This window comes from Trichocoleus sp. FACHB-90, from assembly GCF_014695505.1.
GTDB classification, from domain to species: Bacteria; Cyanobacteriota; Cyanobacteriia; order Cyanobacteriales; family FACHB-T130; genus Funiculus; species Funiculus sociatus.
On the sequence record NZ_JACJOK010000006.1, the window covers coordinates 1 to 57671 of the forward strand.

The 57671-nt window shown below is 44.5% G+C and carries 48 protein-coding genes and 2 pseudogenes; 20 read left to right on the forward strand and 30 right to left on the reverse strand.

Annotation, left to right across the window (positions count from 1 at the left end; all coding sequences use genetic code 11):
- Nucleotides 1-115 precede the first annotated feature (115 nt).
- Both H6F74_RS30820 and H6F74_RS00925 read left to right on the forward strand, forming a co-directional pair.
- A pseudogene (locus H6F74_RS30820) lies at nt 116-205 on the forward strand (aldo/keto reductase); the annotation flags it as partial.
- A 104-nt stretch (nt 206-309) separates the two neighbouring features.
- On the forward strand, nt 310-1176 hold the full coding sequence (locus H6F74_RS00925; RefSeq protein WP_190434917.1) for an Rpn family recombination-promoting nuclease/putative transposase: 867 nt from the start codon (nt 310-312) through the stop codon (nt 1174-1176).
- Between the two features lie 88 nt (nt 1177-1264).
- On the opposite strand, the gene H6F74_RS00930 is transcribed toward H6F74_RS00925, so the two are convergent.
- The 3 genes from H6F74_RS00930 to H6F74_RS00940 form a co-directional block, all read right to left on the reverse strand.
- Complete coding sequence (locus H6F74_RS00930) at nt 1265-1711, reverse strand: hypothetical protein (protein WP_190434923.1); 447 nt, start codon at nt 1709-1711, stop codon at nt 1265-1267.
- Nucleotides 1712-1891: 180 nt separating this feature from the next.
- Entirely contained in the window at nt 1892-2782 is an 891-nt protein-coding gene (locus H6F74_RS00935; RefSeq protein WP_190434924.1) for an ABC transporter ATP-binding protein, read from the reverse strand.
- 203 nt (nt 2783-2985) lie between these two features.
- The gene (locus H6F74_RS00940; protein ID WP_190435057.1) at nt 2986-3759 is read right to left on the reverse strand and encodes an ABC transporter permease; all 774 of its coding nucleotides are present in this window, start codon (nt 3757-3759) and stop codon (nt 2986-2988) included.
- 28 nt (nt 3760-3787) lie between these two features.
- Here H6F74_RS00940 and H6F74_RS00945 point away from each other — a divergent pair, with 28 nt between their 5' ends.
- From H6F74_RS00945 to H6F74_RS01010, 14 genes are all read left to right on the forward strand, one after another.
- Nucleotides 3788-5734: an FAD-dependent oxidoreductase gene (locus H6F74_RS00945; protein ID WP_190434931.1), complete on the forward strand. Its 1947-nt coding sequence runs from the start codon at nt 3788-3790 to the stop codon at nt 5732-5734.
- Nucleotides 5735-5840: 106 nt separating this feature from the next.
- A complete protein-coding gene (locus H6F74_RS00950) occupies nt 5841-6911 on the forward strand; it encodes an aromatic ring-hydroxylating dioxygenase subunit alpha (RefSeq protein ID WP_190434933.1) in 1071 nt (356 codons plus the stop codon).
- 104 nt (nt 6912-7015) lie between these two features.
- The gene (locus tag H6F74_RS00955; protein ID WP_190434937.1) at nt 7016-7354 is read left to right on the forward strand and encodes a type II toxin-antitoxin system RelE/ParE family toxin; all 339 of its coding nucleotides are present in this window, start codon (nt 7016-7018) and stop codon (nt 7352-7354) included.
- Nucleotides 7347-7646: a transcriptional regulator gene (locus H6F74_RS00960; RefSeq protein WP_190434939.1), complete on the forward strand. Its 300-nt coding sequence runs from the start codon at nt 7347-7349 to the stop codon at nt 7644-7646. The genes H6F74_RS00955 and H6F74_RS00960 overlap by 8 nt, the downstream gene beginning before the upstream one ends.
- Nucleotides 7647-7796: 150 nt before the next feature.
- Nucleotides 7797-8342, forward strand: a complete 546-nt coding sequence (gene psbP / locus H6F74_RS00965; RefSeq protein ID WP_190434943.1) for a photosystem II reaction center PsbP — start codon at nt 7797-7799, stop codon at nt 8340-8342.
- A gap of 72 nt (nt 8343-8414) precedes the next feature.
- A complete protein-coding gene (locus H6F74_RS00970) occupies nt 8415-9011 on the forward strand; it encodes a nucleoside triphosphate pyrophosphatase (protein WP_190435059.1) in 597 nt (198 codons plus the stop codon).
- 97 nt (nt 9012-9108) lie between these two features.
- Nucleotides 9109-9540: a hypothetical protein gene (locus tag H6F74_RS00975; protein WP_190434945.1), complete on the forward strand. Its 432-nt coding sequence runs from the start codon at nt 9109-9111 to the stop codon at nt 9538-9540.
- A 98-nt stretch (nt 9541-9638) separates the two neighbouring features.
- Nucleotides 9639-11285 carry a hypothetical protein gene (locus tag H6F74_RS00980; RefSeq protein WP_190434949.1) on the forward strand — a complete coding sequence of 549 codons (1647 nt, stop codon included), beginning with the start codon at nt 9639-9641 and terminating at the stop codon, nt 11283-11285.
- A gap of 21 nt (nt 11286-11306) precedes the next feature.
- Nucleotides 11307-12110 carry a hypothetical protein gene (locus H6F74_RS00985; RefSeq protein WP_190434951.1) on the forward strand — a complete coding sequence of 268 codons (804 nt, stop codon included), beginning with the start codon at nt 11307-11309 and terminating at the stop codon, nt 12108-12110.
- A 230-nt stretch (nt 12111-12340) separates the two neighbouring features.
- The gene (locus H6F74_RS00990) at nt 12341-13063 is read left to right on the forward strand and encodes a hypothetical protein (protein ID WP_190434953.1); all 723 of its coding nucleotides are present in this window, start codon (nt 12341-12343) and stop codon (nt 13061-13063) included.
- A gap of 166 nt (nt 13064-13229) precedes the next feature.
- Nucleotides 13230-14030 (forward strand): type II CAAX endopeptidase family protein, encoded by an 801-nt coding sequence (locus H6F74_RS00995; protein ID WP_190434954.1) that lies wholly within the window; start codon nt 13230-13232, stop codon nt 14028-14030.
- 166 nt (nt 14031-14196) lie between these two features.
- Nucleotides 14197-15063 (forward strand): RnfABCDGE type electron transport complex subunit D, encoded by an 867-nt coding sequence (locus tag H6F74_RS01000; RefSeq protein WP_190434956.1) that lies wholly within the window; start codon nt 14197-14199, stop codon nt 15061-15063.
- A 27-nt stretch (nt 15064-15090) separates the two neighbouring features.
- A complete protein-coding gene (locus H6F74_RS01005; protein ID WP_190434958.1) occupies nt 15091-16446 on the forward strand; it encodes a DUF2330 domain-containing protein in 1356 nt (451 codons plus the stop codon).
- 322 nt (nt 16447-16768) lie between these two features.
- Nucleotides 16769-18103: an endonuclease/exonuclease/phosphatase family protein gene (locus tag H6F74_RS01010; protein WP_190434960.1), complete on the forward strand. Its 1335-nt coding sequence runs from the start codon at nt 16769-16771 to the stop codon at nt 18101-18103.
- A 253-nt stretch (nt 18104-18356) separates the two neighbouring features.
- On the opposite strand, the gene dtd is transcribed toward H6F74_RS01010, so the two are convergent.
- Nucleotides 18357-18809, reverse strand: coding sequence for a D-aminoacyl-tRNA deacylase (dtd, locus tag H6F74_RS01015; RefSeq protein WP_190434963.1), 453 nt, complete (start codon nt 18807-18809; stop codon nt 18357-18359).
- Nucleotides 18810-18926: 117 nt separating this feature from the next.
- Entirely contained in the window at nt 18927-20066 is a 1140-nt protein-coding gene (locus tag H6F74_RS01020; protein WP_190434965.1) for a GTP-binding protein, read from the reverse strand.
- 272 nt (nt 20067-20338) lie between these two features.
- Here H6F74_RS01020 and cysS point away from each other — a divergent pair, with 272 nt between their 5' ends.
- Nucleotides 20339-21802, forward strand: coding sequence for a cysteine--tRNA ligase (cysS, locus tag H6F74_RS01025; RefSeq protein WP_190434967.1), 1464 nt, complete (start codon nt 20339-20341; stop codon nt 21800-21802).
- Nucleotides 21803-21950: 148 nt separating this feature from the next.
- On the opposite strand, the gene H6F74_RS01030 is transcribed toward cysS, so the two are convergent.
- Genes H6F74_RS01030 through H6F74_RS01040 form a run of 3 tightly spaced genes read right to left on the reverse strand, consistent with a single transcriptional unit; the run spans nt 21951 to nt 25645 of the window.
- The gene (locus tag H6F74_RS01030; RefSeq protein ID WP_190434970.1) at nt 21951-22991 is read right to left on the reverse strand and encodes a glutathione S-transferase family protein; all 1041 of its coding nucleotides are present in this window, start codon (nt 22989-22991) and stop codon (nt 21951-21953) included.
- Nucleotides 22992-23027: 36 nt separating this feature from the next.
- A complete protein-coding gene (locus H6F74_RS01035) occupies nt 23028-24437 on the reverse strand; it encodes a cytochrome P450 (RefSeq protein ID WP_190434972.1) in 1410 nt (469 codons plus the stop codon).
- 59 nt (nt 24438-24496) lie between these two features.
- Complete coding sequence (locus H6F74_RS01040; RefSeq protein WP_190435064.1) at nt 24497-25645, reverse strand: aminotransferase class V-fold PLP-dependent enzyme; 1149 nt, start codon at nt 25643-25645, stop codon at nt 24497-24499.
- A gap of 170 nt (nt 25646-25815) precedes the next feature.
- Between H6F74_RS01040 and H6F74_RS30345 the strand changes: the two genes are divergently transcribed.
- Nucleotides 25816-25947 (forward strand): hypothetical protein, encoded by a 132-nt coding sequence (locus tag H6F74_RS30345; RefSeq protein WP_277875726.1) that lies wholly within the window; start codon nt 25816-25818, stop codon nt 25945-25947.
- Here the strand turns inward: H6F74_RS30345 and H6F74_RS01045 are convergent, their stop codons facing one another.
- From H6F74_RS01045 to H6F74_RS01150, 22 genes and pseudogenes are all read right to left on the reverse strand, one after another.
- Nucleotides 25948-26895 (reverse strand): hypothetical protein, encoded by a 948-nt coding sequence (locus H6F74_RS01045; RefSeq protein ID WP_190434974.1) that lies wholly within the window; start codon nt 26893-26895, stop codon nt 25948-25950.
- 37 nt (nt 26896-26932) lie between these two features.
- Complete coding sequence (locus H6F74_RS01050) at nt 26933-29818, reverse strand: pentapeptide repeat-containing protein (RefSeq protein WP_190434978.1); 2886 nt, start codon at nt 29816-29818, stop codon at nt 26933-26935.
- A 51-nt stretch (nt 29819-29869) separates the two neighbouring features.
- A complete protein-coding gene (locus H6F74_RS01055; RefSeq protein WP_190434980.1) occupies nt 29870-32431 on the reverse strand; it encodes an efflux RND transporter periplasmic adaptor subunit in 2562 nt (853 codons plus the stop codon).
- A gap of 385 nt (nt 32432-32816) precedes the next feature.
- Nucleotides 32817-32918: pseudogene (locus H6F74_RS30825) on the reverse strand (glycosyl transferase family 4); the annotation flags it as partial.
- Nucleotides 32919-32981: 63 nt separating this feature from the next.
- Nucleotides 32982-34121, reverse strand: coding sequence for an aminotransferase class I/II-fold pyridoxal phosphate-dependent enzyme (locus H6F74_RS01065; RefSeq protein ID WP_190434985.1), 1140 nt, complete (start codon nt 34119-34121; stop codon nt 32982-32984).
- Nucleotides 34122-34127: 6 nt separating this feature from the next.
- Nucleotides 34128-34763 carry an acetyltransferase gene (locus tag H6F74_RS01070; protein ID WP_190434988.1) on the reverse strand — a complete coding sequence of 212 codons (636 nt, stop codon included), beginning with the start codon at nt 34761-34763 and terminating at the stop codon, nt 34128-34130.
- A gap of 12 nt (nt 34764-34775) precedes the next feature.
- A complete protein-coding gene (locus tag H6F74_RS01075; protein WP_242021745.1) occupies nt 34776-35375 on the reverse strand; it encodes a sugar transferase in 600 nt (199 codons plus the stop codon).
- Nucleotides 35376-35431: 56 nt separating this feature from the next.
- The gene (locus tag H6F74_RS01080; protein ID WP_190434994.1) at nt 35432-36652 is read right to left on the reverse strand and encodes a glycosyltransferase family 4 protein; all 1221 of its coding nucleotides are present in this window, start codon (nt 36650-36652) and stop codon (nt 35432-35434) included.
- Between the two features lie 66 nt (nt 36653-36718).
- Nucleotides 36719-37594 (reverse strand): class I SAM-dependent methyltransferase, encoded by an 876-nt coding sequence (locus H6F74_RS01085; RefSeq protein ID WP_190434997.1) that lies wholly within the window; start codon nt 37592-37594, stop codon nt 36719-36721.
- A 136-nt stretch (nt 37595-37730) separates the two neighbouring features.
- Nucleotides 37731-38948: a UDP-N-acetyl-D-mannosamine dehydrogenase gene (wecC, locus tag H6F74_RS01090; protein ID WP_190435000.1), complete on the reverse strand. Its 1218-nt coding sequence runs from the start codon at nt 38946-38948 to the stop codon at nt 37731-37733.
- Between the two features lie 36 nt (nt 38949-38984).
- Nucleotides 38985-40103, reverse strand: a complete 1119-nt coding sequence (gene wecB / locus H6F74_RS01095) for a UDP-N-acetylglucosamine 2-epimerase (non-hydrolyzing) (RefSeq protein ID WP_190435002.1) — start codon at nt 40101-40103, stop codon at nt 38985-38987.
- A complete protein-coding gene (asnB, locus tag H6F74_RS01100; protein WP_190435005.1) occupies nt 40100-41971 on the reverse strand; it encodes an asparagine synthase (glutamine-hydrolyzing) in 1872 nt (623 codons plus the stop codon). Before asnB (H6F74_RS01100) ends, wecB begins: the two co-directional genes overlap by 4 nt.
- A 3-nt stretch (nt 41972-41974) precedes the next feature.
- Nucleotides 41975-43078 carry a glycosyltransferase family 4 protein gene (locus H6F74_RS01105; protein WP_190435008.1) on the reverse strand — a complete coding sequence of 368 codons (1104 nt, stop codon included), beginning with the start codon at nt 43076-43078 and terminating at the stop codon, nt 41975-41977.
- A gap of 39 nt (nt 43079-43117) precedes the next feature.
- On the reverse strand, nt 43118-44542 hold the full coding sequence (locus H6F74_RS01110; RefSeq protein WP_277875727.1) for an oligosaccharide repeat unit polymerase: 1425 nt from the start codon (nt 44540-44542) through the stop codon (nt 43118-43120).
- 89 nt (nt 44543-44631) lie between these two features.
- Nucleotides 44632-45876 carry a glycosyltransferase family 4 protein gene (locus tag H6F74_RS01115; RefSeq protein ID WP_190435014.1) on the reverse strand — a complete coding sequence of 415 codons (1245 nt, stop codon included), beginning with the start codon at nt 45874-45876 and terminating at the stop codon, nt 44632-44634.
- Between the two features lie 27 nt (nt 45877-45903).
- Nucleotides 45904-47349, reverse strand: a complete 1446-nt coding sequence (locus H6F74_RS01120) for a polysaccharide biosynthesis C-terminal domain-containing protein (protein WP_190456840.1) — start codon at nt 47347-47349, stop codon at nt 45904-45906.
- Complete coding sequence (asnB, locus tag H6F74_RS01125) at nt 47349-49253, reverse strand: asparagine synthase (glutamine-hydrolyzing) (protein ID WP_190435019.1); 1905 nt, start codon at nt 49251-49253, stop codon at nt 47349-47351. The genes H6F74_RS01120 and asnB (H6F74_RS01125) overlap by 1 nt, the downstream gene beginning before the upstream one ends.
- A 50-nt stretch (nt 49254-49303) precedes the next feature.
- Entirely contained in the window at nt 49304-50482 is a 1179-nt protein-coding gene (locus H6F74_RS01130) for a DegT/DnrJ/EryC1/StrS family aminotransferase (RefSeq protein WP_347269466.1), read from the reverse strand.
- Nucleotides 50479-51813: a hypothetical protein gene (locus H6F74_RS01135; RefSeq protein ID WP_190435023.1), complete on the reverse strand. Its 1335-nt coding sequence runs from the start codon at nt 51811-51813 to the stop codon at nt 50479-50481. Before H6F74_RS01135 ends, H6F74_RS01130 begins: the two co-directional genes overlap by 4 nt.
- The gene (locus H6F74_RS01140) at nt 51810-52394 is read right to left on the reverse strand and encodes an acyltransferase (protein ID WP_347269467.1); all 585 of its coding nucleotides are present in this window, start codon (nt 52392-52394) and stop codon (nt 51810-51812) included. Before H6F74_RS01140 ends, H6F74_RS01135 begins: the two co-directional genes overlap by 4 nt.
- On the reverse strand, nt 52387-53331 hold the full coding sequence (locus H6F74_RS01145) for a Gfo/Idh/MocA family oxidoreductase (protein WP_190435028.1): 945 nt from the start codon (nt 53329-53331) through the stop codon (nt 52387-52389). Before H6F74_RS01145 ends, H6F74_RS01140 begins: the two co-directional genes overlap by 8 nt.
- Nucleotides 53328-54656, reverse strand: a complete 1329-nt coding sequence (locus H6F74_RS01150; RefSeq protein WP_190435031.1) for a nucleotide sugar dehydrogenase — start codon at nt 54654-54656, stop codon at nt 53328-53330. Before H6F74_RS01150 ends, H6F74_RS01145 begins: the two co-directional genes overlap by 4 nt.
- A gap of 83 nt (nt 54657-54739) precedes the next feature.
- Between H6F74_RS01150 and H6F74_RS01155 the strand changes: the two genes are divergently transcribed.
- Together H6F74_RS01155 and H6F74_RS01160 are read left to right on the forward strand one after the other, a co-directional pair.
- A complete protein-coding gene (locus H6F74_RS01155; protein WP_190435034.1) occupies nt 54740-55612 on the forward strand; it encodes a hypothetical protein in 873 nt (290 codons plus the stop codon).
- 51 nt (nt 55613-55663) lie between these two features.
- Complete coding sequence (locus H6F74_RS01160) at nt 55664-57574, forward strand: nucleoside-diphosphate sugar epimerase/dehydratase (protein ID WP_190435037.1); 1911 nt, start codon at nt 55664-55666, stop codon at nt 57572-57574.
- The last annotated feature ends 97 nt before the right edge of the window (nt 57575-57671 follow it).

The window sequence follows — 57671 nt, forward strand, 5'->3', positions numbered from 1 at the left end:
AACGAAGAGGTTATGGGTTTAGAAACTTCAACAATTTCAAATTAAGAAGTTTTCTGACTTGGCATTTTGCCAGCTAATTTCAGTTTATTTTACATACCATGTTCGGTAGAGCCATTTATCTGCCGATGAGGTGCAAGAAATTGACGCTATTGGACGAATTGTCACCGACCATTTGGATGATAATCCTGTGATGTGGAATTGGTAATTAGGAAACAAAATAAACGTGAAATACTCTGTATATAGCAACCGTGTTTCTATATTTTATATACAGAGTATTTTACGTCTACTTACTTAATTAAATTGCAATCTATGGCAAAAGCCGCAGATATTGGCAGCAAACGTTTAATCAGTTTGGCAAAGACTGGCTGGGTGCAATGGGTGACACAAAACCCCGACATCGTAGCTGGAGAATTTCTTGATTCACAATTCCAATGGCTCAGCCGTGAAAGTGATGTTTTGGTAAAAGCCAACAGCCCGGAACACGGCGACTTTTTAGTGCTTAACGAGATACAATTAAACTATCAAGTTCGGATGCCCAAGCGGATGCGGGCTTATGCAGCACTAGCAGAAGAAAAGTACAACTTGCCAGTTTATCCGGTGCTGATTAACATTAGGCAACCCTCAGAAACAATTGTAGTGGCACGCTACGAGTCTGAATTTATGGGGTTGCGATCGCGTCAAGATTATCGAGTAATTAATCTCTGGGAAGTAGACGCTGAACTTGCTTTTCAACCATCACTACCATCTTTACTACCTTTTGTGCCAATGTTGAGGGGTGGAGGCGAGGAGTCTGTAGTCAGACGCGCCGTACAGCGTCTAAGAGATGATGAGCAGTTAAACGAGCTAGAACCTCTGTTAGCGTTCTTTGCTGGTTTCGTCTTAGAAACTCGTTTAGTACAACAGATTATGAGGTGGGATATGGCTGTGTTAAGGGAATCTCCTTGGTATCAAGAGATTTTAAGAGAAGGACAACAACTAGGGATGCAGCAGGGAATGCAGCAAGGGCTGCTGTCGGGTATTGAACTGGCTTTAGAGTTAAAATTCGGCACTGAGGGCGTACAGCTAATGCCGGAAATATCTAATATTCAGGATGTGGGACGATTGAAAGCGATCGCGCAAGCAATCAAAACGGTAAATTCTTTGGATGAACTGCGATCGCGCATAACAGCCAGCTAATTGTTAAATGTACATTGCTTCTTCAGGGACAAGTAAATGCGATGAATGAAACAATGTACATTAACCTTTTTTCCCTATTATCTATTCTCTAGTTGCTAAAGGCATCCTTGATGCTATCAACAGTGCGTTCAACAACATTTTTTGCGTCGTCTACTGCTTTTTCAGTCCGAGCCGCATCTTCATCTGCTCTTTTCTCAATTCGATCCCTATCTCTCTTTGCTTTGCCCTCAACGGCACTATCATCCGTTGATTGCTCAACTCGGCTGGCATTTTTGTTTGCAGCTTCCTTAACCTTATTTTTCGTATCTTCGATGAAATTCTTGGATGGTTCAGCCACGTCGTCACGGTATTTCTCTTTAACTTTATCGCCCGCGTCTGCTGAGGCGATCAAGTTTGCAGCAGGAGAAGCCATTGCTGCGGTGTTCGAGAAAAACGCACCCTGCCAAACGAAGGCGATCGCTGACACGCAAAACAGAGTTGTAGCCAGCCAGCGTCCTACAGTCGAAAGCCGTTTTGTAAAATAATTCAGTTTCATAGAATACCATGAGGTTTAGCATCCTATATTTACTTCATTTAGCGCATCAGCCAAACCGCTCTGTAGATAGATGTTGTCCCGTTAAAAGTTGTTAGACAAATTCACTCTTTCGATAGATTGAGTGAACGAACGTCAGCTTCCTTCCTTTCCTTCCCCTCCTCCCTATGCGTCCTCTGGGCCTTAGCGGTTCGTCACCTCAAGATAAATATGCTCTAACCGCACAGCTTGACGCGAAATTGAATCCAGAGGAATACCATCAAAACGCGCGATAATCTCCTTCAATTCTAAAGGCTCCGGCAGCCAGAAAGCCAAATCATTGCCATAACGCCGGACAGGGAAATTATATTCTTTAGCACGCGCGATCGCTCTCTCTTCCTCCGACGTTTGCACCACCACAACCTCCACCGCTGAAATTAATTGCCGAAGTTGTGATAGACTGCCCTCAGCCAAAATAGAACCATTTTTTAGAATACCAATTCTTTGACAAAGACGCTCAGCCTCATCTAATAAATGCGTCGTCAACAAAACCGTAATTCCCTTATCTTTCAGGCTCCGAATTAACTCCCAAACTTCATAACGCGACTCAACATCTAAACCTGTTGTCGGTTCATCCAAAATCACCAACTTTGGCTGGTGAACCAACGCCACAGCAATATTCAACCGCCGCTGCATCCCACCGCTAAGAGTTTCCACCGGACTTTTAGCGCAACTTACTAAATTGACAGCCTCCAAACAAGCTTTTACCTGTTGACGACGCTGCTCACTATTTAAACCGTAAATTCGCGCAAAGAAATTAAGATTTTCTTCACAGCTTAGAGTTTTATAAAGCAAATTTTCTTGCGGCGCTACACCAACTAACCTTTTTGTTGCTTCCGAGACAGGCTGGTTATTAATCCTAATCTCACCACTATCAGCCTTACTCAAATTACAAATTATATTAATAGTCGTCGTCTTCCCCGCGCCATTTGGCCCCAGTAACCCGTAAATCTCTCCGGGTGAGATATGCAGCGATAAATCTTGTAAAACCGGGCGCTTTCCGTAAGACTTACTTAGCTTATTGATGTGGAGCATCGAGACAATTGCTAAGGGATTAAAAAAGTTACAGGGTAGGCATCATGCCCACCCTGTCAATCCTCTTATATTAAACTATAAATTCCACAACTTGTCAAGGTTTCTTTAACGTAAACTACTGCAAAACTAAGCGGATTAGGCAGAATATTATCTTTTACTTTGCGTACCTTTGCGTAAACATTTGCACCCTTTGCGTTGAAAATTCAAAGTCTTCTTTCAACGCTCAACATTCGACGATAAGACAGCCATCCACCTGCAACCATGAAAACAGCAAACACGCATAAAAACCTAAAATGTGATGCAATTTCATCCAGGCTATAGCCGTTAGCAGATACACCGACTAACGCTACATTCATATGATAAATTGGGTTATATTTAGCTATGTCTAAGAGCGTCTGGGGAAATAGAGAAGTAGGCAAAAACGCACCTCCCAAAATTAATAAAGGCACTCCAAACGCAGCTACCAAAGCATTGACATCCTCAGTGCGACGGGCGAACTGCGTACCGAGAATAAATCCTACACCTACATAGGAAATAATACTTAGTAAGATAATCAGACTTCCCAACAGCAAAGAACCTTGAAACCTGGCATTCCAAAAGGCAGCAATAGTATAAACTAAAAGCGTTTGACCGATGCCGATGCAGCTATGGGCGAGAAAAATTCCTAAAAAATAGGACGTACCGCTCAAAGGTGAGATAAAAAGGCGTTTGAGGGTTTGCTGTTCTCTTTCTGACACCACGGTTGCCACACTACCGCCTAAACAACTGAAAAACAGCGCTGCACCTACTAAAGTAGAAGGAGCGGCGAACTCAAAAGCCTGAGCTATTGACAGCTTGGCACGTTCTGCCAGAATAAAGCCACTGAGTATTAAGACCGAAAATGGGAAAATACACCAAAAAATCAGGCTGCGCCGCCGCCGCAACAGTTCAATCAAGATGCGCTGGCAAACTGCCAGCGTTTCGCGCCCGTATTTCATAGTGTGAGGATAAAAGCTGAGTAGCATAATGAGTCAATTATCCACTTCCCCACAATTGCCGTCCATCTCCCGCCGCACACTGATCAAAATGTTCGGTGTCGGTGCTGCTGCTGGATTACTGGGATATTCTCGCTTTTCCAAACCCCAGCCAACTGTTTTTCGGCAAGATAACATTTTGTTGCCACCAATGCTGAACCAGCCAAAGAGCGTTGTGGTAGTGGGGGCTGGCTTGGCTGGATTAGCCTGTGCGTATGAACTGAGCCAGCGTGGTTTTACTGTAACGCTTTTAGAGCGATCGCCTCAACTTGGAGGCAAAATCGCCAGCTGGCCAATCCAGGTGGGGGACGAAAGTTTTATGATGGAGCATGGCTTCCACGGTTTTTTTCCTCAGTATTACAACCTCAAGAGCATAGTAGAAGAACTCGACATCGCTGAGAATTTCATCGATTTAAAGTTCTACTCGGTTGTTTACCGGGATGGGAGTTACAAGCCAGAAGTGTTCCGCCCCAGCAATTCAGCTTTTCCCTGGAATATTGTAGATTTAGCTGTAGCATCCCCCAACCGACTGCGCTGGGGGATTAATTTAACCAAAGTTGGACATTGGGAAGTTTTCCGGGCAATTACGGGATTTCAAACTCAAAAAAGTTTCCAACGTTTAGATCATTTATCGGTTGCCCAATGGGTGCAAAAAGATTTCCCACATGGGTTGTATGACTTATATTTTCTCCCCTTTGCGAAATCAAGCTTAAATGCACCAGATAAAATGAGTGTGGGAGAATTAATGCAGTTTTTCCACTTCTACTTTTTTGGCAATCCAGAAGGTTTAGCTTTCAACGGCACCAAACAGGATATGGGAACCTCGCTGGTGCAACCAATTGCTAAGGCAATTGAACGTAACGGTGGCAAGATTATTAAAGGTGCAACAGTTAGTGAAATTCAGGCACAAGAAGGCAAAATAAATTCCCTCAGCTATCAACAGGGAGCTGGTAATGAGGTGCCATTTTGGGTGAAGCGCAATTCTGCTATTGCCAACGAGCAACTAGAATATTTTGGTGCAGGGGATACTGTTTTTGCGGCGATCCCACAGGGGAATGAAGCAATTTCCCTTAGTTGTACTCACCAAGGCTGTACAGTTGGACTGGCAGATGATGGTAAATTTCACTGTCCTTGCCACGGCGCAGTTTTTGATAGCGAAGGTAGAGTAATAAAAGGGCCTGCAACTAGAGATTTATCACGCTTTAAAGTAGTGCAACGTCAGGAAGATCAGCTGCAACTCGTAGGAGCAAATTATAACTTGCCTCTACAGGAATCGGTGGAGACAGTAAAGGCGGATTACTACGTATTTGCTACCGATGTACCGGGCGTGCAGCAGTTGTTTAATAGAATGAATGGGGATGTCGAGGAAAGAGTGCGATCGCAAGTGGAAAAATTAGCAGTAGCAGATCCCTTTGCCGTTTGCCGCTTCTGGTTTGACCGCGATTTTGAATGGGAACACAGCAACTTTGCTTCCCTCTCCGGCTATCAACTAACTGACAGCATTTGCCTTTACCACCGGATTCAGGATCAATTTATTGAGTGGACAAAAGAAACTGGCGGTAGTGTTGTTGAATTACACGCTTACGCCTACAAAGAAAAAGATTTTCCTACTCAGCAAGTGTTACTTACGACTTTTGAACAGGAACTCTATGAAATTGTCCCGGAACTCAAAGCTGCCAATATGTTACACCGAGAACTGGTGAACCAAAAGAACTTCTCAGGCTACCCACCCAATAGTTACGCAGATAGACCAGAAACTAGCACAGCTATTCCTAACTTATTATTTGCTGGTGACTGGGTGAAAATGCCGTTCCCGTCTGGCTTAATGGAACGGGCAATTAGTAGCGGGTTGCTGGCAGCAAATGAAATTTTACACCGGGAAGGATTGCAAAGGCGACCATTGCTGACGGTGAATCCAGAAGGCGTATTGCAGATATGAACCTTACCCAGAACCGCGCTGAATTTAGGAAAACTAAAGTCGGCTTGATCCGAGCTATTAGCCTGCGAATTTAATTCGCAGGCGATATTTGTCGCTTTGTGAAACTATGCAATCTTCTTCTATAACTACCCAACATCAGAACATTCGCCAGATAGGAATCAACCTTAATTACTGGTATGTAGTTGCACGCAGTACCGAACTAAAAACCCAGCCGCTAAGTGTCGTTCTCTGGAATCAACCAATCGTAATTTATAGAGATAGCACAGGCAAAATTCACGCCTTAGAAGACCGCTGCCCTCATCGTCAAGTTAAACTTAGTCATGGTAAAGTTACTGGCGATGAATTGGAATGTGCTTATCACGGCTGGCGTTTTAATGAGGCGGGTGAATGTGCAGCAGTTCCCTATCTAGCAGCTAATCAAAAATTACCAAGTTGCCAAATTCGTCGCTATCCCGTGCAAGAATTGGACGGTTTTATCTGGCTTTTTCCTGGGGATAGCACCGATTTAGAGACGCAAAATTTCTCGTCTCTAAATCCTCTTGGCGTTCCTGAATGGGATCATCTCAACTATATTGCTACTGTTTCAGTTATTAAGTGTAATGCCCATTACTCCTATTTAATTGAAAACTTGATGGATATGTACCACGGACATTTACATCAGGATTGGCAAGCTTGGACTGATGCAGTGCTTGAAGATATTCACGAAGAAGTTAATCGTGTAGATGCTCATTATCAAGCTCAGAGTTATTACAAAATAGACAAGATTTGGTCTATTTCTCAGTTGTTTTTTCCAGCATTGCGTCGCTTACACCCAGAACCGTTGGATGTTAGTTATATTTATCCGCACTGGGTTTCAACATTAGGCAAGGATTTCAAAATTTACTGTCTACTTTGCCCGGTGAATGAAACGACAACTCGTGCTTATCTGATTCATTTTACATCATTAAATGCCTTTTGGCGGTTGCACAAATTGCCAGTAGCATTTCGCCGTTTTGTGAAAAATAGTTTATTTGGTTCTGCTCAAAAATTACTCGATGGATTAGTCGTTGAAGATGTACAAATGATTGAGGAAGAACAACAGGCATATTTGGATAATCCAGAACGACGGGGTTATGAATTAAATCGAGCATTGGTAAGCGTACAACGACTGATGAAAAATCAAGCAGAACAAGACTAAGCGATCGCTTACTCTTGTTCTGTGTATCTTGAGTGTTAAAAGCCCTTCAATGCAAAATGTGCGATCGCGCCTGCAAAAGAGCCGCGCTCAGCTACGATAAAATCATGGAAGTCACACCAAGAGAAATTCGACTTTACATTACCTCAGACGGCAGAATTCCTTTCAAGGAGTGGTTTGATTCCCTACGAGATGCCAAGACTCAAGTCAAGATTGATACAAGGCTTAACCGAGTTGAACTAGGTAATCTAGGAGACTATCAGTCAGTAGGAGAAGGAGTTTGTGAACTTAGAATTGATTATGGCCCAGGATACAGAATCTACTTTGGACAAATTGGGTCAACGATAGTGCTTTTATTATGTGGTGGGGATAAAAGCACTCAAACTCAAGATATTCGCATAGCTAAGGAATACTGGACAGAGTATAGGAGCCGAAACAATGATTAAAAGTGTCAGCTACCATGAGGATCTGATTTCACGTCTCAAAGATCCAAAATACGCTGCTCTCTACATTGAAGCGATATTGGAAGAAAAAGATCCTGAACCTGAACTGCTTAAAAAGGCACTCAACAATGTAGCAGAGGCGCTTGATGAACTAAATATGTCACCACAAGCAAAATTGCACCAAGAGAAATTAGAAGAATTGCTCACAAAACCAGGAATTTACGCAATTTACAGCTTGGGAGATTGGCTTCAGGCTTTGGGATTAAAGCTAAGTGTTACTGTTAAAGCAGATTAATCCTTGATGGTACCCAAAGCGATCGCTTAGTCTTGTTCTGTGTCCCTACGTCGAATGAAGTTCGTCCAAAATGCGCGATCGTCCTGTTTCCCCGAAGTGGGAAAATGAAACAGAGTAATGCTTAGTGACACAGGGAAAGGAAGAGGGAAGATGCTGAAACGAATTGCCGCAATACTGCTTGTAGTATTAAGTTTGAGTTTGCAAAGTTGCACTGCTGTCAGCGCCACCAGTGGGCTAAGAAGCTATGTCGATAGCACCGACGGCTATCAGTTCCTATATCCTCATGGCTGGGTTGAAGTCAACGTGGGCAATGCAGCAGATATCGTCATGCACGATATCATTGAGCCAAGCGAAAATGTGTCAGTCGTAATTAGCCCAGTTCCTGGAGGTAAAACCCTGGCTGACTTAGGGACACCTAGTGAAGTAGGTTACAAATTATCAAAAAGCGCGATCGCACCCCCCGAATCGGGACGCGAAGCCGAATTGGTGAACGCCGAAAAAGCCGAGTCTGGCGCTAAAACTTATTACTTCTTAGAATACGCCGTCAAACTCCCAAATCAGGAACGCCATAATTTCGCCTCAGTCGCCATCAGTCGAGGCAAACTCTTCACCTTCAACGCCTCCACCACAGAAAAACGCTGGGCAAAAATGCAGCCGATGTTGAAACAAGTTGTCAGTTCATTCTCAGTTTATTAATAGCTAATGGCTAATGGCTTTTGAACAAGCGAGCAATTTGCCATCCTTCAACTGATAACTTGACTAATGACTATGAATATTCCTCCCTTTGTCTTAGCCTCCGCGTCCCCAGCCCGCCGCCGCTTGTTGCAAACTGCTGGAATCGATCCGGTAGTTGCAGTCAGCGATTTTGATGAATCGCAAGTCCAGTTGAACGATCCAGCCGAACTGGTGCAAACCCTAGCACTGCGTAAAGCCGAAACAGTGGCTAGCCAATTTCCAGATGGTTTGGTGTTAGGGTGCGATTCCGTTTTAGCCGTCAACGGCGAAATTCATGGGAAACCCGCGGATGAGAAAGAAGCGATCGCACGTTGGCAAAAAATGCGCTCCTCTGTCGGCAACCTCTATACTGGTCATGCTTTAATTGACCAACGGCAGGGTAAAACTCTAGTAGAATGCGGCATCACGCGAGTTTACTTTGCCAATATAAGCGATCGCCAAATAAACGCCTACGTCGCCACTGGCGAACCTCTCAAATGCGCTGGCTGCTTTGCCCTCGAAGGCAGAGGCGGACTATTTGTAGAAAAACTGGAAGGCTGTCATACCAATGTCATCGGTCTTAGTTTGCCCCTGCTGCGCCAAATGCTCGGTGAACTGGGATACGATGTCACAGACTTCTGGCAACAATGAAAGTTATCCTTAGTCATTAGTCCTTTGTCTTCGGCGCTAATGACAAATGGCTTAATGACCAATGACCAATGACTAAGACATTAAGAGAGGGGATATTGTGGGAGTAAGTAAAGAGTTCAAAGAACAACTCAAAGCTGGCAAAGTTGTTGAAGCACTCACCTTGGCACTAAGCGAAGCCATAGAATTAGAAATTACCACCTGGGTTTCATCCGCTAATTCAGACACTCCGGCAGGAGGAGATCAACCCCTACCCGGCCATTCTATGCGAACCCGCATCAACATCGTAGATGGTGACATCGAAAATGAAGTAGGCAGCGAATTTCTTGGCAATGGTTCCTACGCGGAATTGCGAGAATTTCACTTAGAGCAAGTTCAGGAAGGTCGTGAAATTATCCAAGAAAACCTGGCAAACTTACAACACCTATTTACAGTCTTAACTAACACATTGTCTCAAATGCAGACATCGCGGTTGTCTTCAAATAGTCAACCCCTTTTTCCTCCTTCCACGCCCAACAATCCATCTGAGTAAAAAGGCAATCTTGCAAAGGTAAAAGGTAAAATTATTTACTTTAATTTTACCTTTTACCGGATTGATTAATAACTAAAAACTTAGCTAAAAATATCTTTATGGCGGCAAGCGACGACTTCAAGCAAAAACTCAAAGCTGGCAAAATTGTTGAGGCACTTTCTACCGCACTCAGCGAGGCAATTGAGTTGGAAATTACCACTTGGGTTGCTAAAGCCGACTCAGATCGAGAGCAGCCCGAACCAGGCTCTCGGATGCAGACTCGGATTAATATTGTCGATGGCGACATCACCAACGAAATTGGCAACCAATTTCTCGATACTGGCCCCTATAGCGAACTGCGGCAATTTCATTTAGAACAGGTTCAGCAAAGCCGCGAAATTATCCAAGACAACCTCAAAAGTTTGCAAAAATTATTTGGAATTTGGGCGCAAATGCGACCTTCAAATTCTCCAAAATTGTCTGGTGTAGAGAGTCCTAAACTACCTCCAGACGATGCTGCTCCTTTAGTTATGGAGCCTGAAGTTTCTGTGGTAGAGGTTGCGATCGCTTCTGAGTCCGTTATTGAGGTTGACACTGTTAGCGAAGCCCCGTCTGACCCCTCCCCAACCCCTCCCCGAAGCGGGGAGGGGCTTCTAGATTCCGCATCCGAGAACAAAAGTTCTTCTTTTCCTTCCCCCCTTGCAGGGGCTGAATCGTTAGGTTTTCCGACTTCGCCTTTAGCAGCGTCCGTTCCCGCACAAACACCACCAGTTGCGCCCACCCCGTCCCCACAGACATCGGAAACAATTGTAGAGCCTGTGTTGAGTGCCGAAGAATGGGAACAAGAGGAATGGGAGGAAGTTGCGCCAACCCCGTCCCCACAGACATCGGAAACAACTGTAGAGCCTGTGCTGAGTTCCGAGGAATGGGAACAAGCCCTTTTAGAGGAACCGCCATCAGAGCCAGCGCGGACGGCTACTCAGCAAACTGTAGTGAACTGGGGAAGCGATGAAGAGTGGGAAGATGTCGAGGTAGAGGAACCAGGTTTTCCGGCTTCGCCTTTAGGAGCATCCGTTCCCGCACAAACCCCACCAGTTGCGCCCACCCCGTCCCCACAGACATTGGAAACAACTCTAGAGCCTGTGTTGAGTTCCGAGGAATGGGAACAAGAGGAATGGGAAGAAGTTGCGCCCACCCCGTCCCCACAGACATCGGAAACAACTCTAGAGCCTGTGTTGAGTTCCGAGGAATGGGAACAAGAGGAATGGGAGGAAGTTGCACCCACCCCGTCCCCACAGACATCGGAAACAACTGTAGAGCCTGTGTTGAGTACCGAGGAATGGGAACAAGCCCTCTTAGAGGAACCGCCATCAGAGCCAGCGTGGACGGCTACTCAGCAGACTGTAGTGAACTGGGGAAGCGATGAAGAGTGGGAAGATGTGGAGGTAGAGGAACCAGAACAACGCTTCACCGGGTGGTCGCAGACTGGTGTACAGGATGACGAATGGGAAGGGTTCGACAACTGGGAAGAAGAGGAACAAAGCCAACCGAATCAGCCACAAAGAAACTTTACTTCAAGCGATCGCCTTTCAAATCCGATGGCAGTTTTGTTCGGAGATATACCACCGGAAGAAAAGCCCCAATCTAACTCAGAAATGCCAGACGAGGAAACGCCCGTCACCTTTGAAGACCCTTTCTTTTCAGACACTCCCGCCGAGCCTTGGGATAACAATCCTACTGATGAGAAGAACAAAAAACCAAAGTAATAGCACCGGAGGCTAACAATTGTGGTGAATAGACCTGACACAAATAGTAGAGATATTATCCCTAATTTGCGACCTAAGTTTCACAACTTTTTACAGTCTTTAAGCGATGTACTCATCGACATCACGGCTCTAGAAGTTAATACAATGGTTGTCGATCAAATTACCGGAACAAAGTTCATCCCTTGGCAAGCTTATCGAGATATTTATCCCATTTGCAAGCCATATTTGGAAAGAATGGGAATTCATCCGTCCCTCCACGCGCGTTACCTGAGTCTTCGTAAGCAAATCGAAATAGAGTATTGTTTATACCGCGTTGAAGATGTTGCAGAAGATGCTTCCCAGCTAAGGGAATTTGTCCGAGTTCTCAGCGATCCCACAGCCGAACTGGATTTGCAAAAGACGAAACTACCTAACCCACTCAACCCATCTGCTAATCCGGCTGTTGAAATTAAAAGGATTCAAACTCTGCTCGACGATGGTAGATTTTTACGCAGTTTGCGGAAGGTAGATGAACTAAAGGCGGCGCTTGACAATCGTAACGAAGCACTCAAGAATAGCGAAATTGCTGCATCAGAAAATCCGGAAGAGGCAGTGACAACCGACATTATTTATGCTCAGTCGGTTATTCAGTTAGATGGAGATATCATCAACCGCTATCATGAAAAACTTTTTCAACACGAGCATAAAGACATAATTTTAGATATTCATAGACAAGGAGTAACTGCTGGGGAAAAACAGTGGCACGGACTGTTAGAGTTTATGGTAAACATGGTAGAATCTTTGGTGAATCAACGCTCGATAAAAGACATATTTAACCGGAATTGATATTGCGTAACAGCCTAACACCTAAAGCCCGCAGACTGAAAGTCTCGATGCTCCGCAAACCAAGTCCGCCTGCGCGGACTCAATTTAGCCTGGGTCGGCAGGCTTTGTTTGTGCGGTTGCGATTTCCTTTTCTCCTGGTATTTTTGCAAAACTGGGATGCACCCAAGCAGGCTTAAGAGAAGTGAGCCTCCCAAACTGATGTCAATTAAACCGAATATTGCTAAAAATGAGTGGGAAATAATTTTCCAATATCAGCCAGAAAATGCCTTGATTTAACTGCATACATTCAAGTCGAGGAAGTCAAAGACGAAAAGGGACAAGTAGTGTTTCGCTTCGTGCGATTTAACTTAGATCAGAATGTCATAGATAGAATTCTGCAAGCTAGAACTAAGGGAAAAGATTTGTGTATTTCCCCAAAGAGACTTGGGGAATTGCGCTCTTATGCTTTATTAGATGCGGAAAATCGATTACAATCCGGGCTAACTTTCTGCACTTACTACTATCATGTAACTACAGAGAAAGTGGCTGATAACATTGTTATGCGGAGTGTGATTTCTCTGGATGGAGACATCATTCACCAAATTCGCCATGATTGTCTCGTTGACTCAACTTGGTGTTTAGCGATCGCAACTGCACACCACTGGCTTGTCGCTCAACTTTTAAACAATCTGCATCTCAAAACAGCTTTGTTGTTAAAGTGGATATCTTGGGGGCTATCTTTATTAGTTGTCTTTCCTACAGTTATTGTTTATATACAGCAGCTTAATCCATTGAAACTGTTAGTATCGCTGCTAACATCGTGGCTATTGCAAATTGGATTTAAGCGTCTATTATATTTATTTTTCCCATTGCTAAATCGCTGGCTTTTGCGTCAGTTATTATTGCGATTGCTCTCTTCTAATCCGATGGAACAGAAAATTGCCAAGGGCATTTTAGAGTGGTTTGGAGTATAAATGCCAGGGGTCAAGGCATTCTGCTTTACTTGTTGATGTGAGTGATAGTACCTCAAAAAAAATATCCAGAGATAGATCAAGTCAAAGACGCATCTTCTGTAGAAAAAGGGACGGGTGAGGTATAACTGGAAATTCCATCTAAGGGAGAGTCAGGAGAATAAAGTAGATGTCATTTATTAGAAAATACCCGCTTGCTACCTTCTTTATCTTGGTTTATGCGATCGCGTGGTTAGTTTGGGGTAGCGAAATCGCCGCAACCTTCGGCTGGATTTCCTTCCAACTCCCCGAAAACTTAGCCTTCTTTGGCATTAGCATATCAGCAGTAATGATTAGTGCGATCGCAGACGGAAAAGCTGGAATTAACAGATTCTTTAGCCGACTGGTGAGGTGGCGTGTCGGCGGGAAATGGTACGCGATCGCTTTCCTCATACCAGCTGGCATTAGTCTAGCAGCAATTGGTCTTCACATCCTGCTAGGCGGGAATCATCAAATCGCCACCATAATTCCATTGCAAGGAATATTACCCTTATTCATTGAACAAATCATCATCCATCTGTTAACCGAGGAACCTGGATGGAGAGGATTTGCTTTACCAAGACTTCAGGAAAATTTTAGCGCCTTATGGGCCAGTTTCATCCTGGGTTTAAGCTGGGGAATGTGGCACTTTCCCTTATTTCTCCTCCCAGGAACACCTCAAGCTAATATCCCCTTTATAGGTTTCCTTCTTTCCACGATAGCGATCGCGATTCTGATGACGTGGATTTACAACCACACAAAAGGCAGCCTATTACTCGCCGCATTCTTCCACGCTGCCTATAATACTACACTTGTCTTCTTTGGCACACTGTGGGGAGATTTGCGAGTCTTCTGGTTCTACGTCGCCATCACCTGGATAGCAGCGATTTTCGTTGTCATCATAGAAGGCGCAGCACATCTCGATCGTAAAAAGACACTCACAGCCACCTGAAATTATCCCCTCTCTGCGCCCTCAGCGCCTCGGCGGTTCGTTTCCCACAAGCAACCCTGTCTCCCCTGCTACCTTTTTGTAACAATTTCTGTAACAGGACAACTACCAGCATCCTATCGCGTCTAAATTCAGACAAAGACATGGCTAATCGTGCCATCAACAGGCAATGGTACTAAAAGATATCCGAGACTACCAAATTCTCTTTCTAACCTCATTTCTTGTCTTAGGAATTTCGACAAGAGATTGGACGCTAAGACCAGATTTAATTTTAGTTGTAATAGTGACTTGCCTACTTACTCAGTGGCTAGCAACATCCATCAAACAAAACCTACTCAAAGAAACTGAATCAACAACCAATACTCCCATCAAACCTTCATTTCGCAGTGCTTTAATTACAGCTTTAGGTTTAAGTTTGCTGCTAAGAGCTGATAATTGCACCACAATGATTTTAGCAGGCTCCTTAGCAATTTCAAGTAAATTTATTTTTCAAACTAATAACAAACATTTTTTCAATCCTGCCAATTTTGGTATTATTTCAGTTCTCATTTTGACACCCGATGCCTGGGTTTCCCCTGGACAGTGGGGGGATGATTGGTGGTATGCCTTGTTATTTGCAGGAACCGGAGGCATGATATTAAAACGAGTCGGGCGATGGGACACAACCGCTGCTTTTTTATGTTCCTATGCCCTTTTAGAAGCAATTCGCAATATCTGGCTTGGCTGGACGTGGGATGTATTTTTCCATCGTTTAACAAGCGGTTCTTTACTGCTGTTTGCCTTGTTTATGATTACAGATCCTCGGTCAATTCCCAACGCCAGAATCAGCCGCTTAATATGGGCTATTTCCATCGCTGTGTTAACCTTTATCCTGCGGAATCAATTTTTTATTTCCACCGCAGTTTTCTGGGCTTTATTTGCCCTAGCCCCCTTAACTGTAATTTGGGATTTAGTTTGGAAAGCGCCCAGATTCTCGTGGTGGGATTCAGCAAATAAACCTGAAATTGCTGAAAATGAGCAGTATATACAAGCGTAAACACTTACTAAAATAAAAGAGGTGACAATGAAGTTATTTCGGATTTTCAAAACATTACTAATAACTTGTCTAGCGGTTATTTGCTTTGCGCCTACAGCCTGGGCATTTTGTGGATTTTATGTCGCTAAAGCGGATACAAAATTATACAACAAAGCTTCTCAAGTAGTGATTGCGCGGAGTGGCGATCGCACTGTTCTAACTATGGCGAATGACTATCAAGGAGACGTCAAAGACTTCGCCTTAGTTGTCCCGGTTCCCACGGTGCTTAAAAAAGACCAAGTTCGCGTTGGCGAACCCAAAATTATCGAACGTTTAGATGCCTTTAGTGCGCCGCGACTCGTCGAATATTTTGACGAAGATCCGTGTAATCCTGTCATGTACTCTCCAAGACCTGTATCCAGAGCAGCGATGGAACCTGGCGCAGCAAGAGGAAGTAGAGACGAAAGCACTTTAGGTGTCACCGTAGAAGAACGTTTTACAGTCGGAGAATACGACATTGTAATCCTCAGCGCCAGAGAATCTAATGGTTTAGAAACTTGGCTAAATCGCAACGGTTATCGCATTCCCAGAGGTGCTAAACAACTGCTGCAACCATACATCCGGCAAAACATGAAATTCTTCGTTGCTAAAGTCAACTTAGGAGAATTTGAAAAGTCTGGGACTCAATTCCTGCGACCTTTGATGATGGCTTATGAGTCTCCTAAATTCATGTTGCCGATTCGTCTAGGCATGATTAATTCTACCAGCGAACAAGACTTAATTGTTTATGTCTTATCACCAAAAGGTCAGGCAGAAGTTACCAACTACCGGACAGTCAAAGTTCCCTCGGATGCTGAAATACCAGTATACGTTAAAAATGACTTTGGTAATTTCTACAAATCGATGTTCAAAAACGCATACAATCGGGAAAATCAAAAAGTTGCTTTTCTCGAATATGCGTGGGATATGGGTAGCTGCGATCCGTGTTCTGCGGAACCATTAAATCCAGAAGAACTGAAGAAAGCTGGTGTATTTTGGCTAGATAATTCCCCTTCGGATATCCAGCAGTCAGCGCCCTTCCGGAGAGGCATTGTTCCCTCCAGTAATGTTTTTATTACTCGTCTTCATGTCCGCTATACCCGCGATAAGTTTCCCGAAGATTTGATGTTCCAAGAAACATCAAATCGCCAAAATTTCCAGGGTCGCTATATCCTCCGCCATGCTTTTACAGGGGAAGTTAAATGTCAAGCAGGACAACAATATAAAAAGTCTTTGGCTGGACGATTTGAACAAGAAGCGCAAACTTTAGCGAAGCTTACAGGGTGGAATATTCAGGATATTCGCAAGAAAATGCCTGTTGCACAAAGCAATTCTAAACCTTGGTGGCAAAATATTTTCCCTTAACACCATGACTTACGCACTTGCCGTGAACTAAAGTTCCGGCTCAAAGCTCAAACCCATTTTAATGGGTTGGTTTGAGGTTTTTTAGTCAGTTTCAACTGACTTGGGCTTTTAGCCAGGAAATTTATTTCCTGGTTCCAAGTGCGTAAGTCCTAAACACTTAAAGTGTCATAAGTTTACATTTCTGTTAAATAAGCAGGTTTTTTATGAAGCTTCCGTGAAGATGAGGCATCTTAAAACCTGCTTATTACCTTCATAGGGTTGTCTTAACGTGCGATCGCTACTGTGTGAGGAATAACGAAAGCTAAGTACAAACACGGTTGCTATGAAGATCCAGAAAGCTCTGATTTCCCGGTTCGATCGCCTTGTATCCGGAGGATTACTGACAGCAGGGATATTGGGAGCGATCGCGTCTGGGTCAGCACAAGCCACCACCCTCCGCTTTGCCACATTCAACGCCTCACTAAACCGCAACGCTGAGGGTCAACTAATTACCGATTTGTCAAACCCCGACAACGTACAGGCAAAGACCGTTGCTGAAATCATCCAACGAGTCAACCCTGACGTGCTGTTAATCAACGAATTCGACTATGTAGAAGGCGGAACAGCAGCCCAACTATTTCAAAATAACTACCTTTCAGTTAGCCAGAATGGTGCTTCCCCCGCTGAATATCAATATCGCTACGTTGCACCCTCTAACACTGGCATACCTTCCGGATTTGACCTAGACAACAATGGCACAGTCGGCGGCCCAAACGATGCCTATGGCTTCGGAGTTTTCCCCGGTCAGTTTGGCATGGCACTGTACTCCAAGTACCCAATTTTAGAAGAAAGCATCCGCACCTTCCAAACCTTCCTGTGGAAAGATATGCCGGGAGCTTTACTTCCCGACAACCCAGCGACACCCGAACCCAATGACTGGTACTCCGCAGCAGAACTTGAGGTAGTTCGTCTCTCCTCCAAGAGTCACTGGGATATCCCAATTAACGTTAACGGAGAGATTGTTCACGCCCTCCTTAGCCATCCTACCCCGCCAGTATTTGACGGCCCCGAAGACCGCAACGGTAGGCGCAATTTTGACGAAATTCGCTTTTGGGCAGACTATATCACACCCGGAGAAGGCGATTACATCTACGACGATCAGCGCACCTTTGGAGGACTGAGTGCTGATTCAAGCTTTGTTATCATGGGCGACCAAAATTCAGATCCCTTTGATGGCGATAGTTTACCCGGTGCGATACAGCAATTGCTGGATAATCCCCTTGTCAATACCAGCGTCACTCCAACCAGCGAAGGCGGCCCAGAACAAGCAATTTTGCAAGGCGGTGCTAATCTAACCCATAAAAGTAACCCAGCATTTGATACAGCTGACTTTGCTGATGGTACACCCGGTAATTTGCGCGTAGATTACGTTTTGCCATCCCAGGATTTAGAGATTGTTGATGCAGCTGTATTCTGGCCTAAGAACAGCGATCGCCTGTTTCCTCTAGTGGGGACGTTCCCCTTCCCCAGTTCTGATCATCGCTTGGTGTGGGCTGATGTTAAGGTGGCTGATGATAGCGCCAGCATACCTGAACCTTCCGCTACTCTGGGAATTTTCAGCCTTGGCATTCTGGGGATAATTGGCAAATCTCGCCGTCGCCGCAAACCGATTGTTTGAGTTAGCGTAGCGTAGGTTGGCTTGTGCAACGAAACCCAACACTCATAAGCATTTGTTGGGTTTCACTGTCGTTCAACCCAACCTACTAACTTTCTCTAAGTAAGAGAGTTAGCGTAGTTAGCGTAGCGTAGGTTGGGTTGAGGAACGAAACCCAACACCCATAAGAGGCACGAAACCCAACCCTTATAAGCATTTGTTGGGTTTCACTGTCGTTCAACCCAACCTGTCGTTCAACCCAACCTACTAACTTTCTCTATGATGCTTCTCTTTCCAGCAGCAAAGTAACAGGGCCATCATTCTCAATTTCTACCTGCATCATCGCCCCAAATTCACCAGTTTCAACTCGCACGCTTTGGCGTAACTTCTCAACAAACTGTTCGTAAAGCTTTCTGGCAACATCTGGTGCAGCTGAACGGTCGAAGGAAGGGCGGCGACCTTTGCGACAATCTCCATAGAGGGTGAACTGGCTAATTACTAACAGTTCGCCCCCGATTTCTTGAATTGATTTTTCCCAGCGTCCCGTACCATTTTCTTCATCTGGAAATAAGCGTAATTCCAGACATTTTCGCGCTATCCAGTCAAGTTCGGCTTCGGTATCCGTATCGGCAATGGCTACGAGTAAGTTAAGCCCTCGCCCAATTTTGCCGATGACTTTACCTGCAACCTCAACTTGAGATGATTTAACTCGCTGAACGACAACGCGCATAATTAGTCATTACATATGTAGGGACATGGCATTGCCATGTCCCTACCAAACGTTAGAACCGCAATGTATTCGACCCAACTGAGAAACGATATTAAGCATTAGCATATTAGCTAATTACTATTTCCCGAACCCTTTGCCACGACTTGCAGAGGGGAGACAGACACATTTCTGGATTTGGTCGCGCAGGGTTTCTTTATCTAAATCCTGACCAATCAGCACCAGCTGGGTTTTCGGTTGACCTTTCCAATCTTCATCGTCAATACTAAACCGCTTGCCGCAGAGGTGGAAAATATGCCGTCTGGGGCTTTCGTCAAACCAAAGAATCCCTTTGGCACGGAAGACGGTAGAAGGCAATTGATTATCTAGGAAATTTTGAAACTTCTTGATAGCAAAAGGCTTGTCGCTTTCAAAGGAAATTGAGGTAAACCCGTCATTTTCCAGGTGGTGCGAGTGATGGTGATGGTCGTGGTCATGGTCGTGAGTGCAAACATCATGTTCATGATCGCAAGCACTATGATCGTGATGATCGTGATGGTCGTGATGGTCGTGATGGTCGTGATGGTCGTGGTCGTGGTGGTCGTGTTCCGATTCAACCTCTAAATACCTGTCAGACTCAAACAAACCGACGCTGAGAATCAAAGGCAATGACACCTGTGCGCGTGCGGTTCGCAGAATTCTGGCATCAGTTTTCATGTCCCGAATTCTAACTTCCAGCGAATCCAAGTCGGCTTCATCTACCAAATCTGCTTTGTTTAGTAGAATAATGTCACCATAGGTAATCTGGCTGGTGGCAGCTTCGCTGTTGAACAAATCGAGACTGAAATTTTCTGAATCTACCACTGTGATAATAGAATCCAGGCGGGTCATGTCTCGCAGTTCCGTCCCTAAAAAGGTGAGTGCAACTGGCAAAGGATCTGCGAGTCCGGTTGTTTCGACTACCAGATAATCTATTTTGTCTTCGCGTTCCAGAACTTTGTAAACTGCCTCAACCAAATCGTTATTAATGGTGCAGCAGATACAACCGTTACTCAACTCCACCATGTCTTCTCCGGTGGTGACAATCAGTTCATTGTCAATGCCGATTTCACCAAATTCATTGACCAGAACAGCGGTTTTCACGCCTTCCTGATTGCTTAAGATGTGGTTGAGGAGCGTGGTCTTGCCGCTGCCAAGGAAACCTGTAATGATCGTGACAGGCAAGCCGTGTTTCGGGGAATCGATTGCTGGGGATTGGTCAGGTTTAACTGCTGGTTGCATAACGCGACTGTCGAAAAGGTCAGAAAATGGAACTATGTAAAGATCGGCAGGGCATTAAATGCAGATATTTGCATCCCTGCTACCCACCTTTATTATGGCTTGTTACACGGCATGGAAAAGAACGAAGCTGATAAGATGCCGATGCCGTTTAACATGGAGGCAAGCGATCGCTGGTGTTAACCCTCCGATTTTACAGATGCGATGATATATTGCGTCTCTACGGCTACACAAACAAAGCTTGTCTCTTGCTGACTATAATCAATCCAAAGTTTATGACCCTATCACTCTACAACACCCTAACCCGTCGTAAGGAACCCTTTGAACCCCTCAATCCCGGTAAAGTCGGGATGTACTACTGCGGCGTAACGGTGTACGATTACTGCCACTTGGGTCATGCTAGAGCTTGCATAGTTTGGGATGTGACGCGCCGCTATCTGCAATTTCGCGGCTATGATGTGCGCTACGTACAGAATTTTACTGATATTGATGACAAAATCCTCAATCGAGCCAGACTTGAGGGTTCAACGATGGAGGAAGTCGCAGAACGCTATATCCAAGCTTATTTTGAGGATATGGCGCGGCTGAATATCCAAGAAGCTGATGAATATCCCCGCGCTACTCACACAATAGATGGAATTAAGCGGCTGATTCACGAGTTGGAACAGAAAGATTTTGCTTATCCTTCGTCGGGGGATGTCTACTATGCAGTTCGGGAATTTCCGGAGTATGGGAAGCTTTCGGGACGCAGGTTAGAAGATATGCAAGCTGGCGCGAGTAATCGGGTTGAGGTGGAACCGGAAGCGTCTAAGAAAAAAGATCCGTTTGATTTTGCTTTGTGGAAGGCTGCTAAACCGGGGGAACCTGCGTGGGAGTCGCCTTGGGGTGATGGTCGTCCGGGATGGCATATTGAATGCTCGGCTATGGTGCGCGATCGCTTGGGCGAAACTATAGATATCCACGCTGGCGGTGCTGACTTAATTTTCCCTCACCACGAAAATGAAATTGCTCAATCAGAAGCAGTAACAGGCAAGCCTTTATCTCGTTACTGGTTGCACAATGGTATGGTAACGGTGAATGGCGAGAAGATGTCTAAGTCTCTGGGCAACTTTATCACTATTCGTGAGTTACTTGACCGTCCAGTTGACCCGATGGCAGTGCGGTTATTTGTTCTTACAGCACAGTACCGCAAACCTATCGATTTTACCGATGAAGCTATACAAGCTGCTACCAACGGTTGGAATACCTTAAAAGAAGGTTTGCTGTTTGGCTATCAGTACGGTAAACAGTTAGGTTGGAGAGTGGAACAACAAGAAAATCTTCCAATCGCCAATCCCTTTGTTGAGAGATTCCAAACAGCAGTCGATGATGACTTAAATTTTCCTGGCGGTTTAACAGTATTGTTTGAACTGGCAAAGGAATTAGGCAAGCAAGGGCATATCTTAGTTCACCAGGGTAAAACTGAGACACCACCGGAAGAGTTACAAGTTCGGTGGCATAATTTGGTTAATTTGTCAACAGTTTTAGGCTTAGAAGTGGGGGCGCAAGACATAGCTTCGCTAGAGGATGAAACTGCTGGTGATATAAGCGATGCGGAGATTGAGGCGGAGATTGAAAAGCGACAGGAAGCGCGCAAAGCGAAGAATTTTGCTGAAAGCGATCGCATTCGCAACGAATTAGCTGCCCAAGGCATTACCTTAATTGATAGCCCAGAGGGTACGCGCTGGCATCGCAACTAGAGATTGGGGATTGGGGATTGGGGATTGGGGATTGGGGATTGGGGAAGAGGAAAAAATCTTACCTAGTTCCTAGTCCCTAGTCCCTAGTCCCTAGCCCCCAATCTCCTTGTCAATGTGTGATCAAAATAGTAAGTTTTAGTAACAATCCTCAACTTGAAACAAATTGTGTTTTGGTTTTGCGATCGCGATCGTGTGGTTCAAAAAGACTTTTCATATCAGGCCCAGAGGGGATAATCCCGCCTGGATTTAGTGGAAATAGATTGCCGTAGTAATCCCGCTTCACAGCTTCTATATCACAGGTGTCAGCAACACCGGGAAGTTGATATAAATCGCAAAGGTAGGCACCGAGATTTTCATAGTCTTTGATTCTCTTGCGGTTGCACTTGAATAGCCCGTAATACACAGCATCAAAGCGGAACAGCGTAGTAAACAAACGCACATCTGCTAGTGTCACCTTCTCCCCGCACACATATCGACTTGTCGCCAGCACTGCGTCAATCTCATCTAGGGCGGCAAATAGCTCATCGCAGGCTTTTTCATAAGCCGCTTGTGACTGAGCAAAGCCGCAACGGTACACGCCATTATTCACAGCATCGTAAATTTTGTCGTTCCAAAGGTCAATGGTTTCTTTGAGTTCTTCTGGGTAGAGATCCAGTTCGGGATGTTTACTAAACTCATTAAACGCTGACAGCATCACGATAATCTCTGCACTCTCGTTGTTGACGATAGTTTTTGTTTGTTCATCCCAGAGAACCGGAACCGTGCAACGCCCGCTATAGCCTGGTTGCGCCAACTGATACAACTCTGGTAAGGTGTGGCAACCCTCGTGGGGATCGTCTAATACCCAGATGCCTGCATCAGAGGAAGGGGAAGCGATAGACACGCTGATCACATCTTCCAGTTTCTTAAGCGAGCGCGCAACTAATGTACGATGCGCCCAAGGGCATCCCAACCCCACAAAAAGGCGGTAACGTCCTGCGGCTGGCTGGTATAAATTCCCTTCCTCAGTCCCAACAAAATGCCGAAACTGGCTCTTAGGGCGGACATACTCACCCGATTTTTGAGATGGAGCAAGCTGAGACATCATCAGATGCCAGATTGTCGTCCAGACGAACTTTCCGAGTTTAACAATTATTCCCGGAGGAAGGGACTTACTTTTTTTGTTAATTCCAACAGTGGTTTGTGACATGATGCTCAAGAACGTATCCGAAGAATACAGAAAATCTTAAACTCGACGTACTATTTCAATTTGGTAATCATCTCTAATCTTCTTCAGAGGAAATTGCACAAATTTTGCATCACCTGTCAGCTTCCAATCAAACTTGTGCAGCAAATTAGAGGCAAATATCTTAGTAACAACCATCGCCAACTGCGCCCCTAAACAAGCGTGTACGCCGCCACCAAAGGGGATGAATTCATACATTTTACCTTCATTGCGAGGGGGCAGGAATCGCTCTGGAGCAAATACCTCCGGTTCGTGAAAGTATTCTGGCATGATATGTGCAATTCGCGGTTCTGCCATTACAGAACAGCCCTTTTTATACAGCACCCCATCCAGTACCACAGACTTAGTGAGTCGGCGGTTGGCAGTAGAACTAGGAGGTAGCGTGCGTAGCGTTTCTTTGATGGTTGCCTCTAGGAATACCATCTGCTTGAGATGTTCGGGTAAGAAGGTGCTGATATTGCTTTGTTTGCCCATCACCTGAGTTTGTTCTTCCCGCAGCCGCTGTAGTACCTGGGGGTGGTGTCCAAGTTGGTATATCAGGGAAGCCACCAGCCCCGAAATTTCATAGTGTGAAGCCCACAACTGTAGCAGACACTGGTTTTCAATCAGGGCATCGCTAAAGACTCCATCGGGGTTTTCTTCCTGACTGGCTAGCATCATTGAGAGGAAGTCTACTGTGGGGTCAAGGACTCCGCCCTGTGTCCGCCGTCGCCGTACAACTGCACGCATGAACTCAAGTAACTCGGCACGTGCTTTCCAGCCCCTACCGTAGGCTGTAAAGGGTGACTTCCACTTTAACAAGCCATAGAAGCCATCAAAAAAGGTCTTATACAGCGCCTTTAGTTCGGCTTTGGAGGATACGGGCAGTCCCTCAAAAGTGGTTGAATCGGCGTCATTCAAGCTGACTCCCAACAGCAGGGGGACGAGTACATCAAAGCAAATCTTCTCCACTGCTGGGTAGAGTGCCATTTTACTAGGGGTAGACCACTCGGAGATGCCTAGCGCGATCGAACTCTCAATCGCCGGCGCATATCTCTCAAGTACCTGACCAGCCAGTCCGGGACGCAGTGCGCTTTTGCGCTGGCGATGCAAATCGGGACGCTGAAACAAACTGTACTCGCCAAACATATCCATCGTGGTGGGTGGCAAGGCAATCTCTGTGTATTTCAAGTCCCCGTTAAATGTCATTTGAGTAGCTTTAGCTGAACCCACAAAGACAGTAGTGCCACCAAAGACACTGGTGTTAAAAATGGCACCGTACTTTTCTAGATTTTGGCGGCAGAAGCGATCCGGATTGGCAATGTAATTTAATGTGTCTGACCACCTTGGCTTTCGCGGTGGCGCGATCGCATCTTTTGGTGGTGCTTGTCCTTCCTCTAGTACCAGTACCTCGTCGATATCTTGGTTCATAACTATGCAAGCTGTGTCATGTTAGATGCAGTTGAGAATCTCTATAGGAACCACCTGCACTATTTGGCTAAAACCTGCCGCAGTGCTTCCAAAAGGCTATCTACACTCTCTGGACGACTGTTAAAGCCCATCAAACCGACACGCCAGACTTTACCAGCCAGTTCGCCTAATCCGCCCCCAATTTCTATATTGTGTTCCATCAGCAGCTGACGCGCGATCGCCTTCCCATCCAAACCCTCTGGAATGCAAACTGTAGTAAGCGTTGGCAAACGAAACTCTCGTTCAACGTGCATGGTGAGTCCTAAATCTTCTAACCCCTCCCAGAGATACTCAACATTCTTTTGGTGACGCATCCAGGAATTTTCTATTCCTTCTTCGGCAATCAAACGCAGCGCTTCCCGCAGAGCATAGTACAAGTTAATCGGGGCAGTGTGGTGATAAGTACGTTCTTGGCCCCAATACTTACTCAACAACGTCATATCCAGATACCAGTTAGCCACCTTAGTGCGACGTTGTTGCATTTTCTCAACCGCACGGGGACTCATTGTAAACGGCGAAGCACCGGGCGGACAACCTAACCCTTTCTGGCTGCAACTATAAGCTAGGTCAACCTTCCACTCATCCAGAAACAAGGGAACACCACCCAAACTGGTGACTGTATCCACCAACAGCAGACAGTCAAATTCACGACAGAGGTCGCCGACTCCTTCCAATGGTTGACGCGCCCCGGTGGATGTCTCAGCATTAACTAAAGCCAGGATAGCAGGGCGATGAGTTTCCAAGGCGGTGCGGAGTTCGTCTAGGGCGAACACTTGTCCCCAAGGTTTAGTAATGGTTCGCACATCGGCACCATAGCGTCCGGCCATATCAACAAGACGGTTGCCGAAGTAACCATTCACACCAATTAGAACCACATCACCCGGTTCAGTAACATTGGCGATGGTTGCTTCCATTGCGGCGGTTCCCGTACCGCTTACTGCAATGGTGAGTGGATTTTCCGTTTGCCAAACATAGCGCAGTAAGGTCTGGATTTCGTCCATCAGTCCCAGGAATGCTGGGTCGAGGTGTCCCACAGGAGGGGTATTCATCGCCTGAAGTACGGCGGGATGGGCATTTGAAGGCCCTGGCCCCAGTAGCAGACGAGTTGGTATTTTTAAAGGGGCGAGTTGCAGTCGAGTCGTGTTATTAATGGAGGATGTTAGCATTATTTATTCTTGGGTTAATCGAGCGAGCAATAACTTAGAGTTTAAAGTTAGCTGGGCGCAAGTAAGTAAATGGATCTAATTATTTGTAGGATTGGAGGATAGGTAGAGCTTTAGCTTTACCCATCAAACCCTTGCCAATATTGGGTTTCGCATCCCAGGGGACTTTCAGGTGGATGACTGCTGACTATCGGCAAAAATTGCAGCAGCAAGTCGCCAATCTTCCAGCCGTCGGTAGTATCGGTTTATTTACACAAGGACTGGAAATGGTGCAGTTAGCATGGTTAAACGCAGCTAAATGTCATTAATCATCTTTCAAAAATTGAAGCCTTACCGTTGCTGTAAATTTGGAGCGCTTTGGATTTTAGATATTCTCTGGCTGAATTATCCTGCTTGAGGTAAGCATCCCAGAAAGCAATACTTGCGCTCTGAAGGTAAGTATGAATATCATTTATAGCTTGCATTTCTAATTTGGATATTTCTGTGCTTCGTTTGTAATCATTATAGGAAGAGTGATCAGCATTTTGAATAAGAGTATGATATTTATTGCCTGGAGGCATATATTTAAAAGGTTCCAACCTCCACGATTTAGGTTTTCCTTTTCCTCCTGTTTCCTTAGTTCCACTTACTGTCATTACAGGCGCTTTAATTTCATTCCAAGAGCTTTTAGTTAAACCATAAGTACCACTTCCTTGAGAAGATATCCCTAAAAAGGCGCAGGCACGCTCGTCTTGAAAAGTAATGTTTGGCTGTTGGGGTATCTCCACTAACGCGCCAGCAATCAATATTGCTGTGTAAGCACCATAGGAATGGCCGGAGACACCTATGTGGGAGTAGTCTATTTTTTGTGTTAATGGGGGAATATTGCGTTCTAATTGCTTGAGGGAGTCGATGAGGAAGGATATGTCAGCAGCGCGATCGCGCCATTGTTGGGGGTCTTTACTGCTGTTCTCAAGTGCCTCACGTCCGCCACTCTGAAAAATAGATTTGTCGCTGCCAAAATGAGTTGGATGGATGGAAATATAGCCATGACTAGCCCAAAAGCGCCCCAGGTAGGAAAAGGCATTTTTTGATCCCCCCGAACCATGCGAAAAAATAATGACAGGGAATAATCCTGATGCTTGTGGGTAGTAAATTTTAATCGGCACTTGGCGCAAAGCATTAGCGCTATTAGTGTATCGCTCAAGAATGAAATTATTTATAATTCCAACTGAATTTAGTCCCAAAATATGCTTATACAAGTTCAAGTAAGACACAATAAAACTGGAAAAAATAAATTGTGAATTGTTCTTATTACTCGTGGATTGTTCCGTCGGGCATGACTGCCCCTTCTAGTATCACTTGCTTTAAATCTACAGCTCTCAGGTTAGCATTAGTTAAATTTGATTTACTCAAGTCTGCTCCTTTCAAAATTGCCCCACTTAAATCGGCTCCCTGAAGATTAGCTCCAGACAAATTAACTCCCAAAAGAATTGCTCCAGATAGCTTAGCACCGCACAGATTAGCCTTTGTTAAGTTAGATTTTGTTAAATTCGCCCCACTCAAATCTACAGCCTGTAAATTAGCTTTTTGGAGCGATACATTGGGCGCAATCAAGTATGCTCCTGAAGCCATCGGGTCAAAATCTTGGGGAAAGCGAGTAGCTGGGTTGTAGAGAACTTCCTGTAAGTTGGCTCCGATTAAATTAGCCCCAGTTAGGTCGGCGCGTCTGAGGTCAGCTCCGGTGAGATGAGCGTCGCACAGATTCGCATTTTCCAGCTTAGCCGCTTTGAGATTAGCCCTAGTGAGATTAGTTTTACTTAGGTTGGCTGCACTCAAAGATGCCCCACTCAGGTTAGCATTTGGCAAATCTAGCTGTTGCAAATCAACTCCCACAAGGGAAGTACAAGGAGCAATTAAGAACGCTCCGGCTTGATGTGGCTCAAAATCTTTAGGAAATCGCGTCTGGTGATTGTAGCAAGCTCCAACTAGGTTAGCTGTTGCTAAATCGCTACCACTCAAATCAGCATCAGTCAGATTTGCTTGAGCTAAATCAGTTTTTCGTAAAGAGGCTCCCACCAAGCAGGCGGCGCGAAGATTAGCTTTGCACAGCTGACTATTGTTGAGATTTGCTTGAGCTAAATTAGCTCCCACTAACTCAGAAAAAGGTGCGATTAAGTATGCTTTAGCAGTATTTGGCTCAAAATCGCTGGGAAACTGAGTTTCCTGGTCGTAGAGAACTTGGGCTAATTGTGCTTGTTGCAGGTTGGCTTGGCTGAGGTTGGCGCCTCTGAGGTCTGCTGCAATTAAACTCGCTCCTGCAAGGTTGGCGTGTGCTAAGTTAGCTTCCCTGAGATTGGTTTGATTTAATATTGTGGTGCTGAGGTTAGCGTGTTGCAGGTTAGCCTTGCTGAAGTTGGCTTGACTTAAGTTAGAGGATGCCAGGTTGGCTTGTGGTAGATTGGCTGCTGGCAAGTCTACTCCCACTAAATGGACTTTGGGAGCGATTAAGTACGCTCCTGCTGAAATTGGATCGAAGTTTTCCGGGAACTCGGTGGTAGCATCGTAGAAAACTCCTTGAAGGTTGGTTCCCATTAGATTTGCTCCCCTTAGATTTGCCCCAGACAAATCGGCTTTACTCAGATTCACCCCGCTCAAATCTACAGCCTGTAAATTAGCTTTTTGGAGCGATACATTGGGCGCAATCAAGTATGCTCCTGAAGCCATCGGGTCAAAATCTTGGGGAAAGCGAGTAGCTGGGTTGTAGAGAACTTCCTGTAAGTTGGCTCCGATTAAATTAGCCCCAGTTAGGTCGGCGCGTCTGAGGTCAGCTCCGGTGAGATTAGCGTCGCACAGATTCGCATTTTCCAGCTTAGCCGCTTTGAGATTAGCCCTAGTGAGATTAGTTTTACTTAGGTTGGCTGCACTCAAAGATGCCCCACTCAGGTTAGCATTTGGCAAATCTAGCTGTTGCAAATCAACTCCCACAAGGGAAGTACAAGGAGCAATTAAGAACGCTCCGGCTTGATGTGGCTCAAAATCTTTAGGAAATCGCGTCTGGTGATTGTAGCAAGCTCCAACTAGGTTAGCTGTTGCTAAATCGCTACCACTCAAATCAGCATCAGTCAGATTTGCTTGAGCTAAATCAGTTTTTCGCAAAGAGGCTCCCACCAAGCAGGCGGCGCGAAGATTAGCTTTGCACAGCTGACTATTGTTGAGATTTGCTTGAGCTAAATTAGCTCCCACTAACTCAGAAAAAGGTGCGATTAAGTATGCTTTAGCAGTATTTGGCTCAAAATCGCTGGGAAACTGAGTTTCCTGGTCGTAGAGAACTTGGGCTAATTGTGCTTGTTGCAGGTTGGCTTGGCTGAGGTTGGCGCCTCTGAGGTCTACTGCAATTAAACTCGCTCCTGCAAGGTTGGCGTGTGCTAAGTTAGCTTCCCTGAGATTGGTTTGATTTAATATTGTGGTGCTGAGGTTAGCGTGTTGCAGGTTAGCCTTGCTGAAGTTGGCTTGACTTAAGTTAGAGGATGCCAGGTTGGCTTGTGGTAGATTGGCTGCTGGCAAGTCTACTCCCACTAAATGGACTTTAGGAGCGATTAAGTACGCTCCTGCTGAAATTGGATCGAAGTTTTCCGGGAACTCGGTGGTAGCATCGTAGAAAACTCCTTGAAGGTTTGTCTGTTGCAAGTTAACTTCTTGCAAAGAAGCTCCACTCAAATTTGCTCCCAGCAGACTTGCTTCTAATAAGAATGCCCCACTCAAAGAAGCCCCATTCAAATTTGCCCCACTCAAAGAAGCCCCATTCAAATTTGCTCGATTCAAAGAAGCCCCATTCAAATTTGCTCGATTCAAGTTTGTCTTAACTAAAATTGCTTCACTTAGATTTGCTCTACATAAATTGGCATTTCTTAGGTCTGCCCAACATAAGATTGTATCAGTCAAAATTGCTTCACTTAGGTCGGCTCTAACTAGATTCGCCTCAATTAGAGCCGACCCACTCAAATTGCTCCCAGTTAATTTTGCTTCAGCCAAAATCGCTTGACATAGGGTTGCCTGATTCATAATTGCCTCAGTTAAATCCACTTTACTGAGGTCTGCATCATTTAGGTTGGCACCACTTAGATTGACCTTACGAAAATCCCGTTCGCCTAGAGAATATCGTTTCAGTACTGCGTTTCCACTGCTATATTCAGGCATTGTTTATCAGAATCGCTGAAACTAAAAAGTATGCGAAATTTGCCTGTTGTACTAAGGAAGCCAAGACCAAACTTCAACTTGGATGAAGCGGGCAATTGGACGAGTAAACGCCACAATGACTGGCTTTGTCCCTCCATTGACCTTGGCATAACCAGACATTCCGGTTTTCAAAAGTCTCTGGGAATCGGAATTGGGGATTTCTACATTAACCTTGACAACTTGTGTGGCGGGTTGGCTAGGTTCATCGGTAGCAATCGGTTCAATAGAAACTATTTTTCCCCATATAGGTTTATCGGGATATGCTAAAAGCTTAATTTCCACCTGATTGCCAACTGCAAATTCACCTATGTTATCTTCTGGAATCGATATCTGACCGATAAAGTTGCGATCGTTCTCAGCCACAGCAAACGTATCGCCTTCCTTTAGGTAAGTCCCTAATTTCTGTCCAAGATACGAAGTGGTTAAGTGACCATCAATAGGCATTAGTAGCTTGGTTGTTTTTAGTTGCTCATTAGCATATTTCAATTGTTGTTGTACCCGATTCAGATTAGCGCGAGCAGCCTTAACATCCCGACGAGCAGCTTCTATTTCATCTGGAGGCGTTCCACTCAAAACTACCTGGAGATCGGCTTCTGATTTCTCTACATCTTTTTGCTTTCTGGCGATAATATCCCGCATTGCTTCTGTATTAATGCGGTCTGTTTCCGCCTGTTTTTGTGCCTCTTCCAGTAGTTGTAAAGAATAAGCCCCATTTTTATACAACCCTTCAAAACGTGCAGCTTGACGACCGCTAAACTGGGCTTTGGTCATGGCAACTTCTAGCTGCCTTTTAGAAACTTCTACTTCTTGTTTAGCGACTTCTAGTTCTTTTTTTGCCACTTCTACTTCTTGTTTGCTGGGAGTATTTAGCAGTTGATTGACTTTATCTTGCTGCTTTTCCAGAACGGCTTGCTGTTCGTTTACTTGCTGCTGCAATGTTAAGATGCTGTTATTTAGATCGGTTGATTCCATTGTGGCAATTACGGTTCCGGATTTTATCAATTTACCGTTGCCGCCCTCAAAGAATACTTTGGTAATTTTTCCAGAAATTGGGGCTTGAATTTTTGCTTGTGCAGGAGGCATTAACTGAATGGGGCCACCTGGTTTGTAGGGGTAGGGCAAGAAAAGAACAATGCCTAAGCCAACAAAAAGTAAAATTTTGACTAAGTTATTTATTTTGGAACGAGTTTTCTTGGCTATGTGTAAGTGTGCCTTTTCCGGTACATTTACTTCACGATCAACTACGGGAGAGGGATTCGGATTTTTGCCTTTTTGCGTCATCCTTGACCATTTTTTGCTCGTCCAATATAAGGCCATTGATGCGATCGCGCCGATAAAGATGAATCTGGTACTTCTACCAAAAATATCTGGGTAACTTACTACTAGCCCTTTGGCAGTGGAAAAGATTACTTTTGTCATCAGGTAGAACCAAAAAGATATGATGACCAGCGCATATAGTAGTAAACTCCACCTCTGACCGGAGGATATTGTTGTTGGCAAGGAGCGTCCCTGGATTGTAAACATAAAGGTTTGCAAAGCTCGCTGCAACAACTGGGGGGGAAGCTTAAAAAGAAGAACAAAAAAGTTATAACCTTCACCCCAAATAGGAAGGATAAGTATTAAGAAACCAAAAAGACCAGCCTGGGCAAAGAAAAGACCCATCAGCGGCAAGCTTGTTCCTGTTCCATGCGTGCAATACCAAATAAATGTTCCTATAACGAAAAAGAAAAGTCTGGCTAATAAGGGACTTGCAATTGTCCACAATTGTCCTCTACGGCTAAGCTGTCGATAGCCACGTCTATCGTTCTGAAAACGGGGAAGAATACCAAATCTTAGCTGCAAGGCAAACTCTTTTACTGTTCCACCTACAGCAGTACAAACTATGCCTTGAATTAGTTTACTGATTACGTTTATTGACATCATGTGAACCAGAATCTTAACAAAGTAAGCTTCCGGTACTGAAAATGTTTTTATGTCTTGCCAAATAGCATGTTGTTCTTTAAAATAAATTAAAAGGGCTAAAGGTACGCCAGGAATAAGTAACCAAATTAAAGCTCGAAAGAACCATCCAAAAGGTCGTAAAAGTTTCGCTACAAATGTGTATGATGGGTCAGGATTAAAAAGTTTCCATCTAAATTCTTTAGGATGTTCTACTTTTTGGGGACGGCTCTTTTGTTTGACTTTTACTTTTTCGTTTTTTTCTGCCGATTCCTTTGAGATATCTGGCTGGACGAAATCTTGTGTTTCTGGAAATGAAACTAATGAAGAAGATGAAGAAAAAACTGGAGTGTCGCAGGGTTCTAATAAGCCATAGCTGGTTATTTGTTCAGCAAACTGATTGAAATCATTTTCTGTAATTGACAGATCGAAACGACTTTTAAATGCGGCGATTATTTGAGATGTAGTAGAAATTCCATTTATAGATTGACAGAGAAAATATTCCTCTTCTCCAAACTCAAAAGTTTCTCCGGAAATGGGATCTTTGATGAGATGGGTTTTGCTCTCTGTTTCTTTATTAGTAGTAAATGTAACGATCAGATCCTGTCGCAGCCGGGTTTGTGATACTTTATACATGGTAAAAAAGCCCTGAATTTCGCTCGCCTTGGGTTACTATGATTTGGAGAAATGTTAAAAAGTTGCCGTGTGTTTTGGCAATGGTGCAAGTGCAAAGTAATTCTAAGAGCAACAGCAATGTGAGGTTTTAGCCATTGATAATGTAGTACCCAGGTAATGTTATGCCATGCTGCAAGCATCTTTTTTAGCATAACTTATGTTAATTACTGTATTAGTTTAAACAAGGTTATAATGTAAACTTCCAGACTTCAATGCGACTCTTTTGTTGCTGTTGATGTTTTGAGCCTATAGAAACTAATATAGCTGGTATGGCTGGGGCGACTCATTGCTGATAAGAATTTTTGAGCGATCGCAAATAAACTTCATCTAAAATCATCGTATGCACCGGGTCAGAGGTGTTGAGCAGCGCAAAAGCTACTGTTGATCTCAGCACGGTGCTACCAGCATCGCCCATAAAAATTCTAGCAGGCAACCAGTTCCACCAGAGGACTTACTGCCAGCAGCGTGGTAGCTAGCAAAAAAAGCGCTAAAAGTGATGATGGTATATAAACTAAATATCCTGGGAACGGCGAATATTAGCGATCGCGTCGATGACGCGCTGTAGGTCTTCAGTTGTTAAGTTGGAACCAGAAGGCAAGCAGAGACCACGCTCAAATAAACCTCCAGCAATCGCACCACCGATGCTTTCACAGCCAGCGAAGACAGGTTGCAGGTGCAAAGGTTTCCAAACGGGACGAGCTTCAATTTGCTCATTTGCTAGGGCTATGCGAATTTCTTCCCGGTCGGCACCAAAAGCAGTTGGGTCAATTGTAAGGCAGGTGAGCCACCGAGTAGCGCGTCCAAAGCCTGCTTCGGGCATAAATTCGATTCCGGGCAGGTTTCCCAAACCTTGTTGGTAAACTTCAAAGTTGTGTCGTCTGGCTTGAACTCTGCTTTCCAAAACGCGCAATTGTCCGCGACCAATTCCTGCTAAAACGTTGCTGAGGCGATAGTTATAGCCAATTTCTGAATGTTGGTAATGAGGGGCGCGATCGCGGGCTTGGGTTGCCAGGAAACGGGCTTTTTCCACCAAGTTTGGGTCATCTGAAACCAACATACCGCCGCCAGAGGTGGTGATAATTTTATTACCGTTAAAGGAGTAGATGCCAATGCGACCAAAGGTTCCCGGCGATCGCCCTTTGTAAGTGGCTCCCAAAGATTCGGCAGCATCTTCGATGAGTGGGATGGAGTAGCGATCGCACGCTTCTAAAATTGGAGCGATATCGGCGCTTTGTCCGTAGAGATGGACGAGTACGACGGCTTTGGGCAATTTGCCGAGTTTAGCGCGGCGATCGAGTGCTTCCCGCAATAAGTCGGGATTCATGTTCCAGGAGGTGCGATCGCTATCGATAAAGACGGGTTTTGCCCCCTGGTAGGTGATTGGGTTAGCAGTGGCAATAAAGGTGAGGGTGGAGCAAAAAACTTCATCCCCTGGCTCAATGCCAATTAATCTTAGAGCGAGATGCAGTGCAGCCGTTCCCGAACTCACAGCAGCAGCATGACCAGCGCCGACGACTTCACAAAATTCTTCCTCAAAAGCGTCCACATGAGGGCCAACAGGTGCAATCCAGTTGGTGTCAAAAGCTTCTTTAACGAACTCCAGTTCGCGATCGCCCATGTGAGGGGTGGAAAGGAGAATTGGTTTGATCATGTACCCTCAGTGTGAATAGTTTGTCTTAATAATTCTGGCTGGGCAACCGTAAGCTAAACAATGGGAAGGTAAGGATTGAATGACCACTGAGCCAGCGCCACAGGTTGTCTGGGTACCAATTTCTACACTAGGAATTACGCTAGTGCCAACCCCCAAAAACACGCCTGCCCCTAACTTGACCTGACCGCACAGAGAACAGCCTGGGGCAATGTGGCAGAAACCGCCAATTTGACAATCGTGGTCGATAGTTACTCCCGTGTTCACAATGGCGTGTTTGCCGATTTTGGTGTCGGTATTGATTGCCGCATTAGCCATCACCACAGTTCCAGGGGCAATGTCAACACCGAGGGCAATCTGAGCTGAAGGATGGATCGCTGTTGTGAAGGAATGACCTTGGCTCTCTAACTTAAGAGCAATCTGCTGGCGGATGCTGTTATTCCCGATGGCGACGATCCACTGACAGCGATCGTATCTAATAGCAGCCAGTGTTTCTCTAGCTGAGTGAACTGGAATGCCATAAATTTGAGTAATTCCTGCTGGCGGGTTGTCATCGACCAGGGCTGTTACCTTTCGCCCCTGTCGCTGGAGGATATCTAGAATCACTTTGGCGTGTCCGCCACAACCGTAGAGATATATGTCCAAGGCGTGTCACCTCTACTTGGTTGAGGATGGGCTTGGGCTACCCTGAAACTCACTCATGGTGGCGTGATTCGGATGGGAGATGCCTTCCCGCTTAAATACTTTGACAAGGGTTAGGAATAAAATCTTCAGATCAAGCCACAGGTTCCAGTGGTCAACATACCAAACGTCAAACTTAAATTTTTCCTCCCAGCTGAGGGTATTGCGACCGTTGACTTGCGCCCAACCAGTGATACCGGGTTTGACTTCGTGGCGGCGGGCTTGTTCGGGGCTGTAGCGGTCTAAGTATGCCACTAGCAGGGGGCGGGGGCCAACAAAGCTCATGTCACCCTTGAGAACGTTCCACAGTTGGGGGAGTTCGTCGAGACTGGTTTGACGCAGGAATCGTCCGACCGATGTGAGGCGTTGTACGTCAGGAAGCAGATTTCCAGAGTCGTCGCACTCATTGGTCATGGTGCAGAATTTGTAGAAGCTGAAAATGCGACCATTTTTACCAGGGCGGGGTTGGATGAAAAAAATCGGGCGACCCATGCGAGTGTAGATGGCGATCGCAATGATTATTAGCAGGGGAGAAAATAGGAGGAGAGCGATCGCTGCAACGAATCGGTCTAACATCAACTTAACCAGTCGGCTGGACTTGGTGAAATAATTGATAGAACTAGCTTTGACCTTCATCCCTGAAACACTTTTTCTAGATAATCAACGAACTGATTAGCTAAGGCTTCGCGACTGAAACTTGACTCTGCCAACTGACGAGCATTTTTGCCCCTAATGAGGGTTTCTTGTCGATTATCCGCCAACTGACTTAAGGCATTAGCAAAAGCTACAGCATCGTTGGGGGGGCAGGTAATACCACAGTAATGCCCATCGATCAATTCTGCTAGCCATCCAGGGTAATTGTTAAGGACTGGCAGCCCGCAGGCGATATAGTCAAAAAACTTATTGGGCGATGTGCCGTAGTAGAATGCAGGGACATTTGCCAAAATCATCAAACCTACATTTGCTGTTGCCATCACTTTTGCCAACTCCAACTTGGGCATTGGCTGAAAAAATAGACAGTTATCCAGCCCTTCTTCAGTGGCTCGTTGAATAAAATTGGGTTTTAGCTTGCCATCACCAATCAATACCAGCTTAATATCTGTCCGTCCTTTCTCTTTTAAAACCTTTCCTGCATCTAGCAAAGCATCTAAACCGTTGGCCTTGCCGTGGGCACCGCAAAACAGTGCTACAAAATCATCATCTCTAATTCCAAGTAAATTGCATTTAGCTTCTGGATCAGGTTTGAAAAGGTCGAGATCGCAACCGTTGGGAATCATGGTTACTTTAGCGCTAGGTTTTCTGCGTACAATCCCCTTCACAATTCCAGGTGAAAGTCCTATACAGGCATCTGCTGTATGGTAAGCCAGCCATTCCAATATATCCAAGGCTTTCAGAACCAGAGGATTCGTAATGACTCCCATTGCCTTAGGGAGTTCTGGCCATAAGTCTCGCACCTCAAACACAAATGGGCGATTCTTAAAGACTTTCATAACTATCCCAGGAATTGCAACTGTCAGGGGAGTTGTGGTGGCAAATAAAAGGTCATATTCAGCGGTCAGTGCTAGTTTTATGCTTCCTAGAGCAAAGCGGAGAAATATCCAACTTCTTTTCAGAAAATTATCATAGTTAGAGTAAGGCAGGTAAAATTCTATTACTTCAATACCCTCTACGATACCCTGGCGTACGCCGTTGATGAAATTACTGGTGAGACCTGTATTTCCCATGTTATAGGAACCACAAACCATCGTTACCTGATGTCCTCGCGCAATCAAGCGTCGAGCCATTTCATAAGATCGAGTTCCAGTTGCTCCAGTAGGTGTGGTGAAATGTTGATGAAAATAAAGCACACGCATTTGAGTTAAGCCGCGCCTGGAACTAGGAATATTTTAATCACTTTTTCTTAACCAGCAGTTGCTTGTCTAGGACACCTTTTCTAAAACAATAAACGAGGAGTATATCCTTTGACCAATACGCAGATCGTAGAGTTTAGCAAGGGTTGGCAGAGCTAGTGGTGTGGACACTAGCATCTTTTTAACTATATTGCGTACCTTGCTTCGACCAGGTGCTTTGAAGGAAGCTGCTGAAAATACCTCTTGAGATAGTGGTAAGCGCTGCTGTTTTAAAATCTGAAAATTAAATTTTTTGCAGATATAATCTATTGTATTCATTCCTAAAAAATGTAAATGATCGGGAATTTCCCAATCAAAAATATCACCTTCTTTTACATTCTTTTTCATTTCGCCAACTTTAAGAATAAGTTTTCCTCCAGGTGACAAAATTGTCTGTAGCTTCCCAAATAAACGATCAAAATCGGGAATGTGAGATAAAACATTGAGCATCGTTATAGCATCAAAATTTGCAGTAGGATCAAACAACTCTACAGGCACTTGAAAAACATCACATCCTGCTTTCTCTCTAGCAAAAGCTGCCCTTTCTTGATTTAGTTCAATTCCTGCTCTATATAATTCAGGATAAGCAGTACCAAGCTTTTCTAAAAAATGACCTGTGCCGCATCCAATGTCTAAAATGGATTTTGCTCCTTTTAGCTCCTGAGCAATCAAGTCAAAATACCTATTTTGAAATTGTACAGAAGCCTGATAATGATGTTCTGGGTTAAGAATATCAAGATGATCGTAATTATAAGTCTGCACCCGACCATGAACATCTTCTAGATTGGGATAAGGATCAATATAAAACAACTCGCAATTATTACAAGCCTGTAATTTATATCCTCTTTCCGAAAAACAATATTGACTATCTTGAGATTTGCATAAAGGACAAACTGAACTATTCATAAATCCACCTCATATTCAATCTACCTAACCGCTTGTTGCCTTATACCTTTTTTTAACCCAGATTAAAATACATTTCTCTTATATGTAGGAACAGGACTCTCTTTAAATAGTAGATAAAATGTATCGATTGTAAGCTTCATTGCCAAATCCCCCGCGTATCAATCACAATCTTATCCTTGAGCCGTTCGCGATTAAGATTCACAAATTGACTATGGTTTACCAGTAGAACAACTATATTAGCTGCGGACAGTGCTATTTCAAAGTTAGTTAGGGTGACAGACAACTTAGCTAGTGATTGAGGAAGTTGCCTTATATGGGGTTCAACGACAAGGATGCCACCAAATTGACTTTGCGCCAATTTTTGCACGATACTCACCGCCGGACTTTCCCGTAAGTCGTCAACGTCTGCTTTGAAAGTCAACCCTAAGCAGGCTATCATTGGTTCTTTAAATTGGCAAGCTTTCTCTTTTATTTTTGCAATTACATGATGCAATTTAGCATCATTGACCTCACGGGCTGTGCGGATTAAGCGAGCTTGTTCGGGGGCTGAATTGACAATAAACCACGGATCGACAGGAATGCAATGACCGCCTACGCCGGGGCCTGGCTGGAGAATATTCACTCTCGGATGGTGGTTAGCCAGCTCAATGAGTTCCCAAACATTTATATTTAACTTTTCACAGATTAAAGAGAGTTCATTGGCAAAAGCGATATTCACATCACGGAATGCGTTCTCTGTGAGCTTTGCTAATTCTGCTGTACGTACTTCGGTACACAAAATCTTACCAGTCACAAACTGTCGATAAAAAGCCGCCGCCTTGTTTGCCGAAGCTTGATTAATTCCGCCAACGATCCGGTCATTGCTGACTAACTCCTTTAAGATTTGTCCGGGTAAAACGCGCTCCGGACAGTGGGCCAGGTAGAGCGAAGAGTGGACATCGAGATCAGGACGCAACTGCTCTAACCAATGGCCGATCTTTTCCGTTGTCCCTACAGGACTCGTTGATTCCAGAATCACCAGATTGTTGGGAGCGAGGTATGGTGCGATCGCTTCGGTAGCCGCTTCGATATAAGAAATATCTGGTATCCAGTCATCCTTTAAGGGTGTTGGTGTAGCTATGATATATACATCAGCAGGCACGGGTTGCAGACTCGCCCTAAGATTGCCGCTGCTTACAACCGACTTCACCAAAATGTCTAAATCTGGTTCGTGGATGTGAATTTCGCCGCGATTAATTGTTTCTACGACTTTGGGGTTTATATCTACCCCATGAACTTTAAAGCCTTTACTAGCTAGTAAGCTAGATGTCGGCAGACCGATATAACCCAAACCCATTACGCAAACTTTTTTCATGAAATTTATTTGATATTTGGATGATTTTTTTCCTGGCTATGCCACGGAGAACGTGGAGTGGAAAGATCCTTCTAATAACTTAAGAATCTTAGCACTAGCATCTCCCTCGCCATACAAAAGTTTAAAATCATCACTATTTCTAATACCAATACTTTTTTCGGCACTCAGGATTTTATCTGGGTCGCTACCAACTAGAGTGTTGAAACCGTATTCAACCAGTTCTACCCATTCAGTCTCTTCACGCAATGTGATGCAGGGCTTATGAAAGAAATAGGCTTCTTTTTGTAACCCGCCACTATCGGTAAACACACCTTTACACTTGGAGAGCAAGGTGATGATGTCAAAATAACCCACTGGTTCTATCAGCCGAATGCGGGATAGATGGTGGTTCCCCAACAACTTCCGGGTTCGAGGATGTAATGGCAACACCACAGGTGTAGTTTTAGAGATTGTTTCTAGCGCACCCATAATGTTACTCAGTCGAACTGGGTCATCTGTGTTTTCTGCGCGGTGGACTGTGGCTAAGTAAAAAGGCTCATTTAATTCATTAATGAGGCAGGCGATCGCATCTGTAGGCTTGGCAATTTGCCGATAAAACAGCGCTGCATCGTACATCACATCTCCCACATTGCTTACTAGCACCTGCCCGCGTTCCAATATACCTTCCTTCTCCAGGTTTTTAACGGCAGTCTCTGTAGGACAGAACAACCAACGAGAAATCTGGTCAGTCAGCACTCGGTTCACTTCTTCTGGCATTCGCATATTAAATGACCGCAGCCCTGCTTCTACGTGTGCCACAGGAATATGCAACTTAACTGCGGCTAAAGCGCCCGCCAGGGTCGAGTTAGTATCACCGTATACCAAAACTACATCAGGCTGTTCTTTTATAATCACCTCTTCAATCTTTACTAACATTCGCCCGGTCATCGCCCCCTGTGAAATGCCCCCAATACCGAGGTGATAGCCCGGCTTGGGAATCTGCATTTCTTCAAAGAACACGTCTGACAAGTTAGGGTCGTAGTGCTGACCTGTGTGAACTAAGATTTCATGAATAGGCGAGGTTGTATGCTGCTGGTTGTAAAGGGCGATCGCACGAGACACAGATGCTGCTTTAATAAACTGAGGTCTTGCCCCAACCACAGTGACTATTTTCATGAAATATACCTCTCAAATTTTCTCAGCCAAACTTCTAATGCCAATGGATTAAAAATATCTTTATACCAAACCGTACCTTGGCTGGCTTCTTGTTTGCAGTAAGCTTGATACTTTGCTAATAAATTCTTTCTATTAACTAACTTATTTTTAAATATAAAGCTATCTTCAGCAAAATAATCTAAAACACGTTCTTTTAATTCTTTTTTAAGCCATTCACTTTGAGGATTGACAAATCCTTTTTTGTCTTTTCGCCAAACAATTTGTTTGGGCAGATAAGGTTCCATTGCCTTACGAAAAATATATTTTGTCCATCCGTTTTTCAATTTCATTTCCATAGAAACTGGAATTAATGCTTCTATCAGTCGATAATCTAAAAAGGGTACACGCATTTCTCTACTCCACGCCATTGACATCCGGTCTTCGTAGTGAACTAATGCTGGTACTGAAAAATTTTCAATATCTAATCTCTGCCTCTGCTGAACAGTCATTTCAGAAGCTAATCCTAGCATCTTGGGAACAAAATTTTTAAGATTTGCCCCCCGAATATCCAATTCTGCTCCTTGCAAGTAACGCGGTAAATACCGTTTAGCTTCGCTAAGAGAAAATTGTTTCAGAATAGTTCCTCGCTGCCAAAATGACCACAAAACTTCAACTGCTTTTAAGTGTTGACTGCAACGAGCTAAAGCTTGAATATAAAAGCCTAGATATTTTTGATAGCCGCAAAGCAGCTCATCAGCCCCTTGTCCGCTCAAAATGACAGTAATACCCAAATCCTTAGCTTGCTTCATTAATAAATAATGAGCCACATTGGAAAAACTGCCTACTGGCTCGTCATTAAACCAGCAAACTTGCTCTAAGTAATCAAAAGCTTCTTCCGGCTTAAAGTCCAGTACAATTTTATGAGTTTTACAACCTAAGTGGTTGCTCATAATATCAATGAAGGGAGACTCATCATACCGAGAATCTCTACTTACTGCTGAAAGTAAATTTAACTGTGCATCTTTTCCCAAGATACTCTGCATGATTGCTGCAATTGAAGAAGAATCTACTCCTCCAGAGAGTAAGACTCCTACAGGGACATCGCTTCTCAGCCGCAGACGGACAGCATCAATAAAAATTTCTCTAACTTGCTCAACTAAATTATCTTCTGAAATATTTACTGCTTTGTGAGTACCCAAATTCCAGTAGGATTTTATATCCATCCTCAGAACTTCAGCAGAAAGGTCTATCACCCCATAGCTTGCTGCTGGTATTTTCTCGATACCTTCAAAAAAAGTTTCGTTAGAAGTTTCTAGCAGAGACTGGATGAGATATTCCCCAACAATTTGGTGATTTAAAGAGAACTTACGCCCTGTCATCTCAATAATTGTTTTAATTTCTGAGGCGAAGTACAAACTGTCATCTTGTAAAAAAAAATATAGAGGCTTAACACCAACTCTATCTCTAGACAAGACCAATCGATTATTTCGCCCATCCAACCACGCAAAAGCCCACATCCCATTAAATCGCGCTAGAGCCTCATTTACCCCCCACTGCTCCAAAGCGGCTAACACAACTTCAGTATCTGATTCGCCTCTAAAATGATGTCCTAAGTTCTCTAGTTCGCAACGAATTTCCCCGTAATTATAAACTTCACCGTTGTAAACAATCCAACTATTTCCATCTTTCGAGGTCATAGGTTGGCTTCCCGCCTCTGTCAAATCTAAGATAGACAGGCGTTGATGTCCTAAGCCGACTTGCCATTGATTGATTTGATGTTGGCAAATACCGTAAGCATCCAGACCACGGTGCTGCTGAATCCTTTGCGCTTTTAGCAATAAATCTCTAATATTTTCTTCGGAGCTAATAACTCCTGTAATTCCACACATGGCTTATATCAAATTACTATAAAGCTTCAAAAGTGTCTCTGATTCTTTTTCCCAATTATATTTATCTTCTACTGCTTTACGACCATTTTCGCCCATTCGTTTTGCTTCATCTGGGTGCTCGACAATCCGCTGAATTGCCTCTGCGATCGCTCTGGGATTTAGAGGATCAACACAAATACCACAGTCATTGCCTTCAATAATCTCTTTCCACAAGGGAAAATCAGAAGCAATTACTGGAATACCAGCCGACATATATTCAAACATTTTATTTGGCTGGGCATTAATATGATTAAGTTCTGGATGAAATAACACCAGCCCAGCCATTGATTTTGCTAAAGTTTCAGCAACTTCATTTCTGTTTAATTGCCCTAACTCTTTTATATTTGCCCAACCAGACATTGCTGCTGCCCGCTCTCGTTGATTGGCACTTAAGAATTTTCCACCCAAGAACAGCTTTGTATCCGTTTGCCCAATTGCCTCAACCATCTCAAAGATCCCACGGATATCAGCAATCCCGCCTACATAACAGACGGCGCGCTCTTTTTGCACTCCATCCAGATGAGGCAAATACAGCTCTGAAAGTATTGGGTAGTTGTTTACATTGACTGCATGGCAACCCAATTTTGAGAAGCGATCGCAAATAAACGGTGTAGCAGTAACTATAGCAGTAAGGTGCTGGGCAGCAAAGTTTTCTATTCGCTCAGCCATCCAGCTAATTGTTAGGCGTAAAGATTCAGCAATCCAACTTTTACTCAAGATGTCTCTTGGTACATCTTCATGTACATCATAAACAACTGCTCTACCTTTTATTTTTAAAATTAATCCTAGAAGAATTAGTTCTGGATCGTGAAAGTGATAAATCTCTGCATCTTCATCCAAAGCTTTCTTAAAAACTTGCCATACCGTTTTTACCATACGTTCTCGACGGCTTTTTGGTCTAAATACCGCATTGATTTGCACTCCAGCCACCAACTCATCCCTATCGTGAGGAACAATTAAAATCACTTCATAACCTGCTGTGACTAACGTTTTGCACTCTTTCAAAAAAATTCTGGTGTCAAAAGCAGAGTGAACTGATGTGAGATGAATAACTTTAGCTGTCTTCAAAATTATTTTCCTTTTAAATATATGAAAATTATAAAATTATTAACTCAATCTTTTTTCTTTAAATTCAGCTAAATTCATTTTTACTCTTACTGCTAGTGGAACCAGCAGCACTGTTAGCACAATTTCTAATCCCGTACCTAAAGGAGCTAGAAAGTCCGTAAACGATGTAGAAGTTAGCAGAATCATTTGGTATGAAAGCATTGATTGCAACACAACAGTGGGTGCTGACTTCGGCAATCGCAAAATTAGTACCTGTAGTCCTTGTAACGAAATTCCACAAATAATACTACCAATAACAATACCTGACCAGCCAAAATCTGCCCATAAGTAGCCAGGATAGGCAACATTTGAAGTACAGCTAGACATTGCATCCGGGTTCATGTACAAGCAGATGGTGTTGGCAACCGGAAAAGGGATATCAGTTATAAACTTATTAATGTATGGCAGTGTATGCCCTAATAAGAAACCTTGGTGTTTTGGAAAATAGTCAAAGTAGTAAAATATTACCTGAGCTGGAACGTAAAAGATCCGATTTACTATAGCATTGACTACCAGCAACCCTTCAATATTGAATTGATAAACTGCGAAGATTACAAAGACTGGAAAAGCAAGGGCTATAAGTATTATGAACAGCAGTTTGCTCAAAGAAAGTGTTCGACCTCTTATCAACAACCAAGCATAAGCCAACATAATTGTCAGTGCTGCTACGGGAGATTTTTCCAGAGTTGAGCCTGCATAAAATATGCTACCTAGAAGCGAAACTACAAAAAATATTTTCCACCACCAGCCCCGCAAACGCATTGCTAAGAGCAGAAGCAAAAGGGTCGTATATGGGAACAATACATCACGCAGCGCACCATAGACGTAGCGGATTCTGCCAGGAATGAGTTTAAGTGCATTTTCACGTGCTAGGGTAAGCTCTAAGGTTGTTTGACCACCAAGAATTGCATCAATAATTGGCAGTCTACCAACCTGCTTGAGGTAAAGCAAAAGTATAATAAAACATATTACCAATAGCACTATACTTGACATCTGAAGCTGACGAGGTAAGCGAATTGGTTTAGAGATCCAGTTATGCACATCTTTAGCAGATGAGGGAAACCAATAGTGCGTTAAAATAATCCCTACCAGCGTTAAAATAAAACTGATATTAGTGGCAAATAAAAAGGTGTTCTGTGTGGGAGATGGGTGAGCTGCGTAGACAAAAGGCAATGGCAGCAAAACCATTAGGCTATAAGCAGATATAAATATTCCGGGAATCCTAAAGGTACTAATGTTGAAAAGGTGGGGATAGAGACACACTACCACTCCTGTTATTAACAATGTCAGCCATACAACCAAACTGCTCTCCAGCAGATCGCTAGAAATGTTTGTTAATAGTTTGGTAGCTATTAGGCCTACGCCCCCTATTACAGCAAATACGAATAGACAAAAAAAGCGTAGAGGAATTCGTATCGTATCCATCCGGCAACTTTACGAGTAGGTGGTAGCCACAGTTAGTCAGTAGATTAGCATAATGCAGCCTGACATTGATAAAAGCAAAATAGTTTCTTTCAGGAATAACTACTTGCTAATTTTGAATATACATCCAGCAGCACTTGCTGATGCTGCTTCCAAGTATAATAATCGTCATAAACTTGCCATGCCCGCTGGCGATACTGCTCCAATGCACTCCGGTCGCTAACGAGTTCGTCTATTGCTTGAGCAATAGCTTCTACAAAGTCAGTGTTGCAGACAATACCAAGCTTATGCCCAATTACAATATTGCGAAACTCGATCAAATCATTGCATATTAAAGCGAGTCCAGCTGCCATGTATTCAAATATTTTGTTAGGTAGCGCAAATTCAGCTACCTGTTTTGAGTAGGGGATAATTCCAATATGGCATGCTGATGCTGCTTTACAAAGCTCGCTCATGGGGACTGGTGGTGCGAAAGTAATCTTTTTTTGTAGCCCCAGCGCCTCTACCTGTGCCCTCAACGCCAACTCTATATTTCCATAACCACGCAATGTTAAATGCACAGGTGCTTTCACTAGATTCATTGCTGTAATCAGGGATTCAATACCTCGTTGTGCAAGATAACCACCGTGGTAGAGCAGCTGGACTGGCTGGTCATCTGGCAGTGGTGTTGGTGGTTGTAATGGCACGTCTGCGGGTACATTCATCAGCACTGTGGGTAGTGTAATGCCGTAATGGATCGCCATCCGTTCGGCAATCGAGCGGTTAACTGCGAACACGTATGCACATCGCGGGGTACTGATGCGCTCAATCCAGCGAATAATCGCGTTAATGATAAACTCACTGCGCCGCTCATTGTACCAGTATTCATGAGCATCATAGACCACAGGTCTTTTGAACCACCATCCTACAACCAGTGCTGGTAAAAGGGTATCAACATCATGGGCATGATAAACATCAGCTTGCTGTCGCCCAGCGGCAAAGACATACACCCATAGAACAGTTAATAGATGAATCAGAAGCTGCACTTGACGCAGCATGTTTATTAACCAACCACGCCAGCTGATACGCGGCGACTGCTTTTGCGAGGTTGTATTATCAAACAGCCCTTGAGTCACCGGGCGTCCGCGTCTTGCTTTAAGTAAGCGACCCAAGCGCAGATGCCAAAGATCGAGCCGTTGCATCGCCACATTAGCAAAGATATCGGTTACGGGTTCAGTGCCAGTGCGACAGATACCAATTACCTGTACTGCATAGCCTGCTTGTGCCAGCGCTGTTGCCTCTTTCATCACGCGCGGGTCGTTGGTAATATCTGTTGTCACCAGCATACAAACGTGCATAGTGCGATCGCTTAATAATTTTCTAGTTTATTTCTGCTTGAGTCGAGTATAGGAGCGTTGCCAAAGAATCTTGAGTTCGGGCTTGACAAAACTCAATAGTACAACACCACTAACAGCCACACAAACACCTCTCAACACTGCAATATATATACCTTCATACCAGAACAGGGCTGTCATCACCCCGTAAGCTAATAAAAGACAAACACTGACACTGCCGAGACGTTTGAGATTGTAAGGTAGCGGGTATAAGCGCTGGCTTACAAGTGCCACGCAGAGGGTAGCCAGACTATAGGAAATGGCGGTGGCAATCGAGGCACCAAAAGCTCCTAACTTAGGTATCAGCAGTATGTTGAGTGCTATGTTGAGTAGCGCAGCTAGAACAATAGTCCAGGTAATATGATGGGTTCGCTGTACAATTTCTAACCCGGTGCTGAATATATAGTATGCGCCATACACAGCCTGCGCGAGGATTAGCGGTGTCAGTAAGGCAGTAGCCTGAACATACGCTTTGGTCGCAAATATCTGTAAAAGCAATGGAGAGGCGGCAGCGATTAGCAAGCCAATCCAGCCAACACCAACGAAATAGTAAACTGGCATGATGGCATAAATTGTGCGAGCATTCGGTTCTGTTTGCACACGCAACGCAAAGGGTCTCCAGCTGAGTTGAACGGCAAATGTAAATATTGCTACGCCAGCAGCAAGCCTATTAGCAATCCCATAAAGTCCTACCTCCTGAAGTGTGGACAGCTTTGCTAGGAAGAAGCGATCAGAGGAATTGAGAACCCAATACATACCGCTTACAGGCAGTAATGGCAATCCCAAACGTAATAGTGGCAGTGCTTGTGTGAATGTAGGGATTTGTAGATGTTGCTTCAAGACTAAGCCCGCGGACAAGAGGGTGATAACTAAATCAGCCAAAACTAATCCTGAAACCACTCCCAGAACACCGAGTTTCTGCACTGCTACCAACACAATACTGAAGCCTGCTACCAGTACTACTTGACAGACGGCTACCAAATTGTAGAAAAGTGGCTGTTGGCGTAGGCGTAAGTTGTCACGAAAAAGCGTGAATACGCTTGTCAGCCACATATCAAAGCACAAAAGGCGTAGTGCAGGTGTATACTCCTGGTTGCCTAGCAACCCATTGACCAGTGCTGGCGCAAGCAGCAGTCCACTCAAGGCACATATTCCAGCAAAGGAAGCGACGAGGACAATGCTCGTCATAACCAGGTCATGCTGCTGTTTTTTTGTTTCAGATTTAAAAAATAAAATTTGAACGGATGTATCTATACCCAGCATCAACAGGGGTTGAAACAATGCCACCGTTGTGAGCAATATATCTAGTACGCCATAGTCTTTAGGGGTGAGAAACCGCGTGTACAGGGGCAACAAGAGTAGCGATGCCAAGCGATTAATAGCAATACCGAGGCTGTAGGTTGCATATTGCTTGATAAAGTCCCACATTGTTGACATTAATTGATGACATTTGTAGGAGGGCGATCGCTCAAAAGTTTGAGCCACACCTCTGTATTTAGCCAGCGCCAGACCAGATGCTCATCAGCGGATGCTAAACTTGCTGAACTTTGCAGGATTGCGTTAGCGGCTTGCCGATCGACCCAGCCACGCTGAATGATTTCCCCTTGACCTAAATACTGCTGAATTTTTGTCCAGTATTGACGCAACCAGCTATCTTCAGGTGTGCCAAAACCAATCTTGTTGCGTCGCTGGCTAATCTCTGTTGGCATCACATCTTTTAATGCCTGCCTTAGCAGCCATTTCATTTGCCCATTGCGAATTTTCATGGAATCGGGCAGACTTGCCATAAAGTCCACTAATCGATAGTCCAAAAATGGCACTCTAGCTTCTATTGAGTGAGCCATTGAGCTGCGGTCTTCATATTTGAGTAATGCTGGTAAATTTGTAGCTATGAGATCGCGCTCAAGGTGCTGCCCCAATAAAGTAGGATGATCGGAATTTATTGTTTCTTGTATGTAAACTTGCGATCGCATCTGTTCTCCTAACCAGATTGGAAGCCCGCGTCGAGTGTAGAGTAGGCGAGACTGCCATGTCAGAGGAAGTGTACTATGAAATATCCTCAATATATGTTGCAGCTGCCAACGGTCAAGACTACCCGGCTTGTTGGTTAGTGCCTGTCGTAACACAGCCAAGTTACCGCTTTGTAAAGCTCCCGCCATGAATGACCAGTAGTACGGCTGGTAGCCACACATCACCTCGTCGCCACCTTGCCCATCCAACATTACCACTACTCCCGCCTCACGGGCACGCCGCATCACACACCATTGGGCATAAAGACTGCTTCCTGCCACTGGTTCTTCCTGATGCCAGACCATTGTCTCTAAATCGGCAAATAATCCTTCCCCATCTGGATAAATGTAGTGCGACTCTGCCCCAGTTCGAGTAATAACTGGCTCAATCCATTGCCGTTCATCGCAGCGAGGGTCGCTGTAGCAAGCTGAGAACGCCTTCTGTTGCGCTCCAACGTTTGTGCGGTCAGGCTTGCTGTCGTTACCAAACAGGATTTGATTGGCAACACACACAATTGCTGAGCTATCTAACCCACCGCTGAGGCAAGTACCAACTGGCACATCGCTTTGCAGGCGCAGACTGACGCTATCAAAAAATAGATGCCGAAACTTTTCAATTGCCTCGGCATCGCTAATATAAGGATTGTATCGACTATGGTCAAGCTGCCAGTAGCGCTGGATACGGATGCCTTGGACATCCACCAGCAGGTAGTGCGCTGCTGGTAGCTGCTTGATGTTTGTAAAAAATGTCTCCTCCCCAAACTGCACTTTTTGAAACACTAAATAGGCGTACACTGCACCTTCGTTTGGCTGGCGCGGCGTTTGTGGGTCAGCAAAGAGGGCTTTGATTTCTGAGGCAAAGATGAAGCGCTGGGCATCCTGGTGATAATAGAAAGGTTTTATGCCAAAGCGATCGCGAGCACAAAACAACCGCTGCTGGCGGCTATCCCACAGCGCCAAAGCCCACATCCCATTAAAGCGGCTAAGACAATCAATTCCCCACTGGGTGTAGGCGGCAAGAATTACTTCAGTGTCGGAACGCGAGCGAAATTCGTGACCATAGCGTTTCAGCTCACAACGTAGCTCATCATGATTGTAGATTTCGCCGTTAAACACGAGCCAACAATTACCATCAGCACTCGCCATCGGCTGATGACCTGCTGGGGATAAATCCAGAATCGCAAGACGGCGAAAGGCAAGACCAATACTATCATCAACAAAAAATCCCTCGTCATCAGGACCTCGATGTTGTTGAATGTTCGCCATGTTGGCAAGTAGCGTCTGCTCAACTGGCTGCCGATCGAAACGGAGTATACCTGCAATACCACACATTAAAAATCATCTCGAAAAGACTGTGCCGCTCGCCCGGTTTTGTTTTTGTCCTAAGAATCCTTCAGTATACACTTCAAAACATCGACAATCTGTTCTTGAAGTTCTACAGACATTTCTGGCCAGATGGGTAGAGATAGTACCTCTCCCGACGCCGACTCAGCTTGCGGTAATTTACAGCCTTGATCAGCATAAATTGGCAGTTGATGCACCGATACTGGGTAGTAGATCATTGTGCTAATTCCTGCTTCAGCGAGGCGCTGCTGCAAAGTGTCTCGCCTTCCTTGAAGAATCCTCACTGTGTACTGGTGATAAACATGATCGGCACAGGGAGTCTCCCCAGGAGTAACAATCCCCGAAATATTCTTCAACAGTTCATCATAGCGCTGTGCCACCTGCCGCCGCCCCTGATTCCATTCATCAATATGAGGCAACTTCACCCGCAAAATCGCGGCTTGCAGCGTGTCCAGCCGACTGTTATACCCGACAACCTCGTTGTAATACTTCTTGCGACTTCCATGAACCCGCAGCATTCGAGCCGAGTCTGCTAAAGCATCATCATTCGTTGCAATCAACCCTCCATCCCCATAGGCCCCCAAATTTTTACTGGGGAAAAAGCTATAAGCACCGATATCCCCAATTGTCCCAGTTTGTTTACCCACATAAGCATCTGGCTTACAAGCGCGATCGCCTTGCGTTTCCAAAGGAGAATCGCACGTGCTGCAATTCCCGCCATAAACTGCCCCAAAACTTTGGGCACAATCTTCTACAACTTTTAAGTTGTATTTCTTAGCTAATTTCATGATTTTGCCCATCTCTATTGGTCGCCCATAGAGATGTACCAGCATAATTGCCTTAGTCTGCTCGGTAATCTTTTCCTCAATTAGGTCTGGGTTGATATTCAAAGTACGCTTGTCAATATCCACAAATACAGGTGTAGCACCGACATGGCTAATTGACTCAGCTGTAGCAAAAAAAGTAAAAGGTGTGGTGATTACCTCATCTCCAGAACCAATACCAAGCGCCCGTAAACTGATAAATAGGGCATCTGTACCGCTGTTAACAGCGATCGCGTGTTTCACCCCCAGGTATGCTGCCACTTCCTGCTCAAACAGCTTTACATCTGGCCCCATGATGAACTGACCAGACTCTAGCACGCGAGCGATCGCCTTATGAATCTCTTCTTTAAGGCTTTCATACTGAGGTTTTAGATCCAAAATGGGAGTCTTCACTGGTATTTTTCTCTGGGTAATTTACACGCCAACCGAGCAATCAGTTCTAAAATACCACTCTTATATTGGGCTTTCCCTTTGATAAAGGGATGCCTATCACGAGTAGTATCATGATTAAGATATAAGGATATTTCCCTGTCAGTAAGCGGATAACGCGAACCGATAAAACAATATGGTTTTTGCATGGATTTTTCTGGCAGAAAAGCCCACCAACCTATTAACATTGTGCCAGAAAGTTCGTAAGATCCATAACCTAGCATTGTTTTATCTGTGTGGTAGCCATAACGATATATTCCATTGTTACCATCCATAAAATTAGTTGTTCTAAAATTAGGGAAAGCTGATGATGGAGGAATTAAAACTTTTTGAATGAATTGAGCAGCTAAGCCACGCCTCAGTTTCAAAATATATTCAACTTTTTCTAGCTGTTTTTGAGCCTTAAATCCCCTTTGCAAGGAAACCAACCAGAGGGGCCATCTGTGACTGTGCGAACTATCTCCTGCAATGCCAGGTATCGGTTTTTTATCTAAATTTATAGCCTGATGATACCAGCCCGCGTAGGCATAATCAGGATGATCTTTCCAGACTCCAGGCTGAAATAACCACCGACTCGCATTAGCTCCAATAAACACGGCTTCTTGCTTTAAAGTTTTATATGCTACATCTAATATTTCATCTATAAATTTAGGACTATTATTCAATAAAATTGACTTTAAATCTGCTGCAATAGCAAATACAAACAACTCTTCATCTGTAAAAGACCGATAATAACTTTTTTCAACTGATTTGGTTGAAAGCTTCCACATTATTCGCTCTTTCATGCCTTGACGAAACCAAAATTTATCCCATGCTGATGTAGGTTGCTTCCATGTAACCTCTAATGAATTTAATACTTTTCTTAAAGTATCCTTATTAAAATGATTGTTCTTTTCTTCATATAAAACTAAATATTCAGATACTAAATACAAAAATTGCAACTTTGTTATTGAATCTAGACCATTAAAATTATCTCGAATATAGCTATTTCTAAACCGATTAAAAAAGTTATTAAATCCATCAATTCCAGGGCAATAGTTTGAGGCAAAAGCTGAATGCAAAGGTACCATCAAAAAATGGCTGGCATCATAGGCATCACGTTCTCGCCAGAGAGGTTCATGTAACATTGGCTGCATTACCTTCTCCCATAAAACAGCCTCTCGACTTGTTGTAGGTAACGCTGCACATTGACCAGATGATTCCGCTGTAAACCTTCTCTCTGCAAATTGATTTCTAAAACCCAACAATAAAAGGAATAGTACCAATATTGTGGATAGTAAAGACGCAATCTTCATTTCGATATTTTCCTTACTTCCATATTCGATACTCGCTGATATTTTGTTTTTGTTGAATCAACAGCATAACCAGCAGTATCAAACTCTAACACGTCACCATAGGCGCTCATCCAACCAGTGATTTTTGCAGGAACACCAGCTACTATTGCATAGGCAGGCACATCTTTCGTAACCACCGCACCCGCTGCTATAAAAGCATATTCATGTAAGGTTACTCCACAAACAATCGTGGCATTTGCTCCAATACTTGATCCACGCTTCACCAATGTCGTCACGTAATCATTGCTAGTATTACGGGGAAACTCACAGCGTGGCGTTTTGACATTCGTAAACACCATACTAGGGCCACAAAAAACGTAATCCTCCAGGATCACCCCCTCATATAGAGATACATTATTTTGAATTTTGCATCCATTTCCCACGACGACATTGTTTGCCACAAAAACATTTTGCCCCAAAGAACAATTTTTCCCAATCTTCGCTTTGCTTAGAATGTGACAGAAGTGCCAGATTTTTGTTCCCTGCCCAATTATCGCACCTTCATCTACATAGGCAGACTCATGAACAAAATAATCAGCCACGCAGCGCCTCCTGAACTTTCTCCAAAATTTCAACCACCGCCACCCCATTCCAGCCGTCTGAGCGTGGCTGCTTTCTTGTATCCAAACATTCTAGAAAGTGTTCGCACTCAATTTTCAACGGCTCAGATTTGGCAACTTCTACGCTCCAACTGCCCTCATCTCGATTATTTAAGTTCGCATCAACGCTTTTATTGTGTATCGTAACTGTTTGCAAAACCTCGTCGTAAACCAGCATTTGCTTCTGGGCAATTACAACCGTACTGCGTTGATTTAAAGGCCAGTACCAGGAGCAGTGAATGTGAGCCGTTTGACTTCCCTCAAAGCTCAAATCTACGTGTACATTATCTTCAATCCCTACCTGTAACATCGCGTGACCATGCGCTTGCACCTGTTGAATTTGAGGATTACCTAATAGGTCTAAGATTACTGAGATATCATGAGGTGCAAACGACCACCAAACATTCTCCTCAGTGCGTACCTTACCAAGCTTCGCTCGTTGAGTCGCAATATGCAGGACAGATCCCGCTTTACCGCTTGCCAAATAGTCTCGCATCCACGCGATCGCTGGTTGGTAAAGTAGTAGATGACCCACCATGAGAATGCGCGAATGCTCTTGGGCGTATTCTGCCAACGTTCGCGCCTGCTCTGTTTGCAGGGTCATGGGCTTTTCCACAAAAACATCTTTACCCGCTTTCAAGGCAGCGATCGCTAAGTGGTAATGTGTTGGTGCTGGTGTTGCCAGCACCACTGCCTGAACATCGGTTGCTAGCACTTCCCGATAATCTGTGTAAGTTACTACATCTGGATATGTAGCGGCAACTTTGTTCCGGAGGTCTGGGTTGACCTCAGCTACACCTGCCAATGCGTCCAGATCGTAAAAATTACGAACCAGATTCCGACCCCAGTTACCGGTTCCGACGACGATTACTCGACTCACAGTAGTGTCACCTTTTCCCTGTCACAGTTTAAATGCCGAGTTACACCCCGCGTATCCAGAACCGCTTGGGCTTTCTGAACCAGGTTGATGTAATCAATCCCACTATGATCTGTTGCAATAATCACCAAGTCAGCTGCTGCTATATTTTCATCGGTTAGTTCTACGGAGTAAAGCTTTTGACCAGAAACTTGAATTTCAGGTACATAGGGGTCATGGTAAGTAATAGTTACTTTATCCTTTAACAAGCAACTCATGACAGCGATCGCAGGCGACTCTCGCCAATCACCGAGATTTTTCTTATAGGCAGCACCAATTGCTAGTACAGTAGCCCTAGCAGGCGCAATTCCTAAATCATTAAGGACTCGCCACGCTTTGTCTCTGACAAACTCCGGCATTCGGCGGTTAATTTCGCCTGCTAGAGCAATAAAATGCGTGTCAAAGTTAAATTCCTTAGCTTTCCACTCTAAGTAGTGCGGATCGATAGGAATGCAGTGACCTCCAACACCTGGCCCCGGATAAAACGGCATTATACCAAATGGCTTGGTGTTAGCAGCATCTAAAACTTCCCACACGTCGATACCCATGCGATCGCACAACATTGCCAACTCATTCACAAGGGCAATATTAACAGCACGGAACGTGTTTTCAAACACCTTAACCAACTCAGCTGCCTTAGCACTACTAACTGGTACCACTTGCTCAATCGTCTGCTCGTAGAACAACTTGGCAGCTTCCAAGGAATATGGGTCAGAAGCTCCCACAACCTTGTTTGTATTCTTGGTTGTGTAGCGCTGATTGCCAGGATCTACCCGTTCTGGAGAATGGGCAAGAAAAAAATCCTGACCCTGCTTCAAACCGCTAGTATGTTCTAAGACTGGTCGCATTACTTCATCTGTGGTACCTGGATAGGTGGTCGATTCCAATGTCACCAGCTGTCCCGATTTCAAGTGTTGGGCAATTCCTTGAGTAACATTCTCGATATAGCTTAGGTTCGGCGTTAAATTCTTCGTTAGCGGTGTGGGTACGCAGATAACGATTACATCCATTTCCGGTACTTTGTCAAAGTTCAAGACAGCCTGGAGTTTTCCACTGCTTACGACTTGTTTTAATTCTTCATCTTTGACATCATTAATGTAGTTATCAGCTATATTGACCCGTTCCGCTCTAATCGGATTCTGCTCGATTCCAAACACCTGAAAGCCAACTTTGGCTTTTTCAACTGCAAAGGGTAAACCTACATATCCCAAACCCACAACACCAACAGTGGCTGTATGAGTTTTAATTTTTTCTTGCAAAGTTAGTAAGGTTTTAGGTTTGTCACTCATCTAGTTCAAATTTCATTCCGCTGCCACTCTATACTGTATACTAGCCGCGATACCCGCGATACCAGGTACAGGAGGCGAACCGATTGGCTCAGTACACCGACCCCAGGCAAATACAGGATGAAGATAATCTTTCTCTGTTAGAGATTATCCGGTTTTTCCGTTTACACTGGAAGTTTTTGGGGCTGACGACGGTGGTATTGTCGAGCGCAGCCATAATCCTCTTCTTATTGAAGCCCCAGCAGTATCAAAAGCAGCTAACTCTTTCAGTTAAACAGCTTCCAGTTTCTGTCTCATCCTCCTTATCATTGCTAGGAAAGGATGTTAACCAAACTGGTATCCAAGCAGTGAAGTATTTACAAAACCAACAGTTAGATAAAATTACTGTCCAGCCAAGATTTGATGCCAGCACTCAGCAGGTTGACGTAACTCTGCAATCTAAAAATACTGGTGCTTTAGCTCAATCTAGCTCTAAAATCACGAGCAAACTAAAGACCCAATTTCAAAACCAAATGGGCGAAGCTATAGAGGTTGGCTTGACCGTTACAGAACAAGAGTTAAAGAGAAACCAACAGGTTCTGGCTCAAATAAAGCAGCAAATTGCAGAGTTTCCCCCAACCTCTGGGACTTCCTCCCAGCAAATTCAAATCCCAGCAAGGCTAGATGCTTTGGAGCAACAACGGGCAAGGTTGGAAGTGGCGATCGTTGCTGGAGAAATTGACAAAAAGTACCTACAGCAAGCTCAAAAAAATCTGGCTGAGTTTACTAATCAAGTGATGTCTGTCCAGATTGTATCGGAGTCAGATTTGCCACTAACACGATCCATATTGCCGGTGGTAGTGTTTGCGATCGTCGCTAGCTTTATGGTTGCTGTTGTTGCCTCTATTATCGGTGACCAGATCCCGCGTTTGCAGCATGAGCTGTCAAAGGCGAAAATTGACGGTAGCAAAGACGTTTAGGCAAGGTTATGATTAACGATTGCTGGCAACATCTCCTGGCATAAGTCTTCCATGTCTAAGCGCGTAAAGTTTCCCTCTGTGTATCGACTAGGACAATTGAGCCTGGATGGATTTGTTGCCTGGTCTGCTTGCAGCCTCGCGTTCCTGATTCGCTTTGACGGAGCAGTTGCAGACACTCACCAAACCTTGGCATGGATTCTGCCCCTAGTTGCCATTCCCAGTCGTCTACTTATCCAGGCGGGTTTTGGTCTGTACCAACAAGTGTGGCGTTTGTTCGGTCTTAAGGATGCCACCTCCCTTTTTCATGCCGTCACCGTCTATTCGCTGCTAGTTTTAGTCACCACCCGACTTCTCATTCCGCGCTTCATACCATTTAATGGAATTCCTCTGAGCGTTGCCATAATTGACTGGAGCTTCTGCTTTCTGGGAATGGCTGCTCTACGCCATGCTCGCCGATGGTCAGTCCATCGCACCCAAATGAGGTACTACCCCCGCACCCGTCGATCAGAACGTCCGCGGGTGCTATTGGTGGGGGCGGGTATGGCTGGGAGCCAAATTGTCCAAGAAGCGCGACAAAATCCGCACCTGAATTTAGAAATCGTCGGATTTGTCGATGATGACCCGACTAAGGTGGGTCGCAAGGTGGAAGGGGTGCCAGTTCTGGGATCTTCTGAGCAGATGGTAGCGATCGCTTTAGCGCTGAATGTTGATGAAGTGTTGATTTCCATGCCTTCTGCCAGTGCTGCCAAAATCCGCAAACTGCTTAATTTCGCTGTTGGCACTAATCTGAAACTCAAAGCTTTACCGGGACAGGCAGAAATTCTACGCGATCGCACTCTGACCCCGCAAGCCAGAGAAATCCAAATTCAGGATATCCTGGGACGACCGGAAATTCGGCTGGATCTGGCGACCGAGTTTTCCGTGCAGTTTCCGAGTGCGCGATCGCAATTTAAAAATCGTACCGTCCTCGTCACTGGTGCAGGTGGCACCATCGGTTCAGAGATTTGTCGCCAACTCTCCAGACTGGAACTTAAAAATTTACTGCTTCTAGGAAGAGGCGAAAACAGCATTTTTAATATCGAACAAGAATTAAGGCGAGACTTCCCCAATTTAGTCACCACCCCCTTAATTGGAGATATTCGCTCTTTTTCCCGAATGCAGGACATATTCAACACCTGGAAACCAGAAATTGTCTTTCATGCTGCCGCTCACAAACACGTACCATTGATGCAGCATAACCCCACGGAAGCCCTTGAAAATAACTCCCTTGGTTCTGCTCAATTAGCAGCTTTAGCTGATGCCTACAAAGTAGAAACATTTGTAATGATTTCTACAGATAAAGCCGTTGACCCCTCTAACTTTATGGGTTTAAGTAAACGCTTAGCGGAACTCATGGTAAAAGCATATGCCGCCAAAAGTTACACCCGCTTTCTCGTCGTGCGATTTGGCAACGTTTTAGGCAGTCGCGGCAGCGTCGTGCCTATATTCCAACAGCAAATTGCCAGAGGCGGCCCTGTTACTGTCACCGACAAGTCAATGACCCGCTACTTTATGACCACTCCTGAAGCCGCGCAGTTGGTAATTCACAGCCTTGCCGTGGGAAAATCAGGGCAAACCTTAATCTTAGATATGGGTCAGCCAGTCAACATTTTTGAACTAGCCGAACAAATGATTCACTTGGCAGGACTTACCCCAAATATTGATATTCCTATCTGCATCACAGGTTTGCGCCCAGGGGAAAAATTACATGAATCTTTAATAAATTCTCATGAAAAAGTCATTGTTACAGAACATCCTAAAATTCTGGCAGTTTTTAGTCAATTACCGCCAGTAGAAGCAGCTTTATCAGAGGTCATAACTACTCTAAAAGAAGCGATAACAAATCGTTTACCTGCTGATGAACTGTGGGCAGTGGCTCAAAAATGTATACTTACCCTAGAAGCCAGAATTTCTAAAACATAAAAATTTCTTACATTCGCCAAATTTTATTTAAATATAATTGAGTTTTATATAATAACTATTGTCAATCATCCATGAGTGTAGTAAGCATTTAATAAAA

What these genes read in the sequence shown, in the direction of transcription:
- H6F74_RS00925 (WP_190434917.1), top strand. Translation starts at nt 310, where the DNA reads ATGGCAAAAGCCGCAGATATTGGCAGCAAACGTTTAATCAGTTTGGCA.
- H6F74_RS00930 (WP_190434923.1), bottom strand. Translation starts at nt 1,711, where the DNA reads ATGAAACTGAATTATTTTACAAAACGGCTTTCGACTGTAGGACGCTGG.
- H6F74_RS00935 (WP_190434924.1), bottom strand. Translation starts at nt 2,782, where the DNA reads ATGCTCCACATCAATAAGCTAAGTAAGTCTTACGGAAAGCGCCCGGTT.
- H6F74_RS00940 (WP_190435057.1), bottom strand. Translation starts at nt 3,759, where the DNA reads ATGAAATACGGGCGCGAAACGCTGGCAGTTTGCCAGCGCATCTTGATT.
- H6F74_RS00945 (WP_190434931.1), top strand. Translation starts at nt 3,788, where the DNA reads ATGAGTCAATTATCCACTTCCCCACAATTGCCGTCCATCTCCCGCCGC.
- H6F74_RS00950 (WP_190434933.1), top strand. Translation starts at nt 5,841, where the DNA reads ATGCAATCTTCTTCTATAACTACCCAACATCAGAACATTCGCCAGATA.
- H6F74_RS00955 (WP_190434937.1), top strand. Translation starts at nt 7,016, where the DNA reads ATGGAAGTCACACCAAGAGAAATTCGACTTTACATTACCTCAGACGGC.
- H6F74_RS00960 (WP_190434939.1), top strand. Translation starts at nt 7,347, where the DNA reads ATGATTAAAAGTGTCAGCTACCATGAGGATCTGATTTCACGTCTCAAA.
- psbP (WP_190434943.1), top strand. Translation starts at nt 7,797, where the DNA reads ATGCTGAAACGAATTGCCGCAATACTGCTTGTAGTATTAAGTTTGAGT.
- H6F74_RS00970 (WP_190435059.1), top strand. Translation starts at nt 8,415, where the DNA reads ATGAATATTCCTCCCTTTGTCTTAGCCTCCGCGTCCCCAGCCCGCCGC.
- H6F74_RS00980 (WP_190434949.1), top strand. Translation starts at nt 9,639, where the DNA reads ATGGCGGCAAGCGACGACTTCAAGCAAAAACTCAAAGCTGGCAAAATT.
- H6F74_RS00995 (WP_190434954.1), top strand. Translation starts at nt 13,230, where the DNA reads ATGTCATTTATTAGAAAATACCCGCTTGCTACCTTCTTTATCTTGGTT.
- H6F74_RS01000 (WP_190434956.1), top strand. Translation starts at nt 14,197, where the DNA reads ATGGTACTAAAAGATATCCGAGACTACCAAATTCTCTTTCTAACCTCA.
- H6F74_RS01005 (WP_190434958.1), top strand. Translation starts at nt 15,091, where the DNA reads ATGAAGTTATTTCGGATTTTCAAAACATTACTAATAACTTGTCTAGCG.
- H6F74_RS01010 (WP_190434960.1), top strand. Translation starts at nt 16,769, where the DNA reads ATGAAGATCCAGAAAGCTCTGATTTCCCGGTTCGATCGCCTTGTATCC.
- dtd (WP_190434963.1), bottom strand. Translation starts at nt 18,809, where the DNA reads ATGCGCGTTGTCGTTCAGCGAGTTAAATCATCTCAAGTTGAGGTTGCA.
- H6F74_RS01020 (WP_190434965.1), bottom strand. Translation starts at nt 20,066, where the DNA reads ATGCAACCAGCAGTTAAACCTGACCAATCCCCAGCAATCGATTCCCCG.
- cysS (WP_190434967.1), top strand. Translation starts at nt 20,339, where the DNA reads ATGACCCTATCACTCTACAACACCCTAACCCGTCGTAAGGAACCCTTT.
- H6F74_RS01030 (WP_190434970.1), bottom strand. Translation starts at nt 22,991, where the DNA reads ATGTCACAAACCACTGTTGGAATTAACAAAAAAAGTAAGTCCCTTCCT.
- H6F74_RS01035 (WP_190434972.1), bottom strand. Translation starts at nt 24,437, where the DNA reads ATGAACCAAGATATCGACGAGGTACTGGTACTAGAGGAAGGACAAGCA.
- H6F74_RS30345 (WP_277875726.1), top strand. Translation starts at nt 25,816, where the DNA reads ATGACTGCTGACTATCGGCAAAAATTGCAGCAGCAAGTCGCCAATCTT.
- H6F74_RS01050 (WP_190434978.1), bottom strand. Translation starts at nt 29,818, where the DNA reads ATGCCTGAATATAGCAGTGGAAACGCAGTACTGAAACGATATTCTCTA.
- H6F74_RS01055 (WP_190434980.1), bottom strand. Translation starts at nt 32,431, where the DNA reads ATGTATAAAGTATCACAAACCCGGCTGCGACAGGATCTGATCGTTACA.
- H6F74_RS01065 (WP_190434985.1), bottom strand. Translation starts at nt 34,121, where the DNA reads ATGATCAAACCAATTCTCCTTTCCACCCCTCACATGGGCGATCGCGAA.
- H6F74_RS01075 (WP_242021745.1), bottom strand. Translation starts at nt 35,375, where the DNA reads ATGTTAGACCGATTCGTTGCAGCGATCGCTCTCCTCCTATTTTCTCCC.
- H6F74_RS01080 (WP_190434994.1), bottom strand. Translation starts at nt 36,652, where the DNA reads ATGCGTGTGCTTTATTTTCATCAACATTTCACCACACCTACTGGAGCA.
- H6F74_RS01085 (WP_190434997.1), bottom strand. Translation starts at nt 37,594, where the DNA reads ATGAATAGTTCAGTTTGTCCTTTATGCAAATCTCAAGATAGTCAATAT.
- wecC (WP_190435000.1), bottom strand. Translation starts at nt 38,948, where the DNA reads ATGAAAAAAGTTTGCGTAATGGGTTTGGGTTATATCGGTCTGCCGACA.
- wecB (WP_190435002.1), bottom strand. Translation starts at nt 40,103, where the DNA reads ATGAAAATAGTCACTGTGGTTGGGGCAAGACCTCAGTTTATTAAAGCA.
- asnB (WP_190435005.1), bottom strand. Translation starts at nt 41,971, where the DNA reads ATGTGTGGAATTACAGGAGTTATTAGCTCCGAAGAAAATATTAGAGAT.
- H6F74_RS01110 (WP_277875727.1), bottom strand. Translation starts at nt 44,542, where the DNA reads ATGGATACGATACGAATTCCTCTACGCTTTTTTTGTCTATTCGTATTT.
- H6F74_RS01115 (WP_190435014.1), bottom strand. Translation starts at nt 45,876, where the DNA reads ATGCACGTTTGTATGCTGGTGACAACAGATATTACCAACGACCCGCGC.
- H6F74_RS01120 (WP_190456840.1), bottom strand. Translation starts at nt 47,349, where the DNA reads ATGTCAACAATGTGGGACTTTATCAAGCAATATGCAACCTACAGCCTC.
- asnB (WP_190435019.1), bottom strand. Translation starts at nt 49,253, where the DNA reads ATGTGTGGTATTGCAGGTATACTCCGTTTCGATCGGCAGCCAGTTGAG.
- H6F74_RS01135 (WP_190435023.1), bottom strand. Translation starts at nt 51,813, where the DNA reads ATGAAGATTGCGTCTTTACTATCCACAATATTGGTACTATTCCTTTTA.
- H6F74_RS01150 (WP_190435031.1), bottom strand. Translation starts at nt 54,656, where the DNA reads ATGAGTGACAAACCTAAAACCTTACTAACTTTGCAAGAAAAAATTAAA.
- H6F74_RS01160 (WP_190435037.1), top strand. Translation starts at nt 55,664, where the DNA reads ATGTCTAAGCGCGTAAAGTTTCCCTCTGTGTATCGACTAGGACAATTG.